Consider the following 54,766-nt stretch of genomic DNA (forward strand, 5'->3'; position numbering starts at 1 on the left):
GTCCGGATCGGCATACCCCGGCCCCGCCTCCCGCGTCACCGGCGCCTTGCGCCCGTCTTCGTACGCCTCCCAGGCCACCTGTTCGATGCGGCCGATCGCCTCGGCCTCCGCGCGGAAGGCCGGGTCGTGGAAGACCTGCATGAACTGCACGTGGAAGGCCTCTCGCGAGAGGGTGGGCGGCGCCTGGCCGGTGCGGGGGGCGTGGGGATCGTTCATGCGCGGCAGCGTAGGAGTTGTTCCGGGGCCGGGGCCGGCGCGCGTGCCGCCTTGCGCGGTAAGCCCGCGCCGACAGCCTGGAGAACTGCAAACACGCGTCCGCCCTCCTCCACCTCTGTTGACGCTGCGTCTGTACGAGCCCACGACGCCTTGCGCCATCCGGCCCGCACCGCTGCGGAATCAGCAGGACGGCGGTCCGCGGCCCGCAAGATCGTGGGCCGCCGACGGTCCTGCTGCGGCAACCCTGCCCCGCTCGCATGTCGCTCGCGTCCCCCCTGCCCCGCTCCCGTCGCTTCCGGGTCGACGTGGGCACCCTCATCGCGGCCCTGGTGCTGGCGCAGTCGCTCGTGCTCATCGCGCTCGTGGGCTGGGGCGCGCAACGGCTGGTCTCCTCTTTCGGCGAGGGAGCGCAGCGGGCCAGCCACCAGCGGGTCCAGGAGAAGGTCGAGGCCTTCCTGGAGCGGGCCGCCACGGCGGTGGACGCGATGGTGCAGGCGCCCCACCTTGCGCCTGCCGGCAGCAGCGCCGACGACACCGCCGAGCTGCTGTGGGTGCTGCTGCAGCAGGCGCCCGAACTCGACAGCCTGTACGTGGCCGACGCGCGCGGCCGCATGCTGATGGTGCAGCGCTACCCCGACCTCGCCGTGCGCCGCATCGTGCGCGCGCACGACGCCACCACCGAAACCTGGGACTACAAGGTGCGCCCCGACCTTCGGCTGATGCCGGCGCAGCGCTTTGCCACCACGCGCAGGCGCATGCTCACCAGCAGCTACGACCCGCTGGCGGCTCCCTGGTATCGGCAGGCCACGCAGGCGGGGCGCCCGGTGTGGACCGCGCCCTACGAGTTCCAGGTGGCGCACGAGCTGGGCGTGACCTACGCGCGGCCCGATCTGCGCACGCGCGACAACGACGCCCCGGACCAGGTGGCGGCGGGGGACGTGACCCTGGGCCGGCTGTCGGACTTCGTGCGCCAGTTCGCCCGCGCCGGCGAGGGCGACAGCGCGCTGCTCAGCGCCGACCTGCGCGTGCTGGCGCGCAGCGACCGGCCCGGCCGCATCACCCGGCTGGAGTCGCCCGCCGACGGCGTGCTCGCGGCCCTGCGCGAGCCGCTGGCCCGCGCAGGGGCCGCGAGCTTCACGATCACCTACCGCGGCGAGCGCTACCTCGTGCAGAGTTCGGTGATCGTGGCCACCGGCTGGCGGCTGGTCAGCTGGGTGCCCGAGGAGCGCGTGCTGGGCGGCGTGCACCGGGCGGTCGGCGGCGCGATGGCCACCGCGCTGGGCTTACTGGGCGTGGTGCTGCTGCTGTCGCTGCGCCTGGCCCGCCGCGTGACGGCGCCGGTGGAGCGCCTGGCCGAATTCGCGCGCCGGATCGGACGGCTGGAGCTGGACGGCCCGGCCCCCGCACAAAGCCGCGTGCTGGAGATCCAGCACCTGGCGCAGGCCCTGGACGACTCCGCCCGCGGGCTGCGCGCCTTCCGGCAGTTCGTGCCCGTGCAGCTGGTGCGGCAGCTCATGGCCGAAGGGTTGCCCCTGGGCGCCAGCGGCCGGCTGCGGCGGGTGACGATCATGTTCACCGACATCGCCGGCTTCACCGGGCTGGCCGAAGGCACCCCCGCGCCGGTGCTGGTGGCGCAGCTCACGGACTACTTCAACCTGACGGCGGCGGTAATCGCGCGCCATGGCGGCACCATCGACAAGTACATCGGCGACGGGATGATGGTGCTGTGGGGTGCCCCCACCGCGCTGCCCGACGCGGAGCTGCGCGCCTGCCGCGCCGCCCTCGACCTGCAGGCCGAGGTGGACGCCCTCAACGACCGTGCACGGGCCGCGGGCCGCGCGCCGCTGCCCACGCGCATCGGCATCCACACCGGGCCGGTGATCGCGGGCGTGCTGGGCTCCAACGACCGGCTGGCCTACACGGCCATCGGCGATGCCGTCAACGTGGCGAGCCGGGTGGAAGAACTCAACACCGCGCTGGGCACGCGGATCCTCATCTCCGAGGCCACCTGGCAAGGCGTGGCCGAGCGCCTGCCCGTGCGGCGCATCGCCACCGAAACCCTGCTGCGCGGCCGGCAGGCGCCCCTGACGGTGTACGAACTGCTCGAGGACCGGGCTGCCACGGGTTGAGGCCGGTCAAGCCGATGCGGCAGGGCGCTGGCCACAATGGACGGCCCGACTTCCGCCGCGAGACCCATGCGCTCCACCGATCCGCTCGACATCGCCATCGTGGGCGCCGGCCCCACCGGACTCGCCCTGGGCATCGCCCTCGCCCGCCAGGGCTACGGCGTGGACGTGCTCGACCATCAGGACGCCGACGCCCTCGCCGCGCCCGCCGACGACGGCCGCGAGATCGCCCTGACCCACGCCAGCGTCGGGCTGCTGCGCGAGCTGGGCATCTGGCCACACCTGCCGGCCGCGGCGATCGGCCGCATCCGCGAAGCCCGGGTGACGGACGGCGGCCCCGCCTCGCCCGCCCTGCGCTTCCACACGGCGGGAACAGGCTGCGAGGCGCTGGGCGCCATAGTTGCCAACCATGCGATCCGACGGGCATGCTTTGCGGCGGCCGCATCGCAGGAGCGCCTGCGGCTGCATCCCGGCCAGCGCGTGCAGCAGGTGCACATCGACGCGGACCATGCCCACATCGCCCGCGAAGGCGGCGCGCCGCTGCGCGCACGGCTGCTGGTGGCGGCCGACAGCCGCTTCTCGGGCCTGCGGCGCCAGCTCGGCGTGGGCGCTGCCTTGCAGGACTTCGGCCGCACCATGGTGGTCTGTCGCGTGGCCCACGAGGCCGCGGACCATGGCGAGGTGGCGCACGAATGCTTTGGTCCGGAGCGCACGCTGGCCATGCTGCCCCTGCCGGGCCGCTTCAGCTCTGCCGTGCTGACGGTGCCGGGCGCGCAGGCCTCTCGGCTGTGCAGCCTGCCGGCCGACGCGTTCGCGCAGGAGATCCAGCGCCAGTTCGGCGACGGGCTGGGCCCGCTGCGCGTGGCCGGCGAACGCAACGCCTATCCGCTTGTGGCGACCTATGCCGAACGCTTTGCGGGCCACCGCTTCGCGCTGGCGGGCGATGCCGCCGTGGGCATGCACCCGGTCACTGCCCATGGCTTCAACCTGGGGCTGCAAGGCGTGCGCAGCCTGTGTGCCGCCCTCTCGCAGCGGCCCCTGTCCGACGACCCGGGCCGGGCGGACCGGCTGCAACGGTACGAGCGGGTGCACCGCCGCGAGACGGCGCCGATCTACCACGGCACCAATGCCGTGGCGCGCCTCTATGCCGGACAGACCGGCCCGCACCGGCTGCTGCGCAGCCTGGTGCTCGAAGCCGCACGCCGGCTGCAGCCGGTGCGCGCCGCCATCACGCGGCAGCTGATCGGAGCCGGTCCCGCACGTTTCTGAGCGACTGAAGAGAGGAAATGTCGAGGGCTTCGCGCCTTCGGCCGCGGGCAACCGCTGCGGGCACGCGTGCCGCGCAAGGCGCGAGGCATTCCCTGCCGCCGGCGCGCACGCCAGCGCCAGCCCGCCTCAGGCGGGCGTCGCCACCGCCTCTTCGGCAGCGGGCGAACAGGCCGTGGAGCCACAGCCCTTCATCGGCTCTGCCGGCAGCGCGTGGGGCCGGCCGACCTCGCCGGTCTCCATGTCGAAGCCCACGCTGCGCAGATGCAGCGCGAGGCCGGCGTCCATGGTCTGCGCGTGGTGCACGAACCAGGCGCCCAGCTGGCGCGCCAGCTCGCGCACCAGGGCGAGATCGCCGCGCTGCCCGGCCGCCAGGCCATCGCGCATGGCGTGCAGCACCACCTTGTGCTGCACGCTGTGGCAGTTGGCGACGGAAAAGCCCGTGGCCTGCATCCATTGGTCCTCGCGCGAGAAATGGGCATCGGTGTGGTCGATCAGCCCGCTCCAGCACGCCAGCAGTTGCTCGTCCGGCGCCTGCTCGACGTCGGCCAGCAGCAACACGAATTCCTCATGGGTGCGGTCCATCACGGGGGCGTCCAGCACCAGGGCTTCGGACCATTGCAGGGTGGCCATCGTCGTCTCTCCACGCAGTTGGTTGGGGGAGATTGCAGGGTAGGCCGGCATGGCAGCCACCGCCTTGACGGGGCGCAAGGCAAGCCAAGCCGCTGTCCACACCCAGCCCCGCGCCGCCTCGCTGCCAAGCGGGCCGACGGACGCTCAGTGCTTCGCTGCGGCGTTGCGCTTGCGCGTGGCCGCGGCCTTCTTTGCCGAGGCGGAACGCTCCGCCGCCGTGCGCGAGGCCGATGCCTGGCCTCCGGCATGGCCGCCCTTGCGCGAGGGTGCATGGTTCGTGGCATGGCCGCGGCCCGAGCCGCTCTTCTCGCCGCCCCCGGTCTCCTTGTTCACGGTGGCCCAGGCGCGGCGCTCGGCCTCTCTCTCGGAGACGCCACGCGATTCGTAGCCTTCCTCGATGTGCTCGGCCTGGCGTTTCTGCTTGCCGGTGTAGGCGGACTTGTCGCCACGGGGCATGGTGATCTCCTGTGTTGCAAGACAGCACATGCTCGCCCCGTGGCCGTCTGCGCCTGTAGGCCGAAGCGAAACGGCCCTGTGCGCGGCTGGCGGGGTACGGCGGGCGCGGCGCCGCCCGCCGGGACGCCGACCTATCATCGGCCGATGCTCGCGAACCTCACGCCCTTCCTCCTCCACTGGGCCATCACCGCCTTCTCGCTCTGGGTGGCCAGCCACATCTTCCGCGGGCTGCAGTTCGACGGCACGGGCTCGCTGGTGGTGTCGGCATTGCTGCTGGGTCTGGCCAATGCCATCGTCAAGCCGCTGCTGATCTTCCTGACGCTGCCGCTCACGCTGCTGACCTTCGGCCTGTTCCTGCTGGTCATCAACGCGCTGATGATCCTGCTGGTGGCGGCGCTGGTGAAGAGCTTCCGGGTGTCGGGTTTCTGGACCGCCCTGTTCGCCAGCATCTTCATCTCGCTGCTGAGCATGCTGATCGGCACGCTGGTGGACGGCGGCGACCCGGCCACCCGCATCCAGCTGCCGCAAGGCACGGGCAACTGGCTCTAGCGCCCGCGGGGCACGGTCGTCACACACGTCACGCCCGCCCGCTTTCCGTTCACCAATCTGCAAGCCTGTTAAAGAAGCGACGCGTGTGCGCGCCGCTTTTGACGGTGTTGGGCCGCCGAGTGCGGCTTTCACGACATCAGGCCATGGCGATCGCCGTGCAGCTGCCCAGAATCGACAGAACGATTCACAGGGAGCCGGCAAGGAGACGTCATGAGACGCGCCATTTCGATCTGCGTGGTCGCTGCGATGCTCGCCGCATGCGCGGGCCGACCACAGCCAGACAACACGCCCGTCAGTGCCACCCCGGGCCATCCGCTGCCGCATCCGCGCGTGGAGATCTTCTACAACGCCGAGCCCGAACTGGTGGTGCGCGACTCGGGGGCCATTCCCGCCGTGGGCCTGATCGGGCTGCTGGGCCCCGTGGGTGCGCTGGCGGCGATGGGCGTCGATGCCCTCAGCCGCGGCAACGCGACCCAGCAGGCCGGCGAGCGCAGCCAGCGCTTCACGCAGGCCGTGCGCGGCGAGGGCAGTGACCTCGCCCTCAACCACGAGTACGCGCAGCGCCTGGCCGAGGCGCTGCGTTCGACCGGCCGCGAGGTCAAGCTCACGCCCGCGGCACGCGCCCTGGGCACGGCCGGGGAACTGCACCTGGAGGGGCTGACGCCCACGCCGGGCCATGACGTGCTGCTGTTGCGCATCTCCACCGCCTACTGGGCGCCCGACCTGGGTTCGAGCTTCCGACCCTATGCCCGGGTGGAGTACGCGCTGCGCGACGACCAGCTGGCGCCGCTGGCCTGGGATTCGGTGTCGTTCCGGTCGGCCGAGCCCCGCTACTACGCCTACGACACGCTGCTGAAGGAGAACCGCACCGCCTACGACGGCCTGCGCCAGGCGCTGTTCGCGACCCTTCCCGGCGTGATGCGCAAGAACTTCCCCAGCCTCCCGACGCCCGCGCTCCGCACCGCCGGAACGCCCTGACCGGCCCCTCGCGCCTCACCCCGATTCCCTCCCATCCCCATGATCGACTCGCCCCCCTCACCCACTCTCGAACGCACGGGCCCCTTCGTCCCGGACGGCTGGCGCAGCCTGGTGGAGCCGCTGTGCGAACTCAAGGAGGCGCTGGACCATGCCGTGCGCTGGCCCGAGCACATGCCCCGGCACGGCCGTGCCGCACAGGTCCTGGCCACGCACGGCCTGACGCTGCAACAGGCCGCCGCGCTCCGGACCTCCCACCTGCCCGACCGCTTTGCCCGGCATCTGCTGGGCGACTGGTTCGCCGCCACCGGCGAGCCCGTCGGCACCTGGGAGCGCAGCAGCCTGCCCCCCTGGTGCACGCTCGGCTGGGTGCGCAAGGACGCCTATCGCCTCACGCCCGAGCGGCCACAGGCACGGTTGCGCGCCCTCGTGGACGAACTCCATGCGGACCCCGAAGCCATGGACGCCACCGCCCATGGCCTGGCCGGCATCCCCCTCTTCTGGGCCGGCGAGGGCAAGAACCGCTGTCAGCTCTACCGCCTGGCCGGACGCGCACGGGTGGGCAGGCTCAGCCTGTACGCGGCGCCCGACCTGTCCGCCTGGCGCCTGGCGCCGGTGATGGGCGCCCGGCATGTGGTGGCGCTCATCGCGCCCGACGGGCGGGTGCAGCTGCTGCCGTTCGGCCGGGCCTCCAGGCCGCTGCTGCTCGCACTGGGCGTGACGTGGCGGCCCCGGCCCGTGCTGCGGCCCTGGATCGAGTCGCTGCAGCGCGGCCAGCCCATGCCGCATGTCCAGGCCGAGTACCGGTTGCGCGCGTCGATCCTCGCGCCGGCGGCCTGAGAAGAGCACCTGACTCAGGACGGGCGCGAGGGCGCCTCTTCCACCGGCGGAGGGCTGAACAGGTAGGGCAGCAGGCCCGCCAGCAGCAGCGCCGCCGCACAGCCGAAGATGGCGGCGAAGGCGCCATCCACCGGCCAGCCGCGGCGCTGGCCCGCCTCGGCGATCAGGCCGAAGGCCCAGGAGGCACCGGCGGAGCCCAGGAAGACGCAGGTGTTCAGAACGCCCAGGCCCCGTCCGCGCAGCGCCGCCGGCACCAGCGCGCGGCCGTGGCTCATCACCAGCGGATGCAGCATGCCGGCCGTGACCACGAAGGTCAGCAGGGTCAGGTCCAGCGCCAGACCGACCGCGGGCCAGGCCGTGAGCGCCAGGGCCGCCGAGAACGAGAAGGCCGTCCAGCCCGCCACGGTGGTACGCAGCGAGCTGCGGCGCACCACCAGCGGAATGGTCAGCGCGCCCAGGATGCCCCCAGCGCTCACCACCATCAGCGCCAGTCCCCGCGCATCGGCCCCCAGCCCGAAGACCTGCGCGAAGTAGGGCCCGCCCCAGGCATTGCGGAAACTGGTGCCTGCCGCCATGGCGATGCACATCGGGATGAGCGTCCACAGCGCCCTGCGGCGCAGCAGGCCGGCGCTGGCCAGCACCATGGCGGCCGGGCTTTCCTGCCGGGCCAGGGCATGGCCCTGGTCGCGCACATGCCGCCACACGCCGATGCAGGCGAGCAGCATCGCGACGCCGCCGAGCGCGATGGCCGGCCGCCAGCCGATGCGATGCGCCGCCCAGCCCAGGGGCGCCGTGGCCACCAGCGAGCCCACCATGCCCACGGCATTGGCCCGGCTGATGAAGGCGGCGAAGCGCGCGGGCGGCAACTGCTCGGCCGCGTAATGCATCAGCCCCATGAAGACCGGTGCGCAGGCCAGCCCCAGGCCCGCCTGCGCCACCATGGCGGCGGCGCCATTGGGCGCCCCGACCAGCAGGGCCGCCGACACCACGCCGATGGCCAGCAGCCAGCGGCTGGGACGGCCCACGCCCCAGCGGTCGAAGGCCACGCCGACCGGGACCTGGGCGATGGCGAAGGCCAGGAAGAAGCTGGAAGACAACGCACCGAAGCCGGCGGGTGAGAGCGCCAGGTCGTGCTGCAGCTCCGGCGCGATGACCGCGAGGCAGCTGCGGAAGAACTGGCTGAGGGAGAAGGCGAAAGTCAGCGCGACGAGGCCGCGCGAAGTGGCTGACGGGGACGGCATGTGGAGGGCCATTGTCCGGCCCCCGCCGCAGCGGCATCGACCACCGGCGCGACAGGCCGGTCGCCCGGCCGCCGTCGCTGGCTCAGGCTGCGGCCTGTGCCCGCCGTTCCGCCAGCGCCACGTACCAGCCCAGGCAGCCCGGGTTGGCCATGGCCTCCTTGTTGACCACCTTGTCGATGGGCTGCCCCAGCAGCAGCTTCTTGATCGGCAGCTCCTGCTTCTTGCCCGAGAGGGTGCGCGGGATCTCGGCCACCTCGAAGATGTCATCAGGCAGGAAGCGCGGCGACAGGCTGGCGCGGATCGCGTCGTTGAGCTTGTGGCGCATCGCGTCGTCCAGCGCCACGCCGGGGCGCAGCACCACGAAGAGCGGCATGTAGCTGTCGCGGCCCAGGTACTCCAGGTCGACCACCATGGAGTCGAGCACCTCGGGCAGCGACTCCACCGCGTTGTAGATCTCGCTGGTGCCCATGCGCAGGCCCTGGCGGTTGATGGTGGCGTCGCTGCGGCCGTAGATGACGCAGCCGCCGTCGGTGCCCACCTTGAGCCAGTCGCCATGCCGCCAGACGCCGGGATAGGTGTCGAAGTAGCTCGACAGGTAGCGCGCGTTGCCCGGGTCGTTCCAGAAGTACAGCGGCATGGAGGGAATGGGCTCGGTGCAGACCAGTTCGCCCACCTCGCCAACCACGGCCTGGCCGGTCTCGTTCCAGGCATGGACGGCGGCACCCATGAAGCGGCACTGCATCTGGCCCGGCACCTCGGGCAGCTCGCGGTTGCCGCCGACGAAGGCGCCGCAGAAGTCCGTGCCCCCAGAAATGTTGCACCACCAGGCCTCGCCATCGGCGCCGCCCTTGAGCGCGCCGGCCTTCGGCACGAGGCCGGCGGCGAGCTTCGCTTCCTGCATCTGCGCACTGCCCCAGCGCTGCACCTCCTCCGCCAGCGGCGAGCCGGTGCTGCCCAGCGCGCGCACGCGCGAGAGGTCGCCGCAATCCACCGCGCGCACGCCGGCCTTCATGCAGTTGCTGAAGTAGGCCGCGCCGGCGCCGAAGAAGGTCACGCCGTGGCGCGCCACGAAGCGCCACAGCACCGACCAGTCGGGCTGCTCCTTGCTGTGGGCCGGATGGCCGTCGTAGAGCACACAGGTAGTGCCCGACACCAGGCCCGACAGCTGCGCATTCCACATCACCCAGCCGGTGGAGCTGAACCAGTGGAAGCGCTCGCCGAAGCTGTTGGCCGCATAGCTGCTGCCCAGGTCGTAATGGATCTGCGACAACGCCATCGACATCAGGATGCCGCCCTGGCCGTGCACGATGGGCTTGGGCAGGCCGGTGGTGCCGCTGGAATAGACGATCCACACCGGATGGTCGAAGGGCAGCCATTCGGGCGCGAAGGCCGCGACCTCGGCATCGTCCCGGCCGCTGGCGGTGGTCCAGTCGATGTCATGCGGCAACGGCTCGGCCGCATGCGGCGTGCGCAGCAGCAGCAGGCGCTCGGCGGTGGGCAGCTGCGCGCGCAGCTCGCGCACCACCGCGCTGCGGTCCAGCGCCTTCTGGCCGTAGTGCACGCCGTCGACGGCGATCAGCACCTTGGGCTCGATCTGCCGGAAGCGGTCGGCCACGGCGGCGGTGCCCATGTCGGGCGCGCACACGCTCCACACGGCGCCGATGCTGGAGCAGGCCAGAAAGGCCACCATGGTCTCGGGGATGTTGGGCAGGTAGGCCGCCACGCGGTCGCCGCGCTTCACGCCCAGAGCCTTGAGCGAGAGCGCCACCGATGCGATCTGGCGCTGGAGCTCGGGCCAGGACATCTCGCGCACCTCGCCCGCCTCGTTCTCACTGACGATGGCCGGCATGCCCGCCGCATGGGCGGGCTCGACGTGGCGCAGCACCTGCCACGCGTAGTTGACCTGCGCGCCCGGGAACCACACGGCCCCCGGCATGCGTCGGTCTGCCAGCACCGCGCGGTGCGGCGTGGGCGACTGGATGCCCGCATAGTCCCAGATGGCCTGCCAGAAGCCATGCAGGTCGGTCACCGACCATTGCCACAGCGCGTCGTAGCTGTCGAACACCAGGCCGCGGTGGTCGCGCAGCCAGTTCTGGAAGAGGCGGATCTGGGGAACGTAGGCGGGAGCGGTCATCCGGCCAGCGTAGTGCGGCAGTGCAGCACGCTCAATGCGGATTGGCCCCAGCCGCGTCGTCTGCGCGACTGGCGCCGCCCACCCGGTGCCGTGGCAGGGAGCGGCGGCTCATGGTTTGTACGTGTGTGCAAGACTGTTGTACGGTCGTTCAATAGGCGCATGAGTGCCCGGCCGACCTCCGCTCCTACCGCGCGCCGCGCGGCCCGTGGCGCAGCCGCCGAGCCCCGTCCGGACCGCCGCCACGCCATCCTGCTGGCGGCCGAAAAGCTCTTCGCCCGCCACGGCTACCACGCCGTGAGCATCCGCCAGATCGCCGACGAAGCCGGCGTGCCGCTGGCGCTGGTGGGCTACTACTTCGGCCCCAAGAATGCGCTGTTCGAGGCCATCTTCGAGCACTGGAACCAGACCATCGAGCGTCGGCTGGCCGCGCTGGCCGCGGTGCCCATCGACCCGGCCAACGCAAAGACCCTGCCACGCATCATCGACGCCTTCACCGCGCCGGTGCTGGCCCTGCGCGCCAGCAGCGAAGGCGAGTACTACGCGCGGCTGGTGGCCCGCGAGCTCTCGCACGTCACCGAAGAGGCCGACCGCGTGCTGCGCCATTACTTCGACCCGCTGGCCAACGCCTTCATCGACGCCCTGCAGCGCGCCCTGCCCCATGCCACGCGGGCGCAGGTGGCCTGGGGCTATCAGTTCGCGCTCGGCGCGCTGCTGCACCACCTGACCGATACCCGGGTGGAGCGCCTGTCCGGCGGCGAGGCCCAGGCCAACGATGCGGCCGGCAGCGCACTGCTGGTGGCCTTCATCGCCGGCGGGCTGCGCGCCGCCATGCCCCGTCCCCGCGCCGCCCGCACGACCGCGGCGCCTGCCAAGAAGACCAACCCACGGAGACAAGCCTGATGAAAAGACGCACCGCACTCTCGGCGCTCGGCGCCGCCACACTGACCGCCGCGGCGCTGCCCGCCCGCGCGCAGGGCACGACGAAGATCGTGTTCGGCTTCACGGCCGTGACCGACTTCGCCACGGTCTTCGTGGCCAAGGAAGAGGGTTACTTCACCAAGCGCGCGCTGGACGTGGAGCCCAAGTTCATCCCGCTCAACTCGACCATCCCGGCCGCATTGCAGTCCGACTCGCTCACCATCGGGGGGCCCACGCCCTCGGTCTTCCTGCAGGCGGTGGATGGCGGCCTGGACCTGGTGCTGGTGGCCGGCGGCGGCCTCACGGCCAAGAGCATCACGGGCTTCGGCCTGGTGGCGCGCGCCGGCTCGGGCATCAAGAATGCGCAGGACTGCGTGGGCAAGAAGATCGGCGTGCCAGGCCTGAGCGCCTTCCTGCACGTGACCTTCCGCGCCTGGCTCAAGGACCAGGGCGTGGACTACCGCAAGGTCAACTTCGTCGAGGCCGCCTTCCCGCAGCATGCGGACCTGCTGCGCGGCGGCTCGGTGGACGCGGTGGTGTCGGCCGATCCCTTCATGAGCCGCATCACCGAATCGGGCGCGGGCTACGTGGCGAGCTACTACTCCACCTTCCTGCCCGAGGGCAACCAGACCATCGTGCACGCCGCCCGCCGCGACTGGGCCGAGAAGAACCCGCAGGCGGTGCGCGGCTTCCGCGAGTCGCTGGTGGAGGCGGCGGCCTTCATGGGCCAGGCGAAGAACGACGCCCGCGTGCGCGCCGCCATCGGCAAGTACATCAAGCTGCCGCCCGAGGTGCTGGCCAAGGTGCAGATCTCGCCGCCCGGGCCGGTGGTCACCGACAAGCAGCTGGCCTACTGGGTGGGGCTGATGAAGGACCAGGACATGCTCAAGGGCGCGCCCGACGTGGCGCGGCTGATCGCGCGCTGAGGCGGTTCGCACGTCATGGGAGCTCCCGACTTCATGGCCACCCGGATGGCCGCCGAGGCGACGCCGGCGACGTCCTCCAAGGCCGCGCCGCTGCTGCGCTTCGACGAAGTGAGCATCCGCCTGGGCGGCCGCGAGATCCTCTCGCCCACCAGCTTCGAGGTGCGACGCGGCGAGTTCGTGTGCATCGTCGGCGCCAGCGGCTGCGGCAAGACGACGCTGCTGCGCACCGCCAGCGCACTGGTCGCGCCCACGACGGGCCGCGTGCTGCGCCACGGCGTGCCCATCACCCAACCCGCGCGCGAGATCGCCTTCGTGTTCCAGGACTACGGCCGCGCCCTGCTGCCGTGGCGCACGGTGGAAGGCAATGTGCGCCTCGCGCTGGAGGCCGCGCACGTGCCCTCGGCCGAACATGCCGCCCGTGCGGCCAAGGTGCTGGCCAAGGTCGGCCTGGCGGCGCATGCGCAGAAGTTTCCGCTGCAGCTGTCGGGCGGGATGCAGCAGCGTGTGCAGATCGCCCGCTGCCTGGCCCAGCAGCCCGAGTTGATGCTGATGGACGAGCCCTTCGGCGCACTGGACGCGATGACGCGTCAGGGCCTGCAGGACGAGCTGGCCCGCCTGGTGCGCGACGACGGCCTGACGGTGATCTTCGTCACCCACGACCTGGAAGAGGCCATCTACCTCGGCGACCGCGTGGTGGCCCTGCAGGCCAACCCAGGCCCCGGTCGGCCCAGCCTGGCGCGCATGATCGACGTGCCCATTCCCCGGCCGCGCGACCAGCTGACGACGCGCGAGCATCCCGAGTTCGTGCGCCTGCGTCGCGAACTCTTCACCTTCATCGAGGAAGGCCATGGCTGAGCGGGCTGCGCACCACACGGCCGTTCGCGCCGGGCCTGTCGAAGCGCCGCCCCGCAGCTCGACCATCCCGCGCGCCCTGGCACGCCTGCGCCCCTGGGCCATCCCCGCCCTGCTGCTGCTCGCATTCGAGCTCTACGCCCGCCGCGCGTCGGCCCTGGGCAGCGATTCGCTGGCGCCCGTGAGTGCGGCGGTGAAAGCCTGGTGGGGCGCAGCCTTGGACGGCTCGCTCTGGCAGGCCACCGCCTTCACCCTCGGCACTGCCGCCCTCGGCCTGGGGGTCGGCGCCCTGCTCGCCCTGGCCGGCGGCATCGCGCTGGGCCTCTCGGCACGCGCGGCCCGCATGGGCTTCATGACCACCGAGCTGCTGCGCACTGTGCCCTCGGTGGCACTCATCCCGCTGGCCATGCTGATGTTCGGCTTCGGCGTGCGCATGGAGATGGCGGTGGTCGCCTTCGCCACCTTCTGGCCGCTGATGCTGCTGGTGCAGGCCGCCGTGCGACAGGTGGAGCCGCGGCTGCTGGAGGTGAGCCGCGTGCTCGGCCTGTCGGCGCGCGAGCGCGCCTTCAAGATCGTGCTGCCGGCCATCGCGCCGCGGCTCTTCGTCGCGCTGCGCCTGGGCGTGGCCGTGGCGCTGGTGGTGGCCGTGACGGTGGAGATCGCCGCCAACCCTAACGGCATGGGCTACGCCATGATGATCGCGCAGCAGAGCTTCGACCCTGCGCTGATGCTGGCCTGGCTGGGCTGGATCGGCGTGGTGGGCTATGCGATCAACGCGGGCATGCTGCGGCTGCAGCAGCGCGTGGGTCGTCGCATGGGGGCCGCATGAACGAGCGCCTGAAGATGAGCAGCTGGCTGGGCTCGGCCCTGGTGCTCTGCGCACTGATCGCGCTGTGGTGGCTGGCCAGCAACCTGGGCTGGGTCAGCCGCGTCTTCCTGCCCACGCCGCAGGCGACGTGGGACGCGCTGGCCGAGGGCTTCAACCTGCGCGGCAACGGCCATGGCGAACTGGCAGGCTGGACGCTGGACACCGTCGGCCGCATGCTGCAGGGCTGGCTGCTGGCCTCGCTCGCGGGTGTGGCGCTGGGCGTGTTCATCGGCGCCTCGGCCGCGGCCCGGGCATGGCTGCAGCCCATGCTGGAGTTCATCCGGCCGCTGCCGGCCTCGGCCGTGCTGCCGGTGGCCATCGCCATCTTCGGGCTGAGCCCGCGCATGGTGCTGGTGGTGGTGGCATTCGGCGCGATGTGGCCGGTGCTGCTGGCGACGGTGCATGGCCTGGCGACCGTCGATGCGCGGCTGGCCGAGGTCACGCGCTGCCTGCAGCTGTCCCGCACCGCCTTCATCCTCAAGATCGGCCTGCCGCACGCCATGCCCGACATCCTGGCCGGCATGCGCCTGGCCCTCACCGTCGCGCTGATCGTGGCGGTGGTGGGCGAAATGATCGCCTCGCAGGGCGGCCTGGGCCAGGCCATCCTGCTGGCGGCACGCGCCTTCCGGGCCAGCGAGCTGTTCGCCGGCATCGTGCTGCTGGGGCTGATCGGCTTCGTCAGCAATGGCTTGCTGGCCTTCGCAGAACACAAATTGCTGCGCTGGCAGCGGCCCTGAACCCCACACACCACACACACCCACAAGGAGACCCGCCATGCCCCGCAGATTCGTCGACCTTTCCATCTACCTCGAGAACGACGTGGTGAGCGACCCGCCGCCCTTCGCGCCCAAGATCCAGTACTTCACGCACGAGAACACGGTCGAACAGATCGTGCCCTTCTTCCCCGGCCTGCAGAAGGCCGACCTGCCCGACGGCGAGGGCTGGGCGGTGGAGCAGGTGCAGCTGTCCACGCACAACGGCACGCACCTGGATGCGCCCTACCACTTCCACTCGACCATGGACAAGGCGCTGGGCGAGAAGAAGCCCGCCATCACCATCGATGCCGTGCCGCTGGAGTGGTGCTTCCAGCCCGGCGTGAAGCTGGACTTCCGCCACTTCGCCGACGGCTACGTGGTGACGGCCGCCGACGTGGAGGCCGAGTTGGCGCGCATCGGCCACGTGCTCAAGCCGCTGGAGATCGTGGTGGTCAACACCCGCGCCGGCGAGCGCTACGGCCAGAACGATTATGTCTCCAGCGGCTGCGGCATGGGCTACGAGGCCACCATGTACCTGCTGGAGCGCGGCGTGCGCCTGACCGGCACCGACGGCTGGAGCTGGGACGCGCCCTTCGTCCACACCGCGCAGAAATACGGCGAGACCAAGGACGCCGGCCTGATCTGGGAAGGCCACAAGGCCGGCCGCGACATCGGCTACTGCCACATCGAGAAGCTGCACAACCTGGAGGCGCTGCCGCCCGATGGCTTCTTCATCAGCTGCTTCCCGCACAAGATCCGTGGCGCGTCCGCAGGCTGGACGCGCGCCGTCGCCATCTTCGACGACACCCTGATGGCCTCAGCCTGAGGAGCGGCATCGATGACGCTCGACCGCACCCACGACGCCCGCGCGCGCAGCTGGCTGGCCAGCGCCAACGCATCGGGCGGTGACTTCCCGATCCAGAACCTGCCCTTCGGCGTGTTCCGCCGCGCGGGCAGCCACGAGGCCTTCCGCGGCGGCGTGGCCATCGGCGACCAGGTGATCGACCTGCAGGCCGCTGCCGCCACCGGCGCCTTCACGGGAATGGCCGCGAAGGCCTTGCAGGCCGCATCGCAACCCACGCTCAATGCGCTGATGGCGATGGGCCCCGAGGCCTGGCACGCGCTGCGCCTTGCGCTCTTCGATGCATTGATCGACGGCGCCACGGGCCCGGCCGCCGACGCGCTGCGCGCCGCGCTCGTGCCGCAGGCCCAGGCCGAGATGGGCCTGCCCAGCCGCATCGGCGACTACACCGACTTCTACACCTCGGTGCACCACGCGGTGAACGTAGGCCGGGTGCTCAAGCCCGACGATCCGCTCACGCCCAACTTCCGCTGGCTGCCCATCGCGTACCACGGTCGCGCCTCCAGCGTGGTGCCGAGCGGCACGGCCTTCCACCGGCCCATGGGCCAGGCCATGCCCCCCGGCGCCAGCGCGCCGCAGTACGGCCCCTGCCGCCGGCTGGACTATGAGCTGGAGATGGGCTTCTACGTGGGCCCCGGCAATGCCCAGGGCCGGCCCATCGGCATCGGCGAGGCCGAATCGCACATCTTCGGCATGTGCCTGCTCAACGACTGGTCGGCGCGCGACCACCAGTTCTGGGAAATGGCGCCGCTCGGCCCCTTCCTGGGCAAGAACTTCTGCACCAGCGTGTCGCCCTGGGTGGTGACGATGGAGGCGCTCGCGCCCTACCGCGTGGCCTTCGAACGTTCGAACGACGAGCCGCAGCCGCTCGCCTACCTGGACAGCCCCGCCAACCGCGAAGCGGGCGGCGTGGACGTGCAGCTGGAAGTGCGCCTGCAGAGCCCGCGGCACCGTGAGGCGGGGCATGCCGGCGACCGCCTGTCGGCCACCAGCTTCCGCCACCAGTACTGGACCCTGGCGCAGATGGTGGCGCAGCACACGGTGGGCGGCTGCAACCTGCAGCCGGGCGACCTGCTGGGCACCGGCACCATCTCCGGGCCCACGCCGGGCGAGGCGGGCGCCATCGTCGAACTGTCGCGCGGCGGCACGCAGGCCATCGACCTGCCGGCCACCGGCGAGACGCGCACCTTCCTGGAGGACGGCGACACCGTGATCCTGCGCGGCTGGTGCGAGCGCGAGGGCCATGCCCGCATCGGCTTCGGCGAATGCCGGGGCGAGGTGCTGCCGGCGGTGGGATAGCGAGGGCGGCGCATCGACGTCAGCAGCGCCAGCCGTTCAGCCCATCCAGCACAGTGCTGGCAATGGCCGGCCGGACCGCTCGGTCAGGGCAGTCGGAACAGACTGGTGACCATGGCGTCCAGCACCTGCACGTCGTGCTGGTTGAACAGCTGCCAGCGCCAGCGCAGGATGCCCAGGTGCGCCTTGGTGTCGGAGCGGCGCGCCTCGACCACCTCGGCCCGCAGGCGCAGCGTGTCGCCGGGCCGCACGGGCCGGGACCAGCGGATCTGGTCGATGCCCGGCGAGGCGAAGGATTCGGAGTCGTGCAGCGCCGCCTGCACCACCAGCCGCATGGCGATGGCGCAGGTGTGCCAGCCGCTGGCGATGAGTCCGCCGAACACGCCCTCGGCCGCCGCCTCGGGATCGGTGTGGAACCACTGCGGGTCCCACTGGCGGGCAAAGCCGAGCACCTCTTCCTCGGTAACGGCATGCGGACCGGCCTCGATGACCTGACCCGGGCGGAACTCGGCAAACTTCATCCGGTGCGCAACCGCCTCAGCGGGGCGCTTCCTCCAGCGGCGGCATGGCCTGCGCATGCAGCCGGGCGACCCAGTAGGTCGCACCGTCGGGGCCATAGCGCTCCTCGTGCGGCTGATCGGGCGCCAGCACGAAACGGTCACCGCGGTGCAGCACCCGGGTCTCGCCACCGACGGTGAGGGTCAGCTCGCCCTGCACCATCAAGGCTTCCACCGCGAAGGGATGGCCGTGGCTGGCGACCTGCGTGTCCGGCTCCCACATGCGCTCGGCCACCTCGTCGAAGCCGCGCTTGCGCGCCTGCGCCTCGTAGGCGGAAAAGCTGGGCAGCGCATCGGGGGCGATGGGGGCGGGGAAGGTGACGCTGGCGGGAGGATTCATCAGGGGCTCCGTGGCGAGGTGGGCCGGAAACGGCGACCCGCAAGTGTCTCGCGTCCGATGGCACTCTGGCGAGCCGACGTTCTCTATGGGCTCGATCGTGCACGTGCCCCCGGCCGTCTGTCCGTCAGTACGTCTCCAAGTGCAGCCGCCCTTCCTGCTTGAGCCGCGCGGCGATCTGTTCCCAGTCCAGGCCGGCCTCGTGGGCCACGTCGCGCAGGGCCAGCACCACGCCTTCCTCCATGCTCTTGAGCCCGCAGACATAGAAGTGGGCGGCCTCGTCGCGCAGCAGCAGGGCCAGGTCGGCGGCGCGGTCGCGCATCAGGTCCTGCACGTACTTCTTCGGCTGGCCGGGCGTGCGGGAGAAGGCCAGGTTGATGTCGATGAAGTCCTTGGGCAGGCTGGTCAGCGGGCCGAAGTAGGGAAGTTCCTGCTGGGTGCGGGCGCCGAAGAAGAGCATCAGCTTGCCGCCCTCGAACTTGCCGCTCTTGCGAAGGCGCCGCCGCCATTCGGTCATGGCCCGCATCGGCGCGCTGCCGGTGCCGGTGCAGATCATCACGATGTGCGACTTCGGGTGGTTCGGCATCAGGAAGCTGCTGCCGAAGGGGCCGACCACCTGTACCGTGTCGCCCACCTTGAGATCGCACAGGTAGTTGGAGCAGATGCCGCGCACGGCCTGGCCCTGGTGGTCCTGCGTGACGCGCTTCACCGTCAGCGACAGGTTGTTGTAGCCCGGGCGCTCGCCGTTGCGCGCGCTGGCCACCGAGTACTGGCGCGGCTGGTGCGCGCGGCCAAGCGCATCGGCGCCCGGCGGCACGATGCCGATGGACTGGCCCTCCAGCACCGGGAAGGGCATGGCGCCGAAATCGAGCACGATGTGGTGCGTCTCGCTGTCGAAGCCCGCTTCGGTGCAGTTAAAGTTGCCCGTCACCGTGGCGGTGATGGGGCTCTTGGGCGCATGCAGGTTGGTGTACGGATGCGCGGCCGACCAGGGCGGGCGGGTGGCGCCGTAGCTGGCCGAGTGGAAGGGCGCGGTGCCCGGCTCGGCCACGGCGTCCGCATTCGCCGGTGCAGCCGCGGGCGCGACCTCGGCGGCATCGGCGGGCACGCCTTCGGCCGCCAGTTGCTCTGACGTGAGTTCCGCGGGCAGCTCATCCCACAGCAGCTGTTCCTCGATCGGGTAGGCCTTGGCCGCCGGCACCGTGCGCCAGTTGTCGATGGAGCCCGTCGGGCAGGGCGAGATGCAGGCCATGCAGCCGTTGCAAACGTCGGCCTTGACCACGTAATTGCGGTCGTCGTGCGTGATCGCCCCGATGGGGCAGGTGGCCTCGCAGGTGTTGCAGCGGATGCAGATCTCGGGGTCGATCAGGTGCTGCTTGATCACGGCCACGTCCACAGCCATGTCCATCGTGTGTCTCCTTGCCGGCCTTGGCGACCGATGTGGGGGTGGGCCGGCAATCCGGGCCCCGGCGTCGGCCGTCCCTCTTCAGGACGGCCTCGGCGCATTGTGGGTTCAGGCGAAGCGCACGTACTCGAAATCGACGGGCTGGCGGTTGATGCCCATGACCGGCGGCGCGATCCAGTTGGCGAACTTGCCGGGCTCGACCACGCGGCCCATGAGCGAGGCGACGAAGGCGCGGTCCTCGTCGGTGGGCAGCCATTCCTTCTTCTTCGCCTCCCATTCGGTCTCGCTCACCACGCGGCCGTCCGGCGACATGCGGATGCCGGCCAGGGCGCCGATGGCGCGGTTGAAGGCCTTGTGCGGCACCGTGAGGCGGAAGGGGATGCCCGCCTTCTCGATCACCTTGTTCCAGCGCCCAACGCCGGCCACCGAGTCCTTGATGAAGTCGTCGCGCAGCACCTCGTTGAGCGCATTGAGCATCGGCACTTCCTTTTCCACCAGTTGGCCATCCTTGACCTCCAGGACCTTGTAGGTCTGGTTCTTGAGGACATGGTCGTCGGTGCGCTTGCCTTCTTCATAGCGGCCCTTGAGGCCCGAGCTGTAGAAGGTGGCGGCGTTGCTGGACTGGTCGGCGCCGAACAGGTCGATGGTCACCGAGTAGTGGAAGTTCAGGTAGCGCTGGATGGTCTCCAGGTCGATGGCGCCGGCTTCGCGCACCTTCTTCGGGTCGTCGGTCTTGAGCTCGTTCATCACCTGACAGGTGCGCTGGATCACGCGGCTGACGCCCGACTCGCCCACGAACATGTGGTGGGCTTCTTCGGTCAACATGAACTTGGTGGTGCGCGCCAGCGGATCGAAGGCGGACTCGGCCAGGGCCGACAGCTGGAATTTGCCGTCGCGGTCGGTGAAGTAGGTGAACATGAAGAAGGCCAGCCAGTCCGGCGTCTTCTCGTTGAACGCACCCAGGATGCGGGGGTTGTTCTCGTCGCCGCTCTGGCGCTCCAGCAGGGCTTCGGCCTCTTCGCGACCGTCGCGGCCGAAGTGCTTGTGCAGCAGGTAGACCATGGCCCACAGGTGGCGGCCCTCTTCCACGTTGACCTGGAAGAGGTTGCGCAGGTCGTACTGGCTGGGCGCCGTGAGGCCCAGGTGGCGCTGCTGCTCGACGGAGGCCGGCTCGGTGTCGCCCTGAGTGACGATGATGCGGCGCAGGTTGGCGCGGTGCTCACCGGGCACGTCCTGCCAGGCCTTCTCGCCCTTGTGGTCGCCGAAGTGGATCTCGCGGCTGGCGTCGCCCGGGTTCAGGAAGATGCCCCAGCGGTAGTCGCGCATCTTCACGTGGCCGAACTGGGCCCAGCCGTTGGGGTCCACGCTTACGGCCGTGCGCAGGTAGACGTCGAAGTTGGTGGAGCCTTCGGGGCCCACGTCGTCCCACCAGTTGATGAAGTTGGGCTGCCAGCCTTCGAGCGCGCGCTGCAGCGTGCGGTCCTCGGCCAGGTTGACGTTGTTGGGGATCTTCTCGCTGTAGTTGATGCTGCTCATGTCTCGACCTCTTTACTTGGAGAAATGGATGGGAGAGCCTGGGCGTCAGACGCGCTTCATGTCGAAGCCCGCCTTCTGGCCGGTGCCGTAGACCTTCAAGGCGCCTGCCTCGCCGACGGCGTTCGGGCGCTGGAAGATCCAGTTCTGCCAGGCCGACAGCCGCCCGAAGATGCGGGTCAGCATGTTCTCCTGGCTGGCAAAGCGCAGGTTGGCCTCCAGGCCGGTCAGGGCGTCGGGCGACATGGCGGCGCGCTCTTCCAGCGCGATGCGCAGTTCGTCCTCCCAGTCGATGTCGTCGGGCGCAGCGGTGACCAGGCCGAGCGTCATCGCCTCGTCGGCATCGAGCCGACGGCCGGCGGCCGCGCGGACGGCCTCCATCGGGCCGGACTCTTCGTAGAAGCGGCGCTGCAGGCGGCTCTGGTCGTTGACCAGGGGCAGCAGACCGAAGTTGAGTTCGTCCAGCACCAGCTTCGGCGCCTTTTCGGGCGCGTCGGGCAGGGCCAGCATGTAGCTGCGGTCGGCGGCGAAGGCCAGCTCGGCGAACAGGCCGGCGAAGCAGGAACCTTCGTCCACCACGGCGAACAGGGTGCGCGAGGACACATCCAGCCGCGCGAAGGTACGGCGCAGCGCGCCCAGCGTCTCGCGCGCCAGCCAGTGGTCCTGGTGCGCCAGCAGCTGGCGGTCGGCGGCCAGCACGGCCTCGGCCTCGCCGCGGGTCTTGAGCAGCCAGGTGCCGATGTCGGGCTCGTTGGTGCGCAGGTGCAGGATGGCGTCGTCCAGCTCGCGGGCCAGGGCCAGCGGCCACCAGCCGGCGCCGGCCGCCTCGATGGCCGCGATGTCGGCGGGCAGCGCGGACTGCGGGGCCTTGAGCGTGAGCGTGGCGGTGCGCTTGGTGCGGTCCACCGAGACCTCGACATGGGAGTAGCGCACGCTGTCGGCCGATTCCTCGCGCTGCAGGCGCGGCAGCGCGATGCCGCGGGCGCTGGCGGGGCGGGTGCTGCCTTCGGCCAGCTTCATGGCGCGCTCCTGCACGGCCGCGCCGAACTGCGCCGGCTTGGCCACGGCATCGACCAAGCGCCAGTCCACGGCGCGCTGGCCACGCACGCCTTCGACGCTGGTGCAGAAGATGTCGGCCAGGTCGTGGCGCACATGGCGCTTGTCGGTCACGCGGGTCAGGCCACCGGTGCCGGGCAGCACGCCCAGCAGCGGCACCTCGGGCAGGCTGACGGCCGAGGAGCGGTCGTCCACCAGCATGATCTCGTCGCAGGCCAGGGCCAGCTCGTAGCCGCCGCCGGCGCAGGCGCCGTTGACGGCGGCCAGGAACTTGAGGCCGGAGTGCTTGGACGAGTCCTCGATGCCGTTGCGCGTCTCGTTGGTGAACTTGCAGAAGTTCACCTTCCAGGCATGGCTGGAGAGGCCCAGCATGAAGATGTTGGCACCCGAGCAGAAGATGCGGTCACGGGCGCTGGTGACGATGACCGAGCGCACCTCGGGGTGCTCGAAGCGGATGCGGTTGAGTGCGTCGTGCAACTCGATGTCCACGCCCAGGTCGTAACTGTTGAGCTTGAGCTTGTAGCCGGGGCGCAGGCCGCCGTCCTCGGCAATGTCCAGCACCAGCCGGGCGATGGCGCCGTCGGTGCTGAGCGTCCAATGCTTGTACTGGCTGGGGTCCGTACGGTAGTCGACGGGCGCCTGGGCCGCCGAGGTGCTGCTTGCTGCTACTGCGCTCTCGCTCATGGGGTGTCTCCTGGGTGGGTCAACCGGAAGCAATTTGCATGTTGCTTCGTCGATGACATGCATCATCATGCATGTTTACGGGCGCGTCAAGTCAAGGCGGAGAAGGCCTGCCGGGTTTCGGGCTGGGGGAATCCCGAGGGAGCAACCAGGGCCGCGACGTGATCCGAGGCACTTCCTTCGCCTGCGCGCCGAGCCATCTTCGACGAGCTCAGGGCGAACGGCAGCAAGGCCAGATGACGTTGTTGCAAGGGGCTCTGGACAGGCCGGCGCTGGACGTAATAACATTGTTATTACTATGCCCGCTATCGCCGTCACCATTCGCGCCATCGGCAACAGCAAGGGTGTCGTGCTTCCCAAGACTGTGCTGGCTCAGGCCGGTCTGGAGGACGTCACTGACGCCGAATTGCTTGTCGAGAACGGCGTCATCCTGCTGCGCAAAGCCGCCCCCCGCGTCCGGGAAGGCTGGGCGGATGCCGCAGCCCGCGTGAGCACCCAGGGCGGCGATGCGCTGGTCATGGGCGAATTCGGCAACGAAGGCGACGAGGACCTGGCCTGGTGAAGCGCGGAGAAATCTGGTTGGTCAACCTCGACCCCACAGTGGGCAGCGAGATCCAGAAGTCCCGGCCGTGCGTCATCGTCTCGCCGGCCGAGCTGAACGATCACCTGCGCACCGTGATCGTGGCGCCGATGACGTCCAAGGGCTTTGCCGCGCCCTTCCGCATCCCCGTGACGCACGCGGGCACCGAAGGCCTGATCCTGCTGGACCAGCTTCGCACGGTGGACAAGGTCCGCCTGGTCCGCAAGATGGGCGCGCTGTCCGCGAAGACCCTCGCCAAGACGCTGGCAACGCTGCAGGAAGTGTTCGCCCCCTGAACGGCGCGGGACAGGCAGGACGCTGTGCCCGCAGCTCGTCAGCCGCCCACCGGCTCCGCCATCACCTTCTGCACCGCCGCCCGCAGCGCCTCGAAGGCCTGCTGCAGCGTGGTGCCGCCGGTGTCGACCGTGAGGTCGGCCTTGGAATAGAAGGCCGCGCGGCCGTCGAGGATGCGCTTGAGGTCGTCCATGGCCTCGCGGCTGGCGGCCATGGGGCGCATGTCGCCCTGGGCGATGACGCGGCCCATGTGCTCCTCGGGCCGCGCCTGCAGCCACACGGTGGTGCAGTGGGCCAGCAGTTCGTTGAAGGTGGCCGGGTCGGAGACGATGCCGCCCGGCGTGGCGATGACCACCTCGCCGTAGATCTGCACCGTCTCTTCCAATGCGCGGCGCTCGTAGCGGCGGTACGCGTTGGTGCCGTACAGGTCGTGGATCTCGCGCACGCTGCAGCCGGCAAATTTCTCGATCTCGCGGCTGAGCTCGATGAAGGGCAGCCCCAGGTCCTCGGCCAACATCTGGCCCAATGTGGACTTGCCCGCGCCGCGCAGGCCCACCAGCGCGAAGCGGCGCTTGCGGGCGGGGTCGATGCCCGCCGTGCCCAGCAGCTCCCCCAGCGCCATGCGCGCGCGCCGCAGGTCGGCCTCGCTGCGGTTCTCCAGCAGTTCGCGGATCAGCAGCCATTCGGGCGAGCTGGTGGTCGCGTCGCCCAGCAGCTCGGCCATGGAGCACTGCAGCGCGCCGGCCACCTGCTGCAGCACCAGGATCGACACGTTGCCCATGCCGTATTCGAGGTTGGCCAGGTGGCGCTCCGACACGTCGGCTGCCTGAGCCACTGCTTTGCGCGTCAGGCCGCGGCGCGCGCGCAGGCTGCGGGCGCGCTCACCCACGGCCGCCAGCAGCGGATGGCGGTTCTCGCCGCCCGCCGCGGTGTTGGCCGCCTCCGGCGGATGCGCGCCTGCCTCCGCCACGCGGGGGAGCAGCGCGCTCTCGGGTTCGCTCATTGCATCGTCCTTCACAACGCCATTGTCGCGAGGCGCCACTGGCCCTCGCGTCGGCGGATTCATCGCCGGCCTTTCCGTCTTCGCCGAACCTAGGGATAACACCCAACATGCACTATGTTGCTTGACATGCATCAGGCGCGCTTCTATGGTTCGTACGCAAGCAAGATACTGCACATCAACGACGCCGGCAAGCACTGGCGTCAACCCGCAGAGAGACAAGCATTCCGCCAGCGAGACCCACGATGTCCAAGGAAGCCTTCCATGCCCAAGTGGCCGCACTGACGGCCCAGATCGCCGGCCGGCCACTCGATGCCGCGCTGGACGCCTGGCTCAACGCCGAACACGGCGCGGGCAGCGCCACCTACGCCCAGCTCAAGGCCAGCTGCGAAGCGGGCGTGGCCGAGGGCTGGCTGTGCGAGCGCGAGGGCGGCGGCATCCGCTACGGCCGCGTCTTCAAAGCCGAGGACGCCCTGCATCGCTTCTCGGTTGACGTGGTCGACATGCAGGACATTGCCGGTCCGCACCATGTCCACCCCCACGGTGAGATCGACCTGATCATGCCGCTGGCCGACAGCCGCGCCGCCTTCGACGGCCGGCCCGCCGGCTGGTGCGTCTATCCGCCGGGCAGCGCGCACCGGCCCACCGTGAGCGACGGCCGCGCGCTGGTGCTCTACCTGCTGCCCGAAGGGCGCATCGAATTCACCAAAGGCGCCTGAGCCATGAGCCTCGAACTCCTCCAGAACCACGTCGCCGGCCGCTGGCAGGCGGGCACCGGCGCCGGCACACCGCTCCTCGATCCGGTGCTGGGCACCGGCCTCGTGCGCGTGGACGCCACCGGCCTGGACCTGCCCGCCGCCTTCGCCTTCGCGCGCCAGGCCGGCGGCGGTGCCCTGCGGGCGCTGAGCTACCGCGAGCGCGCCGGCCTGCTGGCCGCCATAGTGAAGGTCCTCCAGGCCAACCGCGACGCCTATTACGAGATCGCCACCGCCAACTCCGGCACGGTGAAGAACGACTCGGCGGTGGACATCGACGGCGGCATCTTCACGCTCGGCCAGTACGCCAAGTGGGGCGAGTCGCTGGGCGACGCGCATGCCCTGAAGGACGGCGAACCGGTGCGGCTGGGGCGCGAGCCCCTCTTCCAGTCGCAGCACGTGCAGGTACCGGTGCAGGGCGTGGCGCTGTTCATCAATGCCTTCAACTTCCCGGCCTGGGGCCTGTGGGAGAAGGCCGCGCCGGCCCTGCTCTCGGGCGTGCCGGTGATCGTCAAGCCTGCCACGGCCACCGCCTGGCTGACGCAGCGCATGGTGCGCGACGTGATCGAGGCCGGCGTGCTGCCGCCGGGCGCGCTGTCCGTGGTGTGCGGCAGCTCGGCCGGGCTGATGGATGCGCTGACGCCCTTCGACCTGGTCTCCTTCACCGGCTCGGCCGACACCGCGGCGCTGATCCGCGGCCATGCGGCCGTGGCCCGCCATTCGGTGCGCGCCAACATCGAGGCCGACAGCCTGAACAGCGCCCTGCTTCTGCCCGGCGCCGCGCCGGGCGATGCGGTGTTCGAGCTGCTGGTCAAGGAGGTGGTGCGCGAGATGACGGTCAAGTCCGGTCAGAAATGCACCGCCATCCGCCGCGTGCTGGTGCCCGAGGCGCTGTATTCACCGGTGGCCGAGGCCGTGTCCGCCCGACTGGCCAAGGTGAGCGTGGGCAATCCGCGCAACGAGTCGGTGCGCATGGGTTCGCTGGTCAGCCGCGAGCAGTTGGCCTCCGTCCAGCAGGGTCTGCAGCAGCTGGAGGCCGCGGCCGAGGTGCTGCACGACGGCCGCCGCACGGCGCTGGTGGATTGCGACCCGGCTGTCGCCGCCTGCATCGGCCCGGTGCTGCTGGGTGCGCGCGATGCCGACGGCGCGGGCGTGGTGCACGACGTGGAAGTGTTCGGCCCGGTGTCCACGCTGCTGCCCTACCGCGACCTGCCGCATGCGCTGGCCCTGGCCGCGCGCGGGCTGGGCTCGCTGGTGGCCTCGGTCTACGGCAGCGATCCGGCCGAGATCGGCCGCGCCGCCCTCGCGCTGGCGGCCAGCCACGGCCGCGTGCATGCGGTGACGCCCGAGGTGGCGCAGGCCCACACCGGCCACGGCAACGTGATGCCCATGTCGCTGCACGGCGGCCCGGGCCGCGCCGGTGGCGGCGCCGAGCTGGGCGGCCTGCGGGCGCTGGACTTCTACCACCGCCGTGCGGCGGTGCAGGCCAGCCCTGCGGTGCTGGATGCGCTGGTGCCGTGACGCGCGCCTGACAAGAAAAAAGAGCCCCAGGGAGTGACTAGGAGACAACGATGAGCCTGCCCGCCCGCTTCAACTTCGCCGAACACCTGTTCGCCCTCAACCGCGGCCGCGCCGCCAAGGCCGCCTACATCGACGACCGCGGCGTGCTCAGTTATGGCGAGCTGGAGGACCGCGCCCGCCGCCTGGCGGCGGCCCTCACCGCCGCCGGTGTGCGGCGCGAGGAGCGCGTGCTGCTGCTGATGCACGACACGCAGGACTGGCCCGTGTGCTTCCTGGGCAGCCTCTACGCGGGTGTGGTGCCGGTGGCCGTCAACACCCTGCTGACGGCCGACGACTATGCCTACATGCTCGAGCACAGCCGCGCCCAGGCCGCGCTGGTGGGCGGCGCGCTGTTGCCGTTGCTGCAGAGCGCGATGGAAAAGGGCACGCACGAGCTGCAGTCGGTGATCGTGGCCCAGCCCACTGCCGCCTTGCCGCGCGGCATGCAGGCGCTGGAAGACGCCATCGCCGCCGTCGAGCCACGGTCCGCCCCCGCGTCCACCACGCCCGACGACCCGGGCTTCTGGCTCTATTCTTCCGGCTCCACCGGCAAGCCCAAGGGAACCGTCCACACCCACGGCAACCTGTGGTGGACGGCCGAGCTCTATGGCAAGGCCGTGCTGCAGCTGACCGAGCAGGACGTGTGCTTCTCGGCCGCCAAGCTCTACTTCGCTTACGGCCTGGGCAATGCGCTGACCTTCCCGCTGTCGGTGGGCGCCAGCGTGGTGCTGATGGCCGAGCGGCCCACGCCCGAGGCCACCTTCAAGCGCTGGACGCAGGCCGAGCACAAGCCCACGGTCTTCTTTGGCGCGCCGACGGGCTATGCCGGCATGCTGGCCTCGCCGCTGCTGCCGGCGCGCGATCAGGTCGCGCTGCGCATGGGCTCCTCGGCCGGCGAGGCGCTGCCGGCGGACATCGCCCAGCGCTTCAAGGCGCACTTCGGCTGCGACATCATCGACGGCATCGGCTCCACCGAGATGCTGCACGTCTTCCTCTCCAACCGGCCGGGCGACGTGCGCTACGGCAGCACCGGCCGTCCGGTCGAGGGCTACGAGGTGGAGCTGCGCGGCGAGGACGGCCGCCCCGTGCCCGACGGCGAGGTGGGCGACCTCTACATCCGCGGCCCGAGCAGCGCGCTGATGTACTGGGGCAACCGCGAGAAGACGCGCGACACCTTCCTCGGCGGCTGGACCAAGTCCGGCGACAAGTACGTGCGCGATGCCGAGGGCTACTACACCTACGCCGGCCGCAGCGACGACATGCTCAAGGTCAGCGGCATCTATGTCTCGCCCTTCGAGGTCGAGGCCACGCTGGTGCAGCACCCGGCCGTGCTGGAGGCCGCCGTCATCGGCGTGGCCGATGCCGAGGGCCTCACCAAGACCAAGGCCTACGTGGTGCTCAAGCCCGGCCAGCCCGCCACCGATGCCGAACTCAAGGCCTTCGTGAAGGACCGGCTCGCGCCCTACAAGTACCCGCGGCTGATCGAGTTCATCGACGAGCTTCCCAAGACCGCCACCGGCAAGATTCAGCGCTTCCGGCTGCGAGAGCGGGAGCAGGCATGAGTCGAATGGCCATGCACGATCACGCGCTACCGAGAGCAGGCGCGCTGTCTTGCTCCCTCCCCCGCTGGGGGAGGGCTGGGGTGGGGGCCGGCAGCGCCCCTTGCGTCCGCACGGGCCCCCATCCCCACCTTCCCCCAGCGGGGGAAGGAGCAAGACCATGAGCACCGTCGACTTCGCCGACATCGACTGGCGCGGCAGGTCGGTGCGCATCGAGCACCGCCTCATCGTGCCGCCCGGTGCGGAGGCGGCGCCTCTCGTCGTCTTCCTGCACGAAGGCCTGGGCTCGGTGGCGATGTGGAAGGACTTTCCCGATCGTCTGTGCCAGACGCTCGGCGTACGCGGCCTGGTCTACTCGCGGCCCGGCTACGGACGCTCCACGCCGCGGCCGGCCGAAGAGCGCTGGGACGTGGACTTCATGCACCGCCAGGCCCACGAGGTGCTGCCGGCCTTCCTCGCAGCGCTGGGCATCGACACGCCCGTGTGGCTCTTCGGGCACAGCGACGGCGGCTCCATCGCCCTGCTCTTCGCCGCACGCCATCCGCAGGCCGTCGCCGGGCTGGTGCTGCTGGCGCCGCACCTCTTCGTGGAAGACATGACGGTGCAGAACATCGAACTCGCCCGCCAGGCCTACGAGCATGCGGACCTGCGCGCGCGCCTGGCCCGCTACCACGACGACGTGGACTCGGCCTTCCGCGGCTGGAACGACATCTGGCTGGCGCCGGCCTTCCGGGCCTGGAACATCGAGGCCGACATCGAAGGCATCCACTGCCCGGTGCTCGCCATCCAGGGCCTGGACGACGAGTACGGCACGCTGGCGCAGATCGAGGGCATCGCGGCGCGCGTGCCCGGCACCCAGCTGCTGCCGATTCCGGGCTGCGGCCACTCTCCCCATAGGGATCAACCCGAGAAGGTGATCGGGGCCACAGGCCGCATGCTCGCGCCTTCCTTGCGCGGGGCACCCGCTGCCGCGCCCAGGTAAACACCGAAGCCGCCCCCATTACTTTAGTTATAAAGTAATTTCACGACAATCCAGGAGACAGACGCATGCCCATCCGCTTCCCCCGCAACACCCTCGCCGCCTTTGCCCTGGCCGGCCTGGCCGTCACCGCGTCGGCCCAAGGCACCGGCAAGCTCAAGGTCGGCCTGATGCTGCCCTTCAGCGGCACCTACAGCGCGCTGGGCGTGGCCATCGAGAACGGCTTCAAGCTCTACGTGGACGAGCAGGGCGGCAAGCTCGGCGGCCGCGAAATCGAGTACTTCAAGGTGGACGACGAATCCGACCCGGCCAAGGCCACCGACAACGTCAACAAGCTGATCAAGCGCGACAACGTCGACGTGATCATCGGCACCGTCCACTCCGGCGTGGCCATGGCCATGGCCAAGGCGGCCAAGGAAAGCGGCACGATCCTGATCGTGCCCAACGCCGGCGCCGATGCGGTGACCGGCCCCATGTGCGCACCCAACATCTTCCGCAGCAGCTTCAGCAACTGGCAGCCGGCCTATGCGATGGGCGTGGTCGCGGCCAAGGAAGGCAAGAAGACCGCCATCACCCTGACCTGGAAGTACGCGGCCGGCGACGAGTCGACGGCCGGCTTCAAGGAAGGCTTCGAGAAGGGCGGCGGCAAGGTGGTCAAGCAGCTGACGCTGCCCTTCCCCAACGTGGAGTTCCAAGCGCTGCTGACCGAGATCGCGGCGGCCAAGCCCGACGCGGTGTATTCCTTCATGGCCGGCGGCGGTGCCGTCAAGCTGGTGAAGGACTATGCAGCCGCCGGCCTGAACAAGACGATCCCGCTGTACGGCCCCGGCTTCCTGACCGACGGCACGCTGGACGCCCAGGGCGATGCCGCCGCCGGCATGCTGACCACGCTGCACTATGCCGACGGCCTCAACACGCCCAAGGACAACGCCTTCCGCACCGCCTACGCCAAGACCTTCAAGCTGCAGCCCGACGTGTACGCCGTGCAGGGCTACGACGCCGCGCAGATGCTGGGCGTGGGCCTGGCCGCGACCAAGGGCGACGCCAGCAAGAAGGCCGAATTCGCCGCCGCGGTCGAGAAGGCGAAGATCGACAGCCCGCGCGGTGCCTTCACCGTCGGCAAGTCGCACAACCCGGTGCAGGACATCTATCTGCGCAAGGTGGAGGGCAAGGAGAACAAGATGGTGAATGTGGCGATCAAGGGCCTGGCAGACCCTGGGCGTGGATGCCGGATGTAAGAGACCGCCCCCAGCCTGCGCGGACTGCGTCCGCTTCGGCAACCCCCTCGCGGGGGCACCGCCTGCGGCCCGGCAAAGCCGGTTCCGCGGCGGTTCCTGGCTTGGCCTGCTCCGCGGCCTTCCGATATCTGGCGCCTTGCCTCCGCTGAAGCCGGCGCCTTCTCCACTTCTCATTGCCCGCGAGGCCGACCTTGGATCTCTCGACCTTCCTCGTCCAATGCCTGAACTCGGTGCAGTACGGGCTGCTGCTGTTTCTGCTTGCCTCGGGCCTGACGCTGATCTTCGGGATCATGGGCGTCATCAACCTCGCGCACGGCAGCTTCTACATGATCGGCGCGTACATGGCCTTCTCGCTGGCGCCGCTATTCGGCGACAGCTTCCTGCTGATGCTGGTGGCCGGCGTGCTGCTGGCGGCGGCGCTGGGCTATGCGCTGGAATGGGCCTTCTTCAGCTACCTCTACCAGCGCGACCACCTGCAGCAGGTGCTGATGACCTATGGCTTGATCCTGGTGTTCGAGGAGCTGCGCTCGATCCTGGTGGGCAACGACGTGCACGGCGTGCCGCTGCCGGGCTGGCTGGCGGGCAGCTTCGCGCTGGGCGACGTGATGAGCTACCCCTGGTACCGCATCTTCGCCTCGGTGGCCTGCATCGTGCTGGCCGTGGCCATGTATGCCGTCGTCAACCGCACCCGTCTGGGCATGATGATCCGCGCCGGCGCCAGCAACCGCGACATGGTGCGCGGCTTGGGCATCGACATCCGCAAGCTCTACCGCATCGTCTTCGCAGCCGGTGTGGCGCTGGCGGCCCTGGCCGGAATGATCGCGGCGCCCATGTCCTCGGTCTATCCCAACATGGGCGCCAGCGTGCTCATCATCTGCTTCGTGGTGGTGGTGATCGGCGGCATCGGATCCATTACCGGCGCGCTCGTGGCCTCGCTGCTGGTCGGCTTCGTCGACACCTTCGGCAAGGTCTTCTTCGCCGAGCTGAGCGGCATCGGCATCTACCTCCTCATGGCCATCATCCTGATCTGGCGCCCCGAGGGTTTGATGGGCAAGCGCGCATGAACACCTCCACGTCTTCCGCGATGACCCCACCCTTGCCCTCCTCCACCCCAACCCGCACCGGCGGCCTGCCGCAGGGCGCACTGCTGCCGCTGGCCGCCGCCGTGATCCTGGCCATCGCCGGGCCGCTGCTGGGCGGCTATGCGGCCGACCTGGTGGTGAAGGTGATGATCCTTGCCATCTTCGCGCTCAGCCTCGAACTGCTGGTGGGCATGACCGGGCTGGTGAGCCTGGGCCATGCGGCCTTCTACGGCATCGGCGCGTACATCACCGTGCTGGCCTCGGGCAAGGACGGCGGCAACCTGCTGGTGCTGCTGGTGCTGGCCATGGGCGGCGCGGCGCTCTATGCGCTGGTGGTGGGCGCCTTGAGCCTGCGCACGCGAGGCGTCTACTTCATCATGGTCACGCTGGCCTTCGCGCAGATGGCCTTCTTCGTCTTCCACGACACGCCGGTGGGCGGCGGCAGCGACGGCATCTACCTCTACATCCGCCCAGCCATCGGTGTGCTGGACATGGAGAACCGCCTGGTGCTGTTCTATGTGGTGCTGGCCGCGCTGGCGGGCACCTACGGCCTGCTGGCGCTGATCCGCCGCTCGCGCTTCGGGGCCGCGCTGGCGGGCATCCGCGTGAGCGAGCAGCGCATGCGTGCGGTGGGCTTTCCCACCTATGCCTACAAGCTGGCGGCCTTCGTCATCGCGGGCGCGCTGGCCGGGCTGGCGGGCTTTCTGGTGGCGGCGCGCGACGGCGTGGTCAACCCCGAGCTGATGGCCTGGCACAACTCGGGCGAGGTGCTGCTGATGATCATCCTCGGCGGCCTCGGCCACCTGCGCGGCGCGGTGCTGGGGGCGGTGGCCTTCACCCTGCTGAAGGAAGTGCTCTCCACCCACGGCCTCGTGGGCCCGCTGGCCGATCACTGGCAGCTGAGCCTGGGGCTGGTCATCATCGTCTTCGTGGCGCTGCTGCCCAAGGGCCTGATCGGCCTGCGGGAGCGGCTGTCGCCGCTGGGCGCCAGCAAGGGAGCGGCACGATGAACGCCGTTGCATCCACTGGGGCTCTGCTGGGCGTGCAGGGCCTGACGCGCCGCTTCGGCGGCCTCGTGGCGGTGAGCGAGGTTTCGCTCGACCTGCACGTGGGCGAGGTGCATGCGGTGATCGGCACCAACGGTGCCGGCAAGTCCACGCTGATCAACATGCTCTCGGGCGAGATCGAGGCCTCGGCCGGCCGCATCACGCTCGATGGCCGCGACATCACCGCCCTGCCCCAGCCGCGCCGCGCGCTGGGCGGCGTGGGCCGCAGCTACCAGCGCACCACCATCTTCGGCGAGTTCACCGTGCTGGAGAACTGCCGCCTGGCTGCGCAAGCGGCGACGCCGCGGGCTTGGGCCTTCTGGGAATCGTCGGCACGCTGCCAGGCGAGCAATGCCGCCGCGCGCGAGGCCCTGGAGGCCGCGGGCCTGAGCACCGAAGCGCACCGCATCGCCGGCACGCTGAGCCACGGTGCCAAGCGCCAGCTGGAGGTCGCCATGTGCCTGGCCACGCGCCCACGCGTGCTGCTGCTGGACGAGCCGCTGGCCGGCATGGGCGCCGAGGAGACCGACCGCATGCTCGCGCTGCTGCAGCGGCTCAAGGCCCGCCACGCCATCCTGCTGGTGGAGCACGACATGGACGCCGTCTTCCGCGTGGCCGACCGCATCACGGTGATGGTCAACGGCGCCGTTATCGCCACCGGCACGCCCGAGGCCATCCGCACCAATCCCGACGTGCGCGCCGCCTATCTTGGCGATGAACATTGAGATGAAGCACCCCCCATGCCGCTTCGCGGCTCCCCCCTCTCTGGCGCCTTCGGCTTGGAGGGGGGCGCACCCCCCGGCCCGGCAAAGCCGGTTCCGCGGGTGCCCTGGCTTGGCCTGCTCCGCGGCCACTCGATCCTCGTCGCCGCGCCGATCCCAAGCGATGCAAGTGCCGCGCTGCGTTGCGCAAACCTGAAGCGAAGCCGCCTTCCATGCTCTCCATCCGCGACCTCCACACCTACTACGGCGACAGCCACATCCTGCGCGGCGTCGATGCGCAGGTGCCCGCCGCCTGTGCCGTGGGCCTGCTGGGCCGCAACGGCATGGGCAAGACCACGCTGATCCGCAGCCTGATGGGCTATGTGCGACCCGCCTCCGGCCAGGTGCTGGCCGATGGCCGCGACGTGACCGGCTGGGCGCCCGAGAAGATGGCGCGGCTGGGCATCGGCTACGTGCCCGAAGGCCGCGGCATCTTCCCCAACCTGTCGGTGCGCGAGAACCTGGTGATGGCCGCGCGGCCCGGCATCGACGGCAGCCGCGCCTGGACCTTCGAGCGGGTGATGGCCACCTTCCCGCGGCTGTCGGAGCGGCTGTCGCACGGCGGCCAGCAGCTGTCGGGCGGCGAGCAGCAGATGCTCTCCATCGGCCGCGCGCTGATGACCAATCCGCGCCTCATGATCCTGGACGAGGCCACAGAGGGCCTGGCGCCGCTGATCGTGGCCGAGATCTGGCGCGTGATCGCCGAGATCCGTGCCAGCGGCATCGCCACGCTGATCGTGGACCGCGACTGGCACAAAGTGCTGCACCACACCGACCAGGCGGTGGTGATGGAGAAGGGCCGCATCGTGCTGGCCGGCGCCTCGGCCGAGTTGCTGGCGCAGCCCGACGCACTGGCACAGCGGCTGGGCGTTTAGCGCGCCGCCCGTCGGCGCTCAGGCGCCGGGCACCCGGGCGCGCAGCCCGGCCAGGTCGACCACCGTGATGCCGCCGTACTCCAGCTCGACCAGCCCGTCGGTGGCCAGGCGCTTGAGCGCGGCGTTGCAGCGCTGACGCGACACGCCCGAGAGGTGCGCGATCTCCTCCTGCGTGACCTGCAGGTGCGGGTCGCTGCCCGGATGCAGCCACGGATGGAACAGCCCCACCAGCGCCCGCGCCACGTTGCTGTCGGTGTCCAGCAGGTGGTGGGCGGCGAAGTTGCCCAGGAACCAGTGCATGCGCTCGTTGATCTGGCGCAGCAGGTAGTCGGCGAAGCCGGGCTCGTGGCTGCGCAACCAGTCGAAGACCTCGGCCGGCATCAGCGCCACGCGGCTGTCGCGCAGCGCGATCACGTCGGCCGTGCGGGCGGCGCCGCGCAGCACCGTGCCCTCGCCGAACCAGCTGCCCACCGACAGGCCGCCGAGCGTGACCGAGCGACCGTCGGCACTGCCCACCGACCACTTCAGCAGGCCCTCGATGGCGCCATACCAGTGCAGCGGCGCATCGCCCATGCGGCACAGCGCGGTGCCCGCCGGCACCTCGGCCTCGCGCATCCGCTCTCGCACGTGCGACCGCGTCGCCTCGGGCAATGCCGGGTACCAGGCGCTGTGGGCCAGCAGGTCGTCGAGGCTTCTGCGCACGGGCGCGGGACGGTGGCGGATGGTGGTCTCCTGGAAATCGATGGCGCCCGCCGTGGCACGACGCAAGGCCGGTACTAACCCCGAGCGCAAATGTCATCGCAACGACTGAGTGCGCGGGGCCCCAAAAAAATAATAGCCGCGCCTACCACGAACACATCAGGAGACACGATGAGCAAGCGCAAGGTCATCGTCACCATCGCCCCCACCGGCGGCATGGCCCATAAGTCGCAGAGCCCCCATCTGCCGACGCAACCCGACGAGATCGCCGCCGACGTGCTGCGCTGCTGGAACGCCGGCGCCAGCGTGGTCGCCATCCATGCACGGCGGCCCGACGACGGCGCCACCTGCAACCCCGCCATCTACCGCGACATCAACCGGCGCATCCGCGACGCGGGCTGCGACATCGGGCTGAACAACTCCACGGGCGGTGGCGTGCATGGCGACATGATCCGGCCGCTGCCCGGCGACCGCTGGGAGATCGCGTGGGAGGAGCGCATCAAGGGCATGGACGCCGGCGCCGAGATGTGCACGCTGGACGCCACCACGCTCAACCTCAGCTTCGGCGGCCGCGAGATCCTGATGGACACGCCGCTGTCCAAGGGCCGCGAACTGGCCGCAGGCATGAAGGCGCGCGGCATCAAGCCCGAGTGGGAAGTCTTCGCGCACACGCACATCCTGCAGGACGTGACCACGCTGATCGAGGAAGGCCACGACGAGGCGCCGCACTTCATCAACCTGGTGATGAACGTGCACCGCAACTTCCAGAACGCGATGCCCTTCTCGCCGCGCTACCTGCAGCAGATGGTGGACGTGCTGCCGCGCAACAGTCTGTTCTGCGTCAGCGGCATCGGCCCCTCGCAGCTGGAGGCCAACGTGGCCGCATTGCTGCTGGGCGGCCATGCCCGCGTGGGCCTGGAGGACAACCTCTACTACCGCCAGGGCGAGCTGGCCACCAACGTGCAGCTCACCGAGCGCATCGTGCGGCTGATCCGCGAGCTGGACATGGAACCGGCCACCCCCGACGAAGCCCGCCAGCTCATGGGGCTGCCGCGCACCGGCAGCCCGCGGCCCGAGTTCGCGCCGCGGGCACTCGCCGGCGCAGCCGCCTGATTCCGACCACCACGAGGAGACCACCGATGACCTTTACCCGCGCGCTGCTGGCCGCGGCGGCCGCGCTCGCCTGCGCGACCGGCGCCTCGGCCCAGATCTCGGACGACACCGTCCGCATCGGCTTCATCAGCGACATGTCCGGCGTGTACCGTGACTACGACGGCCCGGCCGGCGCCGAGGCCATCCGCATGGCCATCGCCGACATGGGCGGCAGCATCGCCGGCAAGAAGATCGAGCTGCTCACGGCCGACCACCAGAACAAGCCCGACATCGCCGCCGCCAAAGCCCGCGAGTGGTTCGACGTGGACAAGGTGGACATGCTGATCGGCGGCGTGAACTCCGGCGCCGCCATCGCCATGGCCGGCGTGGCGCGCGACAAGAAGAAGCCCTACTTCGTCGTCGGCTCCGGCGCCTCCAGCCTGACCAACGAGCACTGCTCGCCCTTCACCGTCATGTATGCCTACGACACGGTGGCCATGGCCCGCGGCACGGCCAGTGCGGTGGTCAAGGGCGGCGGCAAGCGCTGGTTCTTCGTGACGGCCGACTATGCCTTCGGCAATGCGCTGCAGACCGATGCGAGCAAGGTGGTGGAAGCCAGCGGCGGCACGGTGGCCGGCGCGGTCAAGCATCCGCTGGGCGCGAGCGACTTCTCGTCGTACATGCTGCAGGCCACCAGCGCCAGGCCCGACGTGCTGGCGCTGGCCAACGCGGGCGGCGACACGGTCAACGCCATCAAGTCCGCGGCCGAGTTCGGCCTGGCGCAGAAGATGAAGCTGGCCGGCATGATCATCACCATCCAGGACGTGCATGCGCTGGGCCTGAAGACGGCGCAGGGCATGTTTTTGACCGACAGCTGGTACTGGAACCAGAGCCCCGAATCGCGGGCCTGGGCGCGGCGCTTCTTCGACAAGCACAAGCGCATGCCCACCTCCTTCCATGCCGGCGACTATTCAGCCGCGCTGCAGTACTTCAAGGCCGTGCAGGCGGCCGGCAGCGACGATGGCGAGAAGGTGATGGCCCAGCTGAAGAAGACCAAGTTCGACGACATGTTCGTGCAGGGCGGCTGGCTGCGCGACGACGGCCTGATGGTGCACGACATGCACCTGATGCAGGTGAAGACGCCCGCGGAGTCGAAGGAGCCCTGGGACTACTACAAGGTGGTCGAGGCCATCCGCGGCGAGGCCGCCTGGACCACGCGCGCCGAAAGCCGCTGCGCACGCTGGAAGGCGTCATGAACGGGCACGTGTACGTGCGCCGCGTCGGCATCGTCGGCACCGGCGTGATCGGCGCCAGCTGGGCGGCCTTCTTCCTGGCGCGCGGGCTGGACGTGTCGGCCACCGATCCCGCGCCCGGGGCCGAGGACCGGCTGCGCGCCGCGGTTGATCGCCACTGGCCCACGCTGCAGCGCATGGGTTTGGCCGAAGGCGCATCGCCCGCCCGGCTGCACTTCGACGACTCGCTGGAGCGGGCGCTGGAAGGTTGCGACTTCGTGCAGGAAAGCGGTCCCGAGCGCGCCGACTTCAAGGCCGAGCTCTATGCCCGCATGGACGCCGCCACGCCGCCGCAGGTGCTGCTGGCCAGCAGCAGCTCGGGCCTGCCGGTCAGCGGCATGCAGGTGCGCTGCGATGCGCCCCAGCGCGTGGTGCTGGGCCATCCCTTCAACCCGCCGCACCTGATCCCGCTGGTGGAGGTGGGCGGTGGCGAGGCCACGGCGCCCGAGTCCATCGAACGGGCCATGGCCTTCTACGCGGCGCTGGGCAAGCGGCCCATCCATGTGCGGCGCGAGGTGCTGGGCCACATCGCCAACCGGCTGCAGGCCGCGCTGTGGCGCGAAGCCTTCCACCTGGTCGACCAGGGCGTGGCCAGCGTGGCCGACATCGACACCGCCATCGCCCATGGCCCGGGCCTGCGCTGGGCAGTCATGGGGCCGTTCATGAACCTCCACCTGTCGGGTGGCGAAGGTGGCATGGAGCATCTGCTGGCGCACCTGGGCGGGCCCATCGAGAGCTGGTGGCGCGACCTGGGCCAGCCGGCGATGACGCCCGCGCTGAAGGCCCGCGTGGTGCAGGGCGTGGCCGAGGCCCTCGGCGAACGCCGCGAGGACGCGCTGGCCCGCAGCCGCGACGACCTGCTGATCGACCTGATGCGCGCCAAGGCCGGGGACGGCACCCTGCCCTGACTGCGTCCGCCCCTTTCGAGAGACATCCATGTCCCCCATCGACTTCCTCGCCGATCCGGCCCAGGTCGCACCGCCGCGCGCCGTGCGCATCGACTTCGACGATGGCAGCTTCTCGCTGCGATCGCCCGTCGCCCTGCAACCCTATGCCCGCTGCGTGGGCGAGTGGCTGGAACAGTGGGCCGAGCGCACGCCCGATGCCCTGGCGCTGGCCGAGCGCACGCCGGATGGCGCCGACTGGCGGCGCGTCAGCTACGTGCAGCTGCGCGCGCAGGTCGGCCGCATGGCCCAGGCGCTGCTCGACCTGCGGCTGCCCGAGGGTGCGCCGGTGGTGATCCTGTCGGACAACGGCATCGACCATGCGGTGATGATGCTCGCGGCCATGCACATCGGCCGGCCCAGCTGCTCGCTGTCCAGCGCCTATTCGCGCCTCACGCAGGACCACACGCGCCTGGCCGGCATGCTGCGGCTGCTGGGGCCCGGGCTGATCTATGCGGCCGATGGGCAGGTCTACGGCCCCGCCATCGCCGCCTGCGACCTCGACGTGCCCTGCGTGTTCAGCGCCCATGCCGGTGCCTGGCCCGGCGGCCTGGAATTCGCCGCGCTGTGCGCCACGCCTGAGACGCCCGCCGTACGGGCCGCCTTCGCGGCCGTCGGCCCCGAAACGCACGCAAAGTACCTGCTGACCTCGGGCTCCACCGGCCATCCCAAGGCGGTGATCAACACCCACCGCATGCTGTGCGCGAACCAGCAGATGATGGCCCAGACCTGGCGCTTCCTGACGCAGGAGCCGCCGGTGCTGGTGGACTGGCTGCCCTGGAGCCACACCTTCGGCGCCAACCACAACCTCAACATGGTGCTGGCCCATGGCGGCGCGCTCTACATCGATGAGGGCCGGCCAGCACCGGGCCTGGTCGAGAAGACGGCACGCAACCTGCGCGAGGTGCGCCCCACGCTGTGGTTCAACGTGCCGCGCGGCTTCGACATGCTGCTGCCGCTGATGGAGGCCGACGCCGCGCTGGCCGCGGACATCCTCTCGCGGCTGCGGCTGGCCTTCTACGCGGCGGCCGCGCTGTCGCCCGCCACCTGGCAGCGACTGCAGGCACTGGCCGAGCGCGTGCGGCCGGGCCGGCCGCTGTGGCTCACCACCTCCTGGGGCTGCACCGAGACCTCGCCGGCCATCACCTCGGCCCACTGGGCGCTCGACGGCGCCGGCTGCATCGGCAATCCGCTGCCCGGCATGGAGGTGCGCTTCGTGCCCAACGGCGGCAAGCTGGAGATGCGCATCCGCGGCGTGACGGTGACGCCCGGCTACCGCCACCAGCCGCGCGAGACGGCGGCCGCCTTCGACGCCGAGGGCTACTACCGCATCGGCGATGCCGGCTACCTGGTGGATGCCGCGCGGCCCGAGCGCGGCATCGTCTTCGACGGTCGTGTGGCGGAGGACTTCAAGCTCGGCAGCGGCACCTGGGTGTCGGTGGGCCCGCTGCGCATCGAGCTGGTGTCGCAGCTCGCGCCCTGGGTGCAGGACCTGGTGCTCACCGGCCACGACCGCGAGGCCGTGGGCCTGCTGGTCTTTCCCAGTCCACAGGGCGCCGCCGAACCGGCGAAGCTGCGCGAGGCCTTGCAGGCCGCGATGCGCCAGCGCATGGCCTCCGGGCTGGGCTCGGCCCGCTGCCCCACCCGCGCACTGGTGCTGGGCACGCCCCCCGATGCCGACCACGGCGAGATCACCGACAAGGGCTACCTCAACCAACGCGCCGTGCTCACGCGGCGCGCCGATGCCGTGGCGCGGCTGCATGCGGCGGTGGCGGATGCCGAGGTGATCGCCGCTTGAATCGAGCGATGCCGACGCGATGGTCCGGCTGCCACCGCGCGTGCGATCAGCCGGTCGGGCCGCCGGGTGGGCGCCTGCCATGCGGTGCAGGCACGTCGAAGTGGTGCAGCACGTTGCGCAGCAGCCGGTCGAAGGCTGGATCGTGCCCCACGACCCAGGCCGCGCCGACCGCGCCGGCATGGAAGACCCGCCCGCCCTGGGGCCGCTGCCAGTCGATCATCTCGGCCGACAGGCCGCCGTCCAACGCCTCGGTGGGTCGCGAGAACCAGTCCAGGTAGGCGTCCAGGGCGCCTGGCACGCGGCGGCGGCCCTGCGCGATCACCTGCAGGCCCGAGGGCGGCTCGGGCAAGGCCTCGCCCGCCGGAGGCGCAGTGCCCGTCATCCGCCGCAGGCTGGCCACCGTCAGGTCCCATTCGTGGCCGATGGCGCGCGGCAGGCCGCCACCGGGCGCATGGCCGAAGGTGTCGCCCTCGGCCAGGCCGACGGGCAGCGGATTGGCGAAGAAGGGATGCTGCGCGGCCGTCACGTGGTACACGCCGAAGTCGCCGGCATCGGCAAAGCCCCAGCCCGCGGTCTCCAGCCCGATGATGCTCGCGGCCGAACGGCCCACGCCGCGCAACTGGCCGCCGCGCATCCAGTCCTGGCTGTGGAATTCCTCGCCGAAGGGACCCGCGGGCGGGCGCAGCGCGGCCTGGGCCGTATCGGCGCCGCGCTCCTCGTTCTTGCGCTGCTCCATCACCGCCATGTCCTCGTCGAAGCTCACGCGCAGGTACATGGTGTTGCCCGACAGCACGAGCGCGCTGCCGCCGCGCCGCAGCAGGGCGTCGAAGGCGTCGACCACGGGCGTGGACCAGTACTCGCTGTGGCCATTGACCACCACGGTGCCGTAGTGCGCCAGCAGCGCAGGGTCGCGATGCACGTCCAGATCGGCCAGCAGGTCGAAGTCGTAGCCTTCCTTCTCCAGCCAGACATGCAGGCGGCGCTCCAGCCGCGTCCATTGGGCGAAGCCGCTGCCGGCCGGGTCGTAGAGCGCCGCCGGGCTGGCGTTGGGCCAGGGCATGCGCAGGCCGGTGAAGTAGCTGGGCTGGCCTGCGCGGTGGAAGGTGTAGCTGCAGTAGGCCGGCGCATCGGGATGGCTGTTGGGCAGGCCGGTGGATCGGCGCGGCCAGACCGGGTCGTCCACGGTGTTGCGTGCGAAGGGCGTCGCGGCATAGGCCAGCCAGCTGCTCATGGCGCACAGCACCAGCAGCGGCGCCGGCGCGGCACCGGCCGGACGCCTGACCAGGAAGGTGATGTCGTACACCGCCTCGCGCCCGTCCAGCTCGAAGCCCAGCCGCGCCACATGCAGGCCGGGCTGCGCGTTCACCGGCAGCGTCACGCGATGGGTGATGGCCCATCGGCAGTCGTAGAGGTCGTCGGCCGCCAGCCGCAGGCCGTGGCACTGCCCGGCAGTGGCGAAGGGGTCGCCGTCACGGGCAGCCACGGCCTCGTCGAAGCCGGGGCCGCGGATCATCCAGGTGCCGTGGTTGACGATGCGGCCGTTGCGCTGATGGCCGCTGGCATCGGCGACCGCCTCGCCCCGTCCCTCGCGCAGCGGCCAGCAGGCGCGCAGGGCGGGATGGGCGGGCAGATGCCGGCCGCGGTCGGTCACGCGCTGCGCCAGCGCCTCGGCCGGCAGCGCGCATTCGTGGATGGCCGGCAGGGCGAGGTCGACATCGGCAAAGGCCTGCGCCACGCCACCGTCGCCGCAAGCGCCCAGCCGCAACGGCGCGGCGCCGGGACGAAGCGGACCGGTCCAGGCCTGGCGTCCGACGCAGATGCCGTCGATCCACAGCGCCGACGTGCGGCCGTCCCAGGTCGCGGCCACATGCTGCCAGGCGCGGGCCTTCAGCCGGCCGGCGGTCCAGCGATGGGTCGGGACAGCGCCGGCCGACGGCGCTCCGGCATCGGCCAGGTCCAGGTCCAGCGCGCCGTCCGATGCGATGAAGAGGCCGAAGCCGCCCTGTGCCGGGCCATCGCACTGCGTGATCAGCGCCTGGCGCGGACCGTCCACGCGCCAGGGCATCACCCAGCACTCCAGGGTGAGGCCCGGCAGGGCAATGCCGGCCGGCAGCCCACGTGGCACATGCACATAGGAGCCGGGATGAATCGGCTGGACGTGCGGCTGCACCCTGCCCAGGTCGGCCACCAGGCGATCGCTGGCGCGGTCCTCGGGATCGTCGCCCAGGCGGTAGATGCCCAGCCGGCAGGGCCGGTCCACGCTCAGGTGGAGGTCGATGGCCTCGCCGGCATGCACGGTCTTGGCGCCCGTGTAGCCATGGACACCCGGCAGCGCCAGCGCACGGTGGGGCGGGATCGCCGCCGTCATTCGGTGGAGAAGCCCGAGGCCTTGATGACGGGCCCCCAGCGCTGCAGGTCCTCGGCGATCAGGCGCGTCAGGGCCTCGGGCGTGCTCGGGTTGGCGTCGCTGCTGAGCTTGGCCAGCCGCTCCTTCACGTCCGGCTGCGCCAGCGCCTTGCCGAGCGCGGCATGCAGCTGGGCGACCGTGGCGGCGGGCGTGGCGGCCGGCACGAACAGGCCGGTCCATTCCAGATTGTCGAAATGCGGCTGGCCCAGCTCCTTGAGCGTGGGCACGTCCGGCAGCTGGGCCGCGCGCTGGGCGCCGTTGACCGCCAGGATCCTGATCTTGCCGGCCTGCTGGTACTGCACCAGATCGGCGATGGGCGTGATGCCGGCCGCCACCTGGTTGCCCAGCAGGTCCTGCACCAGCGGCGCGGCGCCGCGGTAGGGCACGGCGGTGAGCTTGACGCCGGCCTCGCTGCCCAGGCGGAAGCCGATGAACTGCGAGACGCTGCCCGGCGCCGGCACGCCGTAGCTGCCGCGCGAGGCGTCGGTGCGTGCCAGGGCCAGCCATTCGCGCACGTCCTTGGCCGGCAGGGCCGCGGGCACGGCCAGGCCTTCGTAGAAGGTGGCGATGCGACCGACGGCGGCGAAGTCCTTGACGGGGTCGTAGCGCACCGAGCGCGAGGTCAGCGGCAGCATCACCATCATGTGCATGTTGGCCAGCAGCACCGTCAGGCCGTCGGGTGCGGTACCGCGCACATAGTCGGCCGCGATCTGGCCGCCGGCGCCCGTGCGGTTCTCCACCACCACGGCCACGCCGAGGTCGGCCGCCAGCTTGTCGGCCAGCGTGCGCGCCTGCACGTCGGCAGAGCCGCCGGCCGGATAGCCGACGACGAGGCGCAGCGGGCCCTTGCCCGTGGGCACCTGCGCCGGTGCGGCGCAGGCGAAGGCCAGGCCGGCGCAGGCCAGGCCGAGGCGGAGGAAGGCAGGCAGTGTCATGGTGTTTTTCGCGGGTCGTGGAAGAAAAGGCGGGATCGGCCCGTCGGCGTGCTGGCAGCCGGGGCCGGCAAGGGCGCCGTCCCTGCAAGGAGCGCGAGACGGCTGGTCGTAGGGTTGTCGATGGCCGATCCGGGCTCAGGCGAGACCGCGCCGGACCACTTCGTCCGCCAGATCGTCCAGCGCGCGGCCCAGGCGGTCGACCAGCTCGTCGAGTTCGAGCTCGCTGATGGTCAGCGGGGGCGTGATCATCTGGAAGTCGCCGAAGGCCCCCAGGTTGGCGCGGCGGTTGTAGAGCGCGATGCCGTGGCGCAGACCGTGTTCGGTGAGCCGTGCCGGTGCGTTGAAGTCGGCCGGCAGTGAACGCCGCGTGGCCTTGTCCGCCACCAGCTCGATGGCGCTGAACAGGCCCAGGCCGCGCACATCACCCACGAGCGGCGAGCGCGCAGCGACGGCCTCCAGGCGGCGGCGCAGGCCGACACCGCGCTCCCGGGCCCGCGCCACGAGGTCCAGACGCTCGACCTCGTCCATCACCGCGTTGGCGATGGCGCAGGACATCGGATTGGTGAAGTAGGTATGGCCGTGCACGAACCCGCCCGCGCCTGCCACCGCGTCCACGATGCGCGCCGGTGCCAGCAGGCAGCCCAGCGGCGTGTAGCCGGCCGCCAGGCCCTTGGCCAGCGTCACCAGGTCGGGCCGGGCGCCCGGCCAGTGGTGCGCGGCGAGGAATTCGCCGGTGCGGCCGGCGCCGCTCATGATCTCGTCGTAGATCAGCAGCACGCCGTGGCGGTCGCAGATCTGCCGCACCCGCTGGAAGTAGGCGGCCGGCGAGACCACGGCGCCGGTGGAAAGCCCTCCGATGGGCTCCAGGATGAAGGCCAGCACGGTCTGGGGACCTTCCTGCTCGATGGTGCGCTCCAGCGCGTCGGCGCAGGCCATGGCGTAGCTCTCGGCCGTGTGGCCTTCCGGCAGGCGATAGCTCAGCGGCGCCGGCACCTTCGGCATGGGCTTGACCATGGGACCGTAGATGGCCTGGGTGTGCGCGTCCCCGGTCACGGCCAGCGCGCCCAGGGTGGAGCCGTGGTAGCTGGGGTCGCGCGAGATCACCTTCCAGCGCCCCGCCTGGCCCGTGACCACGGCGTACTGCCGCGCGAGCTTGAGGGCCGATTCGTTGGCCTCCGACCCACCCGAGACGAAGAAGGCCCGGTCGAAGCCCTCCCCGGCCAGCGCACAGAGCCGATCCGCCAGCGCGATGTTGTGCTCGCTTTCGAAGAAGCGCGGATAGGCGAAGCTCACGCGCTCGGCCTGCGCCTGCATGGCCGCGATCACATGCCGGTTGCCATGGCCGATGTTGGCGACCACGGCACCGGCGGTGGCGTCGAGGTAGCGGCGGCCATCCGCATCCCAGAGCCAGACGCCCTCGCCCCGGCCCACGCGCGGCGGTCGCGCCGCGCCGCGGGGACTGTAGAAGCTGAGCACGGAGCCGCCGCGCGGCGTGTCGCCGATCAGGCGGGCAGGTTGCGGGTCAGCGCTGGCAGGCAGCGGGTCGATGTCGGAGGCGGCGCGGTTCATGGGGCCGCACGATAAGGCGGGCCCGGCAATTGCAGTAGTCGCATGGAACGATGAAGTCCTATACGCTCGCCGCATGAAGCCGATCCATGACCGCCTCGACCTGCTCGACACCTTCGTGCGTGTGGCCGAGGCCGGCTCGCTCAGCAAGGCCGCCCGGACGCTCGGCATCACACAGCCCACCGCCAGCCGCCGCCTGCTGGAGCTGGAACGCATGCTGGGCTGCAAGCTCGCCCTGCGCACCACGGCCAGCTTTTCGCTCACCGACGAAGGGCGGCAGCTGGTGGCCGAGGCGCGCGCGCTGGCCGACCGGTGGGCTGGACTGGCCGAGCGCATCTCCGGCGCCCGCAGCCGGCCGGAGGGCACGCTGCGCGTGATTGGGCCATCGGGCTACGGCACGGGCTTTCTCACCGATGCCGTGACCGACCTGCGCGCCGCCTGGCCGCAACTGCGGGTCGAGCTGACGCTGACCGACCGCGTGGTGGACCTCGCTGCGTCAGGTGCCGAATGCTGGGTGTGCGTGGGCGAGGTGCGCGACCCCGGGCTGGTCAGTCGTGCGCTGGGTTCGATGGAGCGTGTGCTGGTGGCCAGTCCGGCCCTGCTGGCACGAACCGGTCCCGTCACGCTGGCACGCCTGCCCACCCTGCCCTGCGTGGGCCTGGTGCCGCATGTGATGGGCACGCTGCGGCTGCTGGACAGGAGCGGCCGGGCGCAGATGGTCCCCATCGACACACCGCTGCGCACCGACAGCCTGCTGTCCAGCTACCGCGCCATCCTGAACGGCGACGGCATCGGCGCCGCAGCGCCCTGGATGTGCCAGGCGGATATCGACGCAGGCCGCGTCCGGCGCGTGCTACCGCGATGGTGGCTGGAGCCGGTGAGCATCCGTGTGGCCATGCCACCGGGCGCCTATCGGCCCGCGCGCGTCACGGCCTTCATCGATGCGCTGCGGCGGCGCATGCACCGCCTGCCCGGATTCCGGCCCGCGGCCTGAGCGCCTGCAGCGCGGGCCGGGCAGGAGGTCGCCGCGTGGGCGCTTTGGCAGCCATGCCGGCACCGCAACCGGCCTTCCGGCATGCTGGCGCGCTCGCTCCCCAAGACTTCGACTCCCCATGTCCAACGACCTTTCCGCCTTCCCCATCACCCGCAAGTGGCCGGCCACCCATCCGGACCGGCTGCAGCTCTATTCGCTGCCCACGCCCAACGGCGTGAAGGCGTCGATCATGCTGGAGGAGTGCGGCCTGCCCTACGAGGTGCACCGCGTGGACTTCGGCGCCAACGACCAGACCTCGCCCGAGTTCCTGTCGCTCAACCCGAACAACAAGATCCCGGCCATCCTCGACCCGAACGGGCCGGACGGCCAGCCGCTGGCGCTGTTCGAGTCGGGCGCCATCCTGGTCTACCTGGCCGACAAGACCGGCCAGTTCATCCCCAAGGACGCCGCCGGCCGCTATCACGCACTGCAATGGCTGATGTTCCAGATGGGCGGCATCGGACCCATGTTTGGCCAGCTGGGCTTCTTCCACAAGTTCGCCGGCAAGGACTACGAGGACAAGCGCCCGCGCGACCGCTACGTGGCCGAATCCAAGCGGCTGCTGGGCGTGCTGGACAAGCACCTAGCGGGCAAGGACTGGGTGCTGGGCAGCGACTATTCGATCGCCGACATCGCGATCTTCCCGTGGGTGCGCAACCTGGTCGGCTTCTACGAGGCGCGCGAACTGGTGGGCTTCGGCGACTTCGCGCAGGTGCAGCGCGTGCTGGACGCCTTCGTCGCGCGTCCGGCGGTGGCGCGCGGGCTGAACATTCCGCCCGCGCCCGCCAAGTAACGAAGGCTCAGCGCCAGTGCAGCCGGCGCCGCACCACGGGGCGGCTGATGGCCGCGATGGCCAGGCCGGCGATGGCGGCCGAGGCGATCAGCGCGAAGGACTTGGAAATGACCAGGCCCTTTACCGGCCGACGTGCGCCTTCGTCGCGCTTGCGCGGCGGCGGGCTGACCGTCACCGACACCGGATCGCTGGCGGGAAAGGACTGTTCGATGCCCTCGTCGAGGGCGGCCTCGTCGGGCTCCCGCTTCTCGGGCGGCGCCACCTTCTCGGCCGCCTGCGGGTTGTCGGCGGTGGGAAAGCGGAAGGCGTCGGGGGGGGTGTTCTTGTCGTCCTGGCTCATGGGGGCTCCTCGTTCCATGGGGTGTAGAGAACCCGCAGTGCGGGCTGGCGGACCAGCCTAGCGCGTCCGCGGGCGCAGACTGTGGGACCACGCCGCGAACGGGGTAGGAACCGTGCCGCGTCTGCGAGCCGCGGGCGATGGCAAGCCCGCCACCGGCGGCGGCCACCCGCAGGCGACTGCACCGCCGAGGTGCGCTGGCTATAGTTCCGCGGCTCTTTCATCCAACCCGACAGCCGACGGAGACACCCATGCGTATCTGGCAGAAACCCATCTCGATCGAGGAACTCACCCGCAGCCATGTGGGCACCGTGGGCGGCCACATCGGCCTGGAGTTCGTGGAGATCGGCGACGACTACATCGTCGGCCGCGTGCCGGTGGACGCCCGCACCATCCAGCCCTACGGCATCCTGCACGGCGGCGTGTCGGTGGTGCTGGCTGAGACGCTGGGCTCCTGCGGCGCGCACTATTCGGTGCCCGAAGGCGAACGCACGGTCGGGCTGGACGTCAATGCCAATCACCTGCGCGCGGCCTCCAAGGGCTGGGTCACAGGCACCGCCCGGCCGGTGCACCGCGGCCGCAGCACCCACGTGTGGCAGATCGAATTGCGCAACGACGAGGGCGAGCTGACCTGCGTCTCCCGCCTGACCATGGCGGTGCTGCAGCCGCGCTGAGCGGCCGGCGCCGCGCCCCCACCGAACAACCAACAACAAACACTCCGAGGAGAAACCCATGAGCCTTTTCCAGTGGCGCGAAGTCGCCATGACGGGCAACACCGTCGTCGCGCCCGATGAGCGCCTGTCCTGGCCGCAGACCGGCGCCATGGGCGTGCAGCACGTCATCGCCATGTTCGGCGCCACGGTGCTGGCGCCCATCCTGATGGGCTTCAACCCCAACGTGGCCATCCTGATGAGTGGGCTGGGCACGCTGATGTTCTACCTGCTCACCGGCGGGCGCGTGCCGAGCTACCTGGGCTCGAGCTTCGCCTTCATCGGCGTGGTGATCGCCGCCACCGGCTATGGCGGTCAGGGGCCCAATGCCAACCTGCCGGTGGCGCTGGGCGGCATCATCGTCTGCGGGCTGGTGTACTTCGGCATCGGCCTGCTGGTGCAGGCCATCGGCACCGGCTGGATCGAGCGCTTCATGCCGCCGGTGGTCACCGGCGCGGTGGTGGCCGTGATCGGCCTCAACCTCGCGAGCGTGCCGATCAAGAACATGGCAGCCGGCAACTTCGACAGCTGGATGCAGGCCATGACCTTCCTGTGCGTGGGCCTGGTCGCCGTGTTCGCGCGCGGCATGCTGCAGCGCCTGCTGATCCTGGCCGGTCTGCTGCTGGCCAGCGTGGTCTATGCCGTATTGGCGAATGGCCTGGGCCTGGGCAAGCCGCTGGACCTGTCGGGCGTGGCCGCCGCGGCCTGGGTGGGCATGCCGGCCTTCACCGGCCCGCGCTTCGACACCGGCGCCATGCTGCTGATCGCGCCCGTGGCCATCATCCTGGTGGCCGAGAACCTGGGCCACCTCAAGGCCGTCACGGCCATGACCGGCCGCAACCTCGACCCGCTGATCGGCCGCGCCTTCATGGGCGACGGCTTGGCCACCATGGTGAGCGGCGCGGCCGGCGGCACGGGCGTCACCACCTATGCCGAGAACATCGGCGTGATGGCCGCCACGCGCATCTATTCCACCGCCGTGTTCGTGGTGGCGGCCGTGATCGCGCTGGTGCTGGGCTTCAGCCCCAAGTTCGGCGCGCTGATCCAGGCCATTCCGCTGCCGGTGATGGGCGGCGTGTCGATCGTGGTGTTCGGCCTGATCGCCGTGGCCGGCGCCAAGATCTGGGTCGACAACCGGGTCGACTTTGCGGACAACCGCAACCTGATCGTGGCCGCCATCACGCTGATCCTGGGCACGGGCGACTTCACGCTCAAGTTCGGCCAGTTCGCGCTGGGCGGCATCGGCACCGCCACCTTCGGCGCCCTGCTGCTGTGGGCCATGCTGGGTCGCAACGCAAACGCCCGGTCACATTGAGGGCCCCTTCGCGGCGCCGCCGGGCGGTGCTGCGCCGTTAGACTTCGAAGGTTTCGCCAGTGTGGCGAAACCTTTTTTTCATTCACCCTCCATTTCTCCCCACCGTCTCTCGATGGCCGATGCTTCCGCCGCACGCGCACGCGCGGTTTTCGAATTCAAGAGCGCCACGCTGCCCCTGGTGGCGGTGATCCTCAAGACCGCCGACCTGTCCGTGCTGACGGCCGCGCTCGACGCGCAGCTGGCCGACTCGCCCGATTTCTTCGAGCAGGAGCCGGTGGTGATCGACCTCTCCCAGCTGCCCGAGGACGAGGCCGCCCGCAGCATCGACTTCAGGAAGCTGCGCACCATCCTCGCGCGGCACCAGACCCAGCCCGTGGCCGTGCGCGGTGCCGACGAGCGCCACGCCCAGGCGGCGCGCGCCGCGGGCCTGGCCATCGCTGCCCTGCCCGGCCCGGCCCCCGCACGGCCGCCCGAGCCGCCCAGCCCCGCGCCGCAGATCGTGCGCGAGGTGCCGGTGCCGCAAGGCGGCACGCTGCTGATCGACCGGCCGCTGCGCTCGGGCCAGCAGGTGTATGCCCGCGGCGGCGACGTGATCGTCACCGGCCTGGTGAGCTTCGGCGCCGAGGTCATTGCCGACGGCAATGTGCATGTGTACGCGCCGCTGCGCGGCAAGGCCATCGCCGGGGCGCGGGGCGACACCGGCGCGCGCATCTTCACCACCTGCCTCGAAGCGCAGCTGGTGGCCGTGGCCGGCGTCTACCGCACCTCCGAAGTGGCCCTGCCCCCCGACGTGGCCGGCAAGCCCGCGCAGATCCGCCTGCAGGACGACAAGCTTCTGCTGGAAGCCATCACCGGTTGATGGCTCCCCGCAAAAAACCCCCCATTCCCCAGCGCAACAAGCGGCGCGAACCAGTCAAAGAAGGATTCAGGCAAATGACCAAGATCGTGGTGGTGACCTCGGGCAAGGGCGGCGTCGGCAAGACGACCTCCAGCGCGAGCTTCTCGTCGGGCCTGGCCCTCGCGGGCAAGAAGACGGCCGTGATCGACTTCGACGTGGGCCTGCGCAACCTGGACCTGATCATGGGTTGCGAGCGCCGCGTGGTGTACGACTTCGTCAACGTGATCCAGGGCGAGGCCAACCTGACGCAGGCCCTGATCAAGGACAAGCTGTGCGACAACCTGTTCGTGCTGGCCGCCTCGCAGACGCGCGACAAGGAAGCGCTGACGCAGGAAGGCGTGGGCCGCGTGCTGGAAGAGCTCAAGACGATGGACTTCGACTACATCGTGTGCGACTCGCCCGCCGGCATCGAGACCGGCGCGCTGATGGCCATGCACTTCGCCGACGAGGCGCTGGTGGTGACCAACCCCGAGGTGTCCTCGGTGCGCGACTCCGACCGCATCCTGGGCATGCTCAGCTCCAAGACCAAGCGGGCCAAGGACGGCGCCGAGCCGATCAAGGAGCATCTGCTCATCACCCGCTACAACCCCAGCCGCGTGGCCGACGGCCAGATGCTGTCGCTGGAGGACATCCAGGACATCCTGCGCATTCCGCTGATCGGCGTGATCCCGGAGTCGGAGTCGGTGCTGCAGGCCTCCAACCAGGGCATCCCGGCGGTGCACGACAAGGAGAGCGACGTGGCCCAGGCCTACCTGGACGTGGTGGCGCGCTTCCTCGGCGAAGACCGTCCCATGCGTTTCACCGAAGCGGCCAAGCCCGGCTTCTTCAAGCGAATCTTCGGGAGGTAAGGCGCATGTCCTTCCTCTCCTTCCTGCTGGGCGAGAAGAAGAAGTCCGCGGCCGTCGCCAAGGAACGGCTGCAGATCATCCTGGCCCACGAGCGCGGCATCAACGCGCGCCGGCCCGACTACCTGCCGCAGTTGCAGCGCGAACTGCTGGAGGTGATCTCCAAGTACGTGTCGATCAAGGCCGAGGACATCAAGGTGCACCTGGAGAAGCAGGACGCACTGGAAGTGCTCGAGGTCAAGATCGAGCTGCCGGACCTGCCGACCGCCGGCTCCACGCCCGCCGCCCGCTGACGCCCGGGCTTTGCGCCCGCGGCGGCTGCGGTTATCGTGGCCGCTCCACCGTATTCACCGAATGGAGAGACGCCCGATGGCCACCCGCAAGACCTCCTCGTCCACATCCGCCGGCGGCGCCGGCCCGCTGCCCGATCCCATGGCCGCGCTGGCCGGCATGCAGGAGGCGGCCTCCAAGTCGCTGCAGGAGATGGCCCAGCGCATGCAGGGCATGGACGTGACCGGCACGGCCGCCCTGCTGCTGGAGAACGGCCGCAAGGACATGGAGGCGATGGTCAAGGCCAGCGCGATGGCGCGCGAAGGCCTGCAGACCGTGGTGCAGCGCCAGACCGAGATGCTCAAGCAGTCCATCGAGCAGTGGCGCGACACGCTGGAGGCGATGCCCGGCCAAGACATGAAGGCCCAGCTCGGCAAGATCGACAGCATGGGCCGCGCCGGCTTCCAGCAGGCGCTGGAAGACATCCGCGAGCTGGCCGACCTCACCGCGAAGTCCCAGGCCGAAGCCTTCGAGATCGTGCGCCAGCGCGTCAACGAGAACGTGGAACAGGCCCGCCAGCTGCTGGCCCAGGGCATGGACGCGCACAAGAAGCGCTGAGTCTGCAACCCTCTGACCCCATGAAAAGAGCCTCCCGCGGGAGGCTCTTTTATTTGGTTGGTAGAGAACGCACGATCATCCGCTCGCCGACAACCTCGACCCCACGACTGCACGAGAGGCCGCGGAGCAGGCCACGCCAGCGGCTCCCGCGGAACCGGCTCTGCCGGGCCGCTGGGAGCGCCCCCCGGCAGGGGGGTCGGCGAAGCGGCACGCAGTGCCGCGCAGCCTGGGGGGCGAGCTCATGTCGCTGGCTTGTCGCTCAAGGCCTTGAGGTTGTCCTTGAGCTCCTTGCTCATCGGCAGCCCGATGGCCTGGTTCTTCGGCGGGATCGGGCCCATGAACCACTTGGCGTACATCTTCTCGAACTCGCCCGACTTCATGAGGCCGGTGAAGACGCCGTCCACCAGCGCCTTGAACTTCGGATCGTCCTTGCGCAGCATGCAGGCATAGGGCTCCACCTGCAGCGCCTCGCCCACCACCTCCAGGCTGGCCGGATCCTTGGCGTTGGCCTTCAAGCCGAAGAGCAGGATGTCGTCCATCGGGAAAGCCGCGGCGCGATCGCTCTCGACCAGCAGCAGCGCATCGGCATGGTCCTTGGTGCCGATGATGTCCAGGTCCAGCTTCTTCTCCTCGTTGTACTTGCGCACGACCAGCATGTTGGTGGTGCCGGTGGTGATGGCCACCTTCTTGCCCTTGAGGTCGGCCCAGTCCTTGATGTTGGAACTCTTCTTCACCAGCGCGCGGGTGCCGGTGTAGAAGTGGTTGATGGCGAAGGCCACGTCCTTGCCGCGGGCGGTGTTGTTGGTGGTGGAGCCGCACTCCAGGTCGATGGTGCCGTTGGTCAGCAGCGGGATGCGGTTCTGCGAGGTGACGGGCATCAGCGCCACTTCCAGGTTGGGCTTGTTGAGCTGCTTCTTGACCTCGGCCACCACGGCATTGCTCAGTTCCACCGCGAAGCCGATGGGCTTGCCGGGCGCTTCCAGGTAGCTGAAGGGCACCGAGGACTCGCGGTAGGCCAGGGTGATCTTGTTGTCCTTGTCGATCTTGGCCAGCGTGTCCTGGCCCTGGGCCTGGGCGGCCTGCAGGCTGGCGATACCCAGCAGGGCGGCGGTCATGAGGGGGGAAAGCTTCATGGAAACCTTTCTGTCGAAGATGCGTGTGAAGGAAGCGAGCACGACGGAAGAAGACGGACTCGTCAGGGACCCAAGCAAGGCGCCGGCCAGTGTGGCCGCAGGACCGGGCCGCCGCTCATGGTTTTTTCGCGGCCGGCCATGCCCAAAGCTTATGGATGCGCGCCGCGCCCCATGAGCTCGCGGCATGGCCCTGGATGGCTTTGGCATTGGCGGCGCGCAGGCACGCTCCGTAGAGTGCGGGTTCACCCTGACGGGCCAGCCCGCCGCCCTCTTCCGCGTCCCCTCTCTTCCGTCCGCACACCACCATGCACATCTGCATCCTCGGCGCCGGCATCGTCGGCCTGGCCACCGCGTGGGAACTCCAGGCCCAGGGCCATACCGTGACGGTGCTGGACCGTGCAGCGCCCGGAAGCGGCACCAGCAGCGGCAATGGCGCGCAGCTGAGCTACTCCTATGTGGCGCCGCTGGCCGATGCCTCCATCTGGGGCCAGTTGCCGCATCTGATGTTCTCGGCCGATTCACCGCTGAAGCTGCGCCCCCAGCTGGACCCGCAGCAGTGGCGCTGGGGACTGGGCTTCATGGCGGCCTGCAACGACCGCAGCGCGGCACGCACGACTCAGGCCCTGCTGCAGCTGGCCGCTGCGAGCCGCGAGGGCTTCGAGGCCATGCGCGCGCAGCTTCAACCCGACTGCGACTTTGCCGAGGCCGGCAAGCTGGTGCTCTACGGCAGTGCCGCGGGCGTGGAGACGGCACGTCGGCAGGTGGCGCTGCAGCAATCGCTGGGCGGCGCGGCGCAGCGCGTGGTGACGCCGGACGAGGCCGTCGCGCTGGAGCCCGCCCTCGCCGGCTATCGCGGCCGCTTCGCCGGCGCGGTCTACACCGCGAGCGAGTGCGTGGCCGATTGCCTGAAGGTGTGCCAGGCACTCGCTGCGGCGCTGCAGGCGCGCGGGGTGCAGTTGGTCACGGCCGAGGTGCAGGGCTTCGAAGCCTCGCGTGGCCGTGCCAGGGCGGTGCGCACGCGCGAGCAAGGCGCCATCGCCGCCGATGCCTTCGTGATCGCCGTCGGCACCGCCGCGGCGCGCTTCGGCCGCATGCTGGGCGCCTATTTGCCGGTCTACCCGCTCAAGGGCTACAGCATCACGCTGCCGGTGCACGACACGCCCGGCGCCGCGCCGGTGGTGAGCGTGACGGACACGACGCGCAAGACGGTGTTCGCGCGCATCGGCCAGCGGCTGCGCGTGGCCGGCATGGCGGAGCTGGTGGGCGAGGACCTGCGCATCCCGCCCGCGCGCATCGCCACGCTGCAGGCGGCCACGCAGACCGTGTTTCCGCATGCCGCGGTGCAGGGCGCCGACCCGCAGCCCTGGGCGGGCCTACGGCCGGCCACGCCCAGCGGACTGCCGCTGGTGGGCCATGCCGGGCGCGCACCGGCCAACGTGCTGTTCAACGTCGGCCATGGCGCGCTGGGCTTCACGTTGGCCTTCGGCACGGCGCGCCAAGTGGCGCACCGGCTGGCGGCCGACACGGCCCTGGTACCGGCCTGAAGGAACCACGGGAACGGCGCCGGCACGCCCGTCCGCGGGCACGACGCAGGCCTGCGCACGCCCCTGGGCTGCGTCAGAAGCGGTAGGTGGCCGACAGGTAGGTCACCACGGGGTTCAGCTTGAGCCGCGCCTCGCTGGTGAGCAGCGGCAGGCCGGTCGCCGTGGTGGTGGTCAGCGTCGCCTTGGTCTTGAGCGGGATGTACGAGACCGACAGCGAGATGCCCCAGTGCCGGTCGAACTGCCAGGCCGCGCCCACGTTGAACACCGGCGCGAAAGAGCTGTCGAGCTTGGCCGAGGTCACGGTGCTCAGCGGCGGCCGTCCGGCC

54 protein-coding genes (2 of these 54 only partly in view) are annotated in these 54,766 nt (G+C 70.5%); 36 read left to right on the plus strand and 18 right to left on the minus strand.

The window, feature by feature from the left end:
* Positions 1 to 216: the 5' portion of a flavodoxin family protein gene (locus ACT54X_RS00240; RefSeq protein ID WP_354319171.1), read on the minus strand. Its footprint begins 864 nt before the window's first position; the window shows 216 of its 1,080 coding nt (coding positions 1–216); its start codon is at positions 214 to 216; the stop codon falls past the left edge of the window.
* A gap of 257 nt (positions 217 to 473) precedes the next feature.
* Here ACT54X_RS00240 and ACT54X_RS00245 point away from each other — a divergent pair, with 257 nt between their 5' ends.
* Positions 474 to 2,345 carry an adenylate/guanylate cyclase domain-containing protein gene (locus ACT54X_RS00245; RefSeq protein ID WP_354319170.1) on the plus strand — a complete coding sequence of 624 codons (1,872 nt, stop codon included), beginning with the start codon at positions 474 to 476 and terminating at the stop codon, positions 2,343 to 2,345.
* A gap of 66 nt (positions 2,346 to 2,411) precedes the next feature.
* Complete coding sequence (gene ubiM / locus ACT54X_RS00250; RefSeq protein ID WP_476344413.1) at positions 2,412 to 3,611, plus strand: 5-demethoxyubiquinol-8 5-hydroxylase UbiM; 1,200 nt, start codon at positions 2,412 to 2,414, stop codon at positions 3,609 to 3,611.
* A 126-nt stretch (positions 3,612 to 3,737) separates the two neighbouring features.
* Here the strand turns inward: ubiM and ACT54X_RS00255 are convergent, their stop codons facing one another.
* On the minus strand, positions 3,738 to 4,241 hold the full coding sequence (locus ACT54X_RS00255) for a hemerythrin domain-containing protein (RefSeq protein WP_294366082.1): 504 nt from the start codon (positions 4,239 to 4,241) through the stop codon (positions 3,738 to 3,740).
* Positions 4,242 to 4,385: 144 nt separating this feature from the next.
* Positions 4,386 to 4,697, minus strand: a complete 312-nt coding sequence (locus tag ACT54X_RS00260) for a plasmid stabilization protein (protein ID WP_476344416.1) — start codon at positions 4,695 to 4,697, stop codon at positions 4,386 to 4,388.
* Between the two features lie 144 nt (positions 4,698 to 4,841).
* Between ACT54X_RS00260 and ACT54X_RS00265 the strand changes: the two genes are divergently transcribed.
* The 3 genes from ACT54X_RS00265 to ACT54X_RS00275 all read left to right on the plus strand — a co-directional run bounded on the left by ACT54X_RS00265 (position 4,842) and on the right by ACT54X_RS00275 (position 7,061).
* The gene (locus tag ACT54X_RS00265) at positions 4,842 to 5,246 is read left to right on the plus strand and encodes a phage holin family protein (protein ID WP_476344417.1); all 405 of its coding nucleotides are present in this window, start codon (positions 4,842 to 4,844) and stop codon (positions 5,244 to 5,246) included.
* Between the two features lie 210 nt (positions 5,247 to 5,456).
* A complete protein-coding gene (locus ACT54X_RS00270; protein WP_354319167.1) occupies positions 5,457 to 6,224 on the plus strand; it encodes a hypothetical protein in 768 nt (255 codons plus the stop codon).
* 39 nt (positions 6,225 to 6,263) lie between these two features.
* Complete coding sequence (locus tag ACT54X_RS00275) at positions 6,264 to 7,061, plus strand: hypothetical protein (protein WP_294366090.1); 798 nt, start codon at positions 6,264 to 6,266, stop codon at positions 7,059 to 7,061.
* A gap of 14 nt (positions 7,062 to 7,075) precedes the next feature.
* Here ACT54X_RS00275 and ACT54X_RS00280 read toward each other — a convergent pair whose 3' ends face one another.
* Together ACT54X_RS00280 and ACT54X_RS00285 are read right to left on the minus strand one after the other, a co-directional pair.
* On the minus strand, positions 7,076 to 8,302 hold the full coding sequence (locus ACT54X_RS00280) for an MFS transporter (RefSeq protein ID WP_294366091.1): 1,227 nt from the start codon (positions 8,300 to 8,302) through the stop codon (positions 7,076 to 7,078).
* Positions 8,303 to 8,384: 82 nt separating this feature from the next.
* Complete coding sequence (locus ACT54X_RS00285; protein ID WP_476344421.1) at positions 8,385 to 10,436, minus strand: acetoacetate--CoA ligase; 2,052 nt, start codon at positions 10,434 to 10,436, stop codon at positions 8,385 to 8,387.
* A 159-nt stretch (positions 10,437 to 10,595) separates the two neighbouring features.
* On the opposite strand from ACT54X_RS00285, the gene ACT54X_RS00290 reads away from it, so the two are divergent.
* Genes ACT54X_RS00290 through fahA form a run of 7 tightly spaced genes read left to right on the plus strand, consistent with a single transcriptional unit; the run spans position 10,596 to position 16,916 of the window.
* The gene (locus ACT54X_RS00290; RefSeq protein ID WP_294366095.1) at positions 10,596 to 11,336 is read left to right on the plus strand and encodes a TetR/AcrR family transcriptional regulator; all 741 of its coding nucleotides are present in this window, start codon (positions 10,596 to 10,598) and stop codon (positions 11,334 to 11,336) included.
* On the plus strand, positions 11,333 to 12,280 hold the full coding sequence (locus tag ACT54X_RS00295) for an ABC transporter substrate-binding protein (protein WP_294366762.1): 948 nt from the start codon (positions 11,333 to 11,335) through the stop codon (positions 12,278 to 12,280). The genes ACT54X_RS00290 and ACT54X_RS00295 overlap by 4 nt, the downstream gene beginning before the upstream one ends.
* 45 nt (positions 12,281 to 12,325) lie before the next feature.
* Positions 12,326 to 13,135, plus strand: a complete 810-nt coding sequence (locus ACT54X_RS00300; RefSeq protein WP_294366764.1) for an ABC transporter ATP-binding protein — start codon at positions 12,326 to 12,328, stop codon at positions 13,133 to 13,135.
* Complete coding sequence (locus ACT54X_RS00305) at positions 13,128 to 13,961, plus strand: ABC transporter permease (protein WP_294366097.1); 834 nt, start codon at positions 13,128 to 13,130, stop codon at positions 13,959 to 13,961. Before ACT54X_RS00300 ends, ACT54X_RS00305 begins: the two co-directional genes overlap by 8 nt.
* Positions 13,958 to 14,737, plus strand: a complete 780-nt coding sequence (locus ACT54X_RS00310) for an ABC transporter permease (protein WP_294366098.1) — start codon at positions 13,958 to 13,960, stop codon at positions 14,735 to 14,737. Before ACT54X_RS00305 ends, ACT54X_RS00310 begins: the two co-directional genes overlap by 4 nt.
* 37 nt (positions 14,738 to 14,774) lie before the next feature.
* Positions 14,775 to 15,581 carry a cyclase family protein gene (locus ACT54X_RS00315; protein ID WP_294366099.1) on the plus strand — a complete coding sequence of 269 codons (807 nt, stop codon included), beginning with the start codon at positions 14,775 to 14,777 and terminating at the stop codon, positions 15,579 to 15,581.
* Between the two features lie 12 nt (positions 15,582 to 15,593).
* A complete protein-coding gene (fahA, locus tag ACT54X_RS00320) occupies positions 15,594 to 16,916 on the plus strand; it encodes a fumarylacetoacetase (protein ID WP_294366100.1) in 1,323 nt (440 codons plus the stop codon).
* 83 nt (positions 16,917 to 16,999) lie between these two features.
* Here the strand turns inward: fahA and ACT54X_RS00325 are convergent, their stop codons facing one another.
* The 5 genes from ACT54X_RS00325 to boxC form a co-directional block, all read right to left on the minus strand.
* Positions 17,000 to 17,434, minus strand: a complete 435-nt coding sequence (locus ACT54X_RS00325; RefSeq protein WP_294366103.1) for a MaoC family dehydratase — start codon at positions 17,432 to 17,434, stop codon at positions 17,000 to 17,002.
* A 16-nt stretch (positions 17,435 to 17,450) separates the two neighbouring features.
* Positions 17,451 to 17,810 carry a cupin domain-containing protein gene (locus ACT54X_RS00330; protein WP_294366105.1) on the minus strand — a complete coding sequence of 120 codons (360 nt, stop codon included), beginning with the start codon at positions 17,808 to 17,810 and terminating at the stop codon, positions 17,451 to 17,453.
* A gap of 124 nt (positions 17,811 to 17,934) precedes the next feature.
* Positions 17,935 to 19,215, minus strand: coding sequence for a benzoyl-CoA 2,3-epoxidase subunit BoxA (boxA, locus tag ACT54X_RS00335; RefSeq protein ID WP_294366106.1), 1,281 nt, complete (start codon positions 19,213 to 19,215; stop codon positions 17,935 to 17,937).
* 105 nt (positions 19,216 to 19,320) lie between these two features.
* The gene (gene boxB, locus ACT54X_RS00340; protein WP_294366108.1) at positions 19,321 to 20,748 is read right to left on the minus strand and encodes a benzoyl-CoA 2,3-epoxidase subunit BoxB; all 1,428 of its coding nucleotides are present in this window, start codon (positions 20,746 to 20,748) and stop codon (positions 19,321 to 19,323) included.
* Between the two features lie 45 nt (positions 20,749 to 20,793).
* On the minus strand, positions 20,794 to 22,485 hold the full coding sequence (boxC, locus tag ACT54X_RS00345) for a 2,3-epoxybenzoyl-CoA dihydrolase (RefSeq protein WP_294366110.1): 1,692 nt from the start codon (positions 22,483 to 22,485) through the stop codon (positions 20,794 to 20,796).
* A gap of 295 nt (positions 22,486 to 22,780) precedes the next feature.
* Here boxC and ACT54X_RS00350 point away from each other — a divergent pair, with 295 nt between their 5' ends.
* A complete protein-coding gene (locus ACT54X_RS00350; RefSeq protein WP_476344426.1) occupies positions 22,781 to 23,044 on the plus strand; it encodes an AbrB/MazE/SpoVT family DNA-binding domain-containing protein in 264 nt (87 codons plus the stop codon).
* Positions 23,038 to 23,358, plus strand: coding sequence for a type II toxin-antitoxin system PemK/MazF family toxin (locus tag ACT54X_RS00355; RefSeq protein WP_294366767.1), 321 nt, complete (start codon positions 23,038 to 23,040; stop codon positions 23,356 to 23,358). Before ACT54X_RS00350 ends, ACT54X_RS00355 begins: the two co-directional genes overlap by 7 nt.
* A gap of 38 nt (positions 23,359 to 23,396) precedes the next feature.
* Here the strand turns inward: ACT54X_RS00355 and ACT54X_RS00360 are convergent, their stop codons facing one another.
* Positions 23,397 to 24,359, minus strand: a complete 963-nt coding sequence (locus ACT54X_RS00360; RefSeq protein ID WP_294366112.1) for a helix-turn-helix transcriptional regulator — start codon at positions 24,357 to 24,359, stop codon at positions 23,397 to 23,399.
* 242 nt (positions 24,360 to 24,601) lie between these two features.
* Between ACT54X_RS00360 and ACT54X_RS00365 the strand changes: the two genes are divergently transcribed.
* The 9 genes from ACT54X_RS00365 to ACT54X_RS00405 all read left to right on the plus strand — a co-directional run bounded on the left by ACT54X_RS00365 (position 24,602) and on the right by ACT54X_RS00405 (position 34,211).
* Positions 24,602 to 25,075, plus strand: coding sequence for a 4-hydroxylaminobenzoate lyase (locus tag ACT54X_RS00365; protein ID WP_294366114.1), 474 nt, complete (start codon positions 24,602 to 24,604; stop codon positions 25,073 to 25,075).
* Between the two features lie 3 nt (positions 25,076 to 25,078).
* Positions 25,079 to 26,632, plus strand: coding sequence for a 3,4-dehydroadipyl-CoA semialdehyde dehydrogenase (locus ACT54X_RS00370; protein ID WP_294366116.1), 1,554 nt, complete (start codon positions 25,079 to 25,081; stop codon positions 26,630 to 26,632).
* Between the two features lie 50 nt (positions 26,633 to 26,682).
* Positions 26,683 to 28,233, plus strand: coding sequence for a benzoate-CoA ligase family protein (locus ACT54X_RS00375; RefSeq protein WP_476344429.1), 1,551 nt, complete (start codon positions 26,683 to 26,685; stop codon positions 28,231 to 28,233).
* Positions 28,234 to 28,390: 157 nt separating this feature from the next.
* Positions 28,391 to 29,212, plus strand: coding sequence for an alpha/beta fold hydrolase (locus tag ACT54X_RS00380; protein ID WP_476344431.1), 822 nt, complete (start codon positions 28,391 to 28,393; stop codon positions 29,210 to 29,212).
* 65 nt (positions 29,213 to 29,277) lie between these two features.
* Positions 29,278 to 30,447 carry an ABC transporter substrate-binding protein gene (locus tag ACT54X_RS00385; protein ID WP_017757731.1) on the plus strand — a complete coding sequence of 390 codons (1,170 nt, stop codon included), beginning with the start codon at positions 29,278 to 29,280 and terminating at the stop codon, positions 30,445 to 30,447.
* A 191-nt stretch (positions 30,448 to 30,638) separates the two neighbouring features.
* A complete protein-coding gene (locus ACT54X_RS00390) occupies positions 30,639 to 31,511 on the plus strand; it encodes a branched-chain amino acid ABC transporter permease (RefSeq protein WP_294366123.1) in 873 nt (290 codons plus the stop codon).
* A gap of 20 nt (positions 31,512 to 31,531) precedes the next feature.
* Positions 31,532 to 32,539 carry a branched-chain amino acid ABC transporter permease gene (locus tag ACT54X_RS00395; protein ID WP_294366124.1) on the plus strand — a complete coding sequence of 336 codons (1,008 nt, stop codon included), beginning with the start codon at positions 31,532 to 31,534 and terminating at the stop codon, positions 32,537 to 32,539.
* The gene (locus ACT54X_RS00400) at positions 32,536 to 33,300 is read left to right on the plus strand and encodes an ABC transporter ATP-binding protein (RefSeq protein WP_294366126.1); all 765 of its coding nucleotides are present in this window, start codon (positions 32,536 to 32,538) and stop codon (positions 33,298 to 33,300) included. The genes ACT54X_RS00395 and ACT54X_RS00400 overlap by 4 nt, the downstream gene beginning before the upstream one ends.
* Positions 33,301 to 33,509: 209 nt before the next feature.
* On the plus strand, positions 33,510 to 34,211 hold the full coding sequence (locus ACT54X_RS00405) for an ABC transporter ATP-binding protein (RefSeq protein ID WP_294366128.1): 702 nt from the start codon (positions 33,510 to 33,512) through the stop codon (positions 34,209 to 34,211).
* A gap of 18 nt (positions 34,212 to 34,229) precedes the next feature.
* Here the strand turns inward: ACT54X_RS00405 and ACT54X_RS00410 are convergent, their stop codons facing one another.
* Positions 34,230 to 34,979, minus strand: a complete 750-nt coding sequence (locus ACT54X_RS00410; protein ID WP_476344434.1) for a Crp/Fnr family transcriptional regulator — start codon at positions 34,977 to 34,979, stop codon at positions 34,230 to 34,232.
* A 102-nt stretch (positions 34,980 to 35,081) separates the two neighbouring features.
* Here ACT54X_RS00410 and ACT54X_RS00415 point away from each other — a divergent pair, with 102 nt between their 5' ends.
* Genes ACT54X_RS00415 through ACT54X_RS00430 form a run of 4 tightly spaced genes read left to right on the plus strand, consistent with a single transcriptional unit; the run spans position 35,082 to position 40,036 of the window.
* The gene (locus tag ACT54X_RS00415; protein ID WP_476344436.1) at positions 35,082 to 36,023 is read left to right on the plus strand and encodes a beta-keto acid cleavage family enzyme; all 942 of its coding nucleotides are present in this window, start codon (positions 35,082 to 35,084) and stop codon (positions 36,021 to 36,023) included.
* 26 nt (positions 36,024 to 36,049) lie between these two features.
* The gene (locus tag ACT54X_RS00420; protein ID WP_294366134.1) at positions 36,050 to 37,258 is read left to right on the plus strand and encodes an ABC transporter substrate-binding protein; all 1,209 of its coding nucleotides are present in this window, start codon (positions 36,050 to 36,052) and stop codon (positions 37,256 to 37,258) included.
* On the plus strand, positions 37,255 to 38,202 hold the full coding sequence (locus ACT54X_RS00425; RefSeq protein WP_294366135.1) for a 3-hydroxyacyl-CoA dehydrogenase NAD-binding domain-containing protein: 948 nt from the start codon (positions 37,255 to 37,257) through the stop codon (positions 38,200 to 38,202). The genes ACT54X_RS00420 and ACT54X_RS00425 overlap by 4 nt, the downstream gene beginning before the upstream one ends.
* A 28-nt stretch (positions 38,203 to 38,230) precedes the next feature.
* The gene (locus ACT54X_RS00430; RefSeq protein ID WP_476344439.1) at positions 38,231 to 40,036 is read left to right on the plus strand and encodes a feruloyl-CoA synthase; all 1,806 of its coding nucleotides are present in this window, start codon (positions 38,231 to 38,233) and stop codon (positions 40,034 to 40,036) included.
* A 46-nt stretch (positions 40,037 to 40,082) separates the two neighbouring features.
* Here the strand turns inward: ACT54X_RS00430 and ACT54X_RS00435 are convergent, their stop codons facing one another.
* The 3 genes from ACT54X_RS00435 to ACT54X_RS00445 form a co-directional block, all read right to left on the minus strand.
* Positions 40,083 to 42,404: a N,N-dimethylformamidase beta subunit family domain-containing protein gene (locus ACT54X_RS00435; RefSeq protein WP_476344441.1), complete on the minus strand. Its 2,322-nt coding sequence runs from the start codon at positions 42,402 to 42,404 to the stop codon at positions 40,083 to 40,085.
* Positions 42,401 to 43,378, minus strand: a complete 978-nt coding sequence (locus tag ACT54X_RS00440; protein ID WP_354319140.1) for a tripartite tricarboxylate transporter substrate-binding protein — start codon at positions 43,376 to 43,378, stop codon at positions 42,401 to 42,403. Before ACT54X_RS00440 ends, ACT54X_RS00435 begins: the two co-directional genes overlap by 4 nt.
* 135 nt (positions 43,379 to 43,513) lie before the next feature.
* Positions 43,514 to 44,947, minus strand: a complete 1,434-nt coding sequence (locus ACT54X_RS00445; protein WP_476344444.1) for an aminotransferase family protein — start codon at positions 44,945 to 44,947, stop codon at positions 43,514 to 43,516.
* A 73-nt stretch (positions 44,948 to 45,020) separates the two neighbouring features.
* Here ACT54X_RS00445 and ACT54X_RS00450 point away from each other — a divergent pair, with 73 nt between their 5' ends.
* Complete coding sequence (locus ACT54X_RS00450; RefSeq protein WP_476344446.1) at positions 45,021 to 45,938, plus strand: LysR family transcriptional regulator; 918 nt, start codon at positions 45,021 to 45,023, stop codon at positions 45,936 to 45,938.
* Positions 45,939 to 46,056: 118 nt separating this feature from the next.
* Positions 46,057 to 46,770 (plus strand): glutathione S-transferase N-terminal domain-containing protein, encoded by a 714-nt coding sequence (locus tag ACT54X_RS00455; protein ID WP_476344448.1) that lies wholly within the window; start codon positions 46,057 to 46,059, stop codon positions 46,768 to 46,770.
* 7 nt (positions 46,771 to 46,777) lie between these two features.
* Here the strand turns inward: ACT54X_RS00455 and ACT54X_RS00460 are convergent, their stop codons facing one another.
* Complete coding sequence (locus tag ACT54X_RS00460; RefSeq protein ID WP_476344450.1) at positions 46,778 to 47,110, minus strand: hypothetical protein; 333 nt, start codon at positions 47,108 to 47,110, stop codon at positions 46,778 to 46,780.
* A 248-nt stretch (positions 47,111 to 47,358) separates the two neighbouring features.
* Here ACT54X_RS00460 and ACT54X_RS00465 point away from each other — a divergent pair, with 248 nt between their 5' ends.
* From ACT54X_RS00465 to phaP, 6 genes are all read left to right on the plus strand, one after another.
* Positions 47,359 to 47,781 carry a PaaI family thioesterase gene (locus ACT54X_RS00465; protein ID WP_076505104.1) on the plus strand — a complete coding sequence of 141 codons (423 nt, stop codon included), beginning with the start codon at positions 47,359 to 47,361 and terminating at the stop codon, positions 47,779 to 47,781.
* A 58-nt stretch (positions 47,782 to 47,839) separates the two neighbouring features.
* Positions 47,840 to 49,132, plus strand: a complete 1,293-nt coding sequence (locus tag ACT54X_RS00470; protein WP_354319138.1) for a solute carrier family 23 protein — start codon at positions 47,840 to 47,842, stop codon at positions 49,130 to 49,132.
* Positions 49,133 to 49,244: 112 nt separating this feature from the next.
* Entirely contained in the window at positions 49,245 to 49,991 is a 747-nt protein-coding gene (gene minC, locus ACT54X_RS00475) for a septum site-determining protein MinC (protein WP_476344452.1), read from the plus strand.
* A gap of 74 nt (positions 49,992 to 50,065) precedes the next feature.
* Positions 50,066 to 50,878: a septum site-determining protein MinD gene (minD, locus tag ACT54X_RS00480; protein WP_294366158.1), complete on the plus strand. Its 813-nt coding sequence runs from the start codon at positions 50,066 to 50,068 to the stop codon at positions 50,876 to 50,878.
* A gap of 5 nt (positions 50,879 to 50,883) precedes the next feature.
* A complete protein-coding gene (minE, locus tag ACT54X_RS00485) occupies positions 50,884 to 51,168 on the plus strand; it encodes a cell division topological specificity factor MinE (RefSeq protein WP_017759337.1) in 285 nt (94 codons plus the stop codon).
* Positions 51,169 to 51,244: 76 nt separating this feature from the next.
* The gene (gene phaP, locus ACT54X_RS00490) at positions 51,245 to 51,763 is read left to right on the plus strand and encodes a TIGR01841 family phasin (RefSeq protein WP_476344455.1); all 519 of its coding nucleotides are present in this window, start codon (positions 51,245 to 51,247) and stop codon (positions 51,761 to 51,763) included.
* A gap of 239 nt (positions 51,764 to 52,002) precedes the next feature.
* Here phaP and ACT54X_RS00495 read toward each other — a convergent pair whose 3' ends face one another.
* Positions 52,003 to 52,896: a transporter substrate-binding domain-containing protein gene (locus ACT54X_RS00495; protein ID WP_294366160.1), complete on the minus strand. Its 894-nt coding sequence runs from the start codon at positions 52,894 to 52,896 to the stop codon at positions 52,003 to 52,005.
* Positions 52,897 to 53,201: 305 nt separating this feature from the next.
* Here ACT54X_RS00495 and ACT54X_RS00500 point away from each other — a divergent pair, with 305 nt between their 5' ends.
* The gene (locus ACT54X_RS00500; RefSeq protein ID WP_476344457.1) at positions 53,202 to 54,440 is read left to right on the plus strand and encodes a D-amino acid dehydrogenase; all 1,239 of its coding nucleotides are present in this window, start codon (positions 53,202 to 53,204) and stop codon (positions 54,438 to 54,440) included.
* A gap of 73 nt (positions 54,441 to 54,513) precedes the next feature.
* Here the strand turns inward: ACT54X_RS00500 and ACT54X_RS00505 are convergent, their stop codons facing one another.
* Positions 54,514 to 54,766 carry the 3' portion of an OmpW/AlkL family protein gene (locus ACT54X_RS00505; RefSeq protein WP_294366162.1) on the minus strand. It continues 488 nt past the right edge of the window, so 253 of the gene's 741 nt are visible here — the last part of the coding sequence; the start codon falls outside the window, past its right edge; the stop codon is at positions 54,514 to 54,516.

The organism is Pseudacidovorax sp. DMC4 (genome assembly GCF_056314265.1).

Coding starts and splice junctions, on each gene's coding strand:
- ACT54X_RS00310 (WP_294366098.1), top strand. CDS start 13,958: ATGAACGAGCGCCTGAAGATGAGCAGCTGGCTGGGCTCGGCCCTGGTG.
- ACT54X_RS00330 (WP_294366105.1), bottom strand. CDS start 17,810: ATGAATCCTCCCGCCAGCGTCACCTTCCCCGCCCCCATCGCCCCCGAT.
- ACT54X_RS00445 (WP_476344444.1), bottom strand. CDS start 44,947: ATGAACCGCGCCGCCTCCGACATCGACCCGCTGCCTGCCAGCGCTGAC.
- ACT54X_RS00420 (WP_294366134.1), top strand. CDS start 36,050: ATGACCTTTACCCGCGCGCTGCTGGCCGCGGCGGCCGCGCTCGCCTGC.
- ACT54X_RS00465 (WP_076505104.1), top strand. CDS start 47,359: ATGCGTATCTGGCAGAAACCCATCTCGATCGAGGAACTCACCCGCAGC.
- ACT54X_RS00285 (WP_476344421.1), bottom strand. CDS start 10,436: ATGACCGCTCCCGCCTACGTTCCCCAGATCCGCCTCTTCCAGAACTGG.
- fahA (WP_294366100.1), top strand. CDS start 15,594: ATGACGCTCGACCGCACCCACGACGCCCGCGCGCGCAGCTGGCTGGCC.
- ACT54X_RS00315 (WP_294366099.1), top strand. CDS start 14,775: ATGCCCCGCAGATTCGTCGACCTTTCCATCTACCTCGAGAACGACGTG.
- ACT54X_RS00270 (WP_354319167.1), top strand. CDS start 5,457: ATGAGACGCGCCATTTCGATCTGCGTGGTCGCTGCGATGCTCGCCGCA.
- ACT54X_RS00375 (WP_476344429.1), top strand. CDS start 26,683: ATGAGCCTGCCCGCCCGCTTCAACTTCGCCGAACACCTGTTCGCCCTC.
- ACT54X_RS00425 (WP_294366135.1), top strand. CDS start 37,255: ATGAACGGGCACGTGTACGTGCGCCGCGTCGGCATCGTCGGCACCGGC.
- ACT54X_RS00300 (WP_294366764.1), top strand. CDS start 12,326: ATGGCCGCCGAGGCGACGCCGGCGACGTCCTCCAAGGCCGCGCCGCTG.
- ACT54X_RS00415 (WP_476344436.1), top strand. CDS start 35,082: ATGAGCAAGCGCAAGGTCATCGTCACCATCGCCCCCACCGGCGGCATG.
- ACT54X_RS00260 (WP_476344416.1), bottom strand. CDS start 4,697: ATGCCCCGTGGCGACAAGTCCGCCTACACCGGCAAGCAGAAACGCCAG.
- ubiM (WP_476344413.1), top strand. CDS start 2,412: ATGCGCTCCACCGATCCGCTCGACATCGCCATCGTGGGCGCCGGCCCC.
- ACT54X_RS00255 (WP_294366082.1), bottom strand. CDS start 4,241: ATGGCCACCCTGCAATGGTCCGAAGCCCTGGTGCTGGACGCCCCCGTG.
- ACT54X_RS00455 (WP_476344448.1), top strand. CDS start 46,057: ATGTCCAACGACCTTTCCGCCTTCCCCATCACCCGCAAGTGGCCGGCC.
- ACT54X_RS00470 (WP_354319138.1), top strand. CDS start 47,840: ATGAGCCTTTTCCAGTGGCGCGAAGTCGCCATGACGGGCAACACCGTC.
- ACT54X_RS00500 (WP_476344457.1), top strand. CDS start 53,202: ATGCACATCTGCATCCTCGGCGCCGGCATCGTCGGCCTGGCCACCGCG.
- ACT54X_RS00280 (WP_294366091.1), bottom strand. CDS start 8,302: ATGCCGTCCCCGTCAGCCACTTCGCGCGGCCTCGTCGCGCTGACTTTC.
- ACT54X_RS00450 (WP_476344446.1), top strand. CDS start 45,021: ATGAAGCCGATCCATGACCGCCTCGACCTGCTCGACACCTTCGTGCGT.
- boxB (WP_294366108.1), bottom strand. CDS start 20,748: ATGAGCAGCATCAACTACAGCGAGAAGATCCCCAACAACGTCAACCTG.
- ACT54X_RS00435 (WP_476344441.1), bottom strand. CDS start 42,404: ATGACGGCGGCGATCCCGCCCCACCGTGCGCTGGCGCTGCCGGGTGTC.
- ACT54X_RS00405 (WP_294366128.1), top strand. CDS start 33,510: ATGCTCTCCATCCGCGACCTCCACACCTACTACGGCGACAGCCACATC.
- minD (WP_294366158.1), top strand. CDS start 50,066: ATGACCAAGATCGTGGTGGTGACCTCGGGCAAGGGCGGCGTCGGCAAG.
- minC (WP_476344452.1), top strand. CDS start 49,245: ATGGCCGATGCTTCCGCCGCACGCGCACGCGCGGTTTTCGAATTCAAG.
- ACT54X_RS00395 (WP_294366124.1), top strand. CDS start 31,532: ATGACCCCACCCTTGCCCTCCTCCACCCCAACCCGCACCGGCGGCCTG.
- ACT54X_RS00290 (WP_294366095.1), top strand. CDS start 10,596: ATGAGTGCCCGGCCGACCTCCGCTCCTACCGCGCGCCGCGCGGCCCGT.
- ACT54X_RS00325 (WP_294366103.1), bottom strand. CDS start 17,434: ATGAAGTTTGCCGAGTTCCGCCCGGGTCAGGTCATCGAGGCCGGTCCG.
- ACT54X_RS00365 (WP_294366114.1), top strand. CDS start 24,602: ATGTCCAAGGAAGCCTTCCATGCCCAAGTGGCCGCACTGACGGCCCAG.
- ACT54X_RS00430 (WP_476344439.1), top strand. CDS start 38,231: ATGTCCCCCATCGACTTCCTCGCCGATCCGGCCCAGGTCGCACCGCCG.
- boxA (WP_294366106.1), bottom strand. CDS start 19,215: ATGGACATGGCTGTGGACGTGGCCGTGATCAAGCAGCACCTGATCGAC.
- ACT54X_RS00370 (WP_294366116.1), top strand. CDS start 25,079: ATGAGCCTCGAACTCCTCCAGAACCACGTCGCCGGCCGCTGGCAGGCG.
- phaP (WP_476344455.1), top strand. CDS start 51,245: ATGGCCACCCGCAAGACCTCCTCGTCCACATCCGCCGGCGGCGCCGGC.
- boxC (WP_294366110.1), bottom strand. CDS start 22,485: ATGAGCGAGAGCGCAGTAGCAGCAAGCAGCACCTCGGCGGCCCAGGCG.
- minE (WP_017759337.1), top strand. CDS start 50,884: ATGTCCTTCCTCTCCTTCCTGCTGGGCGAGAAGAAGAAGTCCGCGGCC.
- ACT54X_RS00495 (WP_294366160.1), bottom strand. CDS start 52,896: ATGAAGCTTTCCCCCCTCATGACCGCCGCCCTGCTGGGTATCGCCAGC.
- ACT54X_RS00360 (WP_294366112.1), bottom strand. CDS start 24,359: ATGAGCGAACCCGAGAGCGCGCTGCTCCCCCGCGTGGCGGAGGCAGGC.
- ACT54X_RS00440 (WP_354319140.1), bottom strand. CDS start 43,378: ATGACACTGCCTGCCTTCCTCCGCCTCGGCCTGGCCTGCGCCGGCCTG.
- ACT54X_RS00275 (WP_294366090.1), top strand. CDS start 6,264: ATGATCGACTCGCCCCCCTCACCCACTCTCGAACGCACGGGCCCCTTC.
- ACT54X_RS00305 (WP_294366097.1), top strand. CDS start 13,128: ATGGCTGAGCGGGCTGCGCACCACACGGCCGTTCGCGCCGGGCCTGTC.
- ACT54X_RS00385 (WP_017757731.1), top strand. CDS start 29,278: ATGCCCATCCGCTTCCCCCGCAACACCCTCGCCGCCTTTGCCCTGGCC.
- ACT54X_RS00400 (WP_294366126.1), top strand. CDS start 32,536: ATGAACGCCGTTGCATCCACTGGGGCTCTGCTGGGCGTGCAGGGCCTG.
- ACT54X_RS00460 (WP_476344450.1), bottom strand. CDS start 47,110: ATGAGCCAGGACGACAAGAACACCCCCCCCGACGCCTTCCGCTTTCCC.
- ACT54X_RS00380 (WP_476344431.1), top strand. CDS start 28,391: ATGAGCACCGTCGACTTCGCCGACATCGACTGGCGCGGCAGGTCGGTG.
- ACT54X_RS00245 (WP_354319170.1), top strand. CDS start 474: ATGTCGCTCGCGTCCCCCCTGCCCCGCTCCCGTCGCTTCCGGGTCGAC.
- ACT54X_RS00265 (WP_476344417.1), top strand. CDS start 4,842: ATGCTCGCGAACCTCACGCCCTTCCTCCTCCACTGGGCCATCACCGCC.
- ACT54X_RS00350 (WP_476344426.1), top strand. CDS start 22,781: ATGCCCGCTATCGCCGTCACCATTCGCGCCATCGGCAACAGCAAGGGT.